52 protein-coding genes, 1 tRNA gene and 1 pseudogene (1 of these 54 cut by a window edge) are annotated in these 56509 nt (G+C 71.9%); 29 read left to right on the top strand and 25 right to left on the bottom strand.

What is annotated here, in order from left to right:
- The first annotated feature begins 27 nt into the window (after positions 1-27).
- The 5 genes from ispD to OG948_RS20680 all read left to right on the top strand — a co-directional run bounded on the left by ispD (position 28) and on the right by OG948_RS20680 (position 5238).
- Positions 28-792 (top strand): 2-C-methyl-D-erythritol 4-phosphate cytidylyltransferase, encoded by a 765-nt coding sequence (gene ispD / locus OG948_RS20660; RefSeq protein WP_406297937.1) that lies wholly within the window; start codon positions 28-30, stop codon positions 790-792.
- Positions 793-811: 19 nt separating this feature from the next.
- Complete coding sequence (ispF, locus tag OG948_RS20665; RefSeq protein ID WP_406297938.1) at positions 812-1285, top strand: 2-C-methyl-D-erythritol 2,4-cyclodiphosphate synthase; 474 nt, start codon at positions 812-814, stop codon at positions 1283-1285.
- 83 nt (positions 1286-1368) lie between these two features.
- Complete coding sequence (gene cysS / locus OG948_RS20670; protein WP_406297939.1) at positions 1369-2778, top strand: cysteine--tRNA ligase; 1410 nt, start codon at positions 1369-1371, stop codon at positions 2776-2778.
- 142 nt (positions 2779-2920) lie between these two features.
- Positions 2921-3898 (top strand): 23S rRNA (guanosine(2251)-2'-O)-methyltransferase RlmB, encoded by a 978-nt coding sequence (gene rlmB, locus OG948_RS20675; protein WP_395864337.1) that lies wholly within the window; start codon positions 2921-2923, stop codon positions 3896-3898.
- 83 nt (positions 3899-3981) lie between these two features.
- Positions 3982-5238 (top strand): TQO small subunit DoxD, encoded by a 1257-nt coding sequence (locus tag OG948_RS20680; protein ID WP_406297940.1) that lies wholly within the window; start codon positions 3982-3984, stop codon positions 5236-5238.
- A gap of 75 nt (positions 5239-5313) precedes the next feature.
- Here the strand turns inward: OG948_RS20680 and OG948_RS20685 are convergent, their stop codons facing one another.
- Both OG948_RS20685 and OG948_RS20690 read right to left on the bottom strand, forming a co-directional pair.
- Entirely contained in the window at positions 5314-5742 is a 429-nt protein-coding gene (locus OG948_RS20685) for a PPOX class F420-dependent oxidoreductase (protein ID WP_406297941.1), read from the bottom strand.
- A 310-nt stretch (positions 5743-6052) separates the two neighbouring features.
- Positions 6053-7162 carry an ABC transporter ATP-binding protein gene (locus OG948_RS20690; RefSeq protein WP_406297942.1) on the bottom strand — a complete coding sequence of 370 codons (1110 nt, stop codon included), beginning with the start codon at positions 7160-7162 and terminating at the stop codon, positions 6053-6055.
- A 235-nt stretch (positions 7163-7397) separates the two neighbouring features.
- Here OG948_RS20690 and OG948_RS20695 point away from each other — a divergent pair, with 235 nt between their 5' ends.
- Positions 7398-8435 (top strand): LacI family DNA-binding transcriptional regulator, encoded by a 1038-nt coding sequence (locus OG948_RS20695; protein WP_406297943.1) that lies wholly within the window; start codon positions 7398-7400, stop codon positions 8433-8435.
- 51 nt (positions 8436-8486) lie between these two features.
- Here OG948_RS20695 and OG948_RS20700 read toward each other — a convergent pair.
- A tRNA-Thr gene (locus tag OG948_RS20700) sits at positions 8487-8560 on the bottom strand.
- A 176-nt stretch (positions 8561-8736) separates the two neighbouring features.
- Between OG948_RS20700 and OG948_RS20705 the strand changes: the two genes are divergently transcribed.
- Positions 8737-9000, top strand: a complete 264-nt coding sequence (locus OG948_RS20705) for a GlsB/YeaQ/YmgE family stress response membrane protein (protein ID WP_406297944.1) — start codon at positions 8737-8739, stop codon at positions 8998-9000.
- A 136-nt stretch (positions 9001-9136) separates the two neighbouring features.
- Positions 9137-10012, top strand: a complete 876-nt coding sequence (locus OG948_RS20710; protein WP_406297945.1) for an acyl-CoA thioesterase — start codon at positions 9137-9139, stop codon at positions 10010-10012.
- A gap of 21 nt (positions 10013-10033) precedes the next feature.
- Here OG948_RS20710 and OG948_RS20715 read toward each other — a convergent pair whose 3' ends face one another.
- Positions 10034-10564 carry a flavin reductase family protein gene (locus OG948_RS20715; protein WP_406297946.1) on the bottom strand — a complete coding sequence of 177 codons (531 nt, stop codon included), beginning with the start codon at positions 10562-10564 and terminating at the stop codon, positions 10034-10036.
- A 219-nt stretch (positions 10565-10783) separates the two neighbouring features.
- The gene (locus tag OG948_RS20720; protein ID WP_406297948.1) at positions 10784-12178 is read right to left on the bottom strand and encodes a class I adenylate-forming enzyme family protein; all 1395 of its coding nucleotides are present in this window, start codon (positions 12176-12178) and stop codon (positions 10784-10786) included.
- A 466-nt stretch (positions 12179-12644) separates the two neighbouring features.
- On the opposite strand from OG948_RS20720, the gene OG948_RS20725 reads away from it, so the two are divergent.
- Together OG948_RS20725 and OG948_RS20730 are read left to right on the top strand one after the other, a co-directional pair.
- Positions 12645-14285, top strand: a complete 1641-nt coding sequence (locus OG948_RS20725) for a diguanylate cyclase domain-containing protein (RefSeq protein WP_406297949.1) — start codon at positions 12645-12647, stop codon at positions 14283-14285.
- A 464-nt stretch (positions 14286-14749) separates the two neighbouring features.
- A complete protein-coding gene (locus tag OG948_RS20730) occupies positions 14750-15499 on the top strand; it encodes a CBM35 domain-containing protein (protein WP_406297950.1) in 750 nt (249 codons plus the stop codon).
- Here OG948_RS20730 and OG948_RS20735 read toward each other — a convergent pair.
- From OG948_RS20735 to OG948_RS20760, 6 genes are all read right to left on the bottom strand, one after another.
- Positions 15492-16262: an S-adenosyl-l-methionine hydroxide adenosyltransferase family protein gene (locus tag OG948_RS20735; protein WP_406297951.1), complete on the bottom strand. Its 771-nt coding sequence runs from the start codon at positions 16260-16262 to the stop codon at positions 15492-15494. The genes OG948_RS20730 and OG948_RS20735 overlap by 8 nt on opposite strands.
- A gap of 9 nt (positions 16263-16271) precedes the next feature.
- Complete coding sequence (trxA, locus tag OG948_RS20740) at positions 16272-16619, bottom strand: thioredoxin (RefSeq protein WP_406297952.1); 348 nt, start codon at positions 16617-16619, stop codon at positions 16272-16274.
- Entirely contained in the window at positions 16619-17122 is a 504-nt protein-coding gene (locus OG948_RS20745) for a MerR family transcriptional regulator (RefSeq protein ID WP_406297953.1), read from the bottom strand. The genes trxA and OG948_RS20745 overlap by 1 nt, the downstream gene beginning before the upstream one ends.
- A gap of 120 nt (positions 17123-17242) precedes the next feature.
- Positions 17243-19627, bottom strand: a complete 2385-nt coding sequence (locus OG948_RS20750) for a glycoside hydrolase family 65 protein (RefSeq protein WP_406297954.1) — start codon at positions 19625-19627, stop codon at positions 17243-17245.
- Entirely contained in the window at positions 19624-20403 is a 780-nt protein-coding gene (locus tag OG948_RS20755; protein ID WP_406297955.1) for an HAD family hydrolase, read from the bottom strand. Before OG948_RS20755 ends, OG948_RS20750 begins: the two co-directional genes overlap by 4 nt.
- A gap of 149 nt (positions 20404-20552) precedes the next feature.
- Positions 20553-21335: an SDR family oxidoreductase gene (locus OG948_RS20760; protein WP_406297956.1), complete on the bottom strand. Its 783-nt coding sequence runs from the start codon at positions 21333-21335 to the stop codon at positions 20553-20555.
- 413 nt (positions 21336-21748) lie between these two features.
- On the opposite strand from OG948_RS20760, the gene surE reads away from it, so the two are divergent.
- Complete coding sequence (surE, locus tag OG948_RS20765) at positions 21749-22702, top strand: 5'/3'-nucleotidase SurE (RefSeq protein WP_406297958.1); 954 nt, start codon at positions 21749-21751, stop codon at positions 22700-22702.
- 104 nt (positions 22703-22806) lie between these two features.
- Here the strand turns inward: surE and OG948_RS20770 are convergent, their stop codons facing one another.
- Complete coding sequence (locus tag OG948_RS20770) at positions 22807-23538, bottom strand: acyltransferase (protein WP_406297959.1); 732 nt, start codon at positions 23536-23538, stop codon at positions 22807-22809.
- A gap of 194 nt (positions 23539-23732) precedes the next feature.
- Between OG948_RS20770 and OG948_RS20775 the strand changes: the two genes are divergently transcribed.
- Positions 23733-24776, top strand: coding sequence for an alcohol dehydrogenase catalytic domain-containing protein (locus OG948_RS20775; RefSeq protein WP_406297960.1), 1044 nt, complete (start codon positions 23733-23735; stop codon positions 24774-24776).
- A gap of 167 nt (positions 24777-24943) precedes the next feature.
- A complete protein-coding gene (locus OG948_RS20780) occupies positions 24944-25684 on the top strand; it encodes a YidB family protein (protein ID WP_406297961.1) in 741 nt (246 codons plus the stop codon).
- Here OG948_RS20780 and OG948_RS20785 read toward each other — a convergent pair.
- Together OG948_RS20785 and OG948_RS20790 are read right to left on the bottom strand one after the other, a co-directional pair.
- The gene (locus OG948_RS20785; RefSeq protein WP_406297962.1) at positions 25662-26963 is read right to left on the bottom strand and encodes a cytochrome P450; all 1302 of its coding nucleotides are present in this window, start codon (positions 26961-26963) and stop codon (positions 25662-25664) included. The genes OG948_RS20780 and OG948_RS20785 overlap by 23 nt on opposite strands.
- A gap of 79 nt (positions 26964-27042) precedes the next feature.
- Positions 27043-27804 carry an SDR family NAD(P)-dependent oxidoreductase gene (locus OG948_RS20790; RefSeq protein ID WP_406297963.1) on the bottom strand — a complete coding sequence of 254 codons (762 nt, stop codon included), beginning with the start codon at positions 27802-27804 and terminating at the stop codon, positions 27043-27045.
- 214 nt (positions 27805-28018) lie between these two features.
- Between OG948_RS20790 and OG948_RS20795 the strand changes: the two genes are divergently transcribed.
- The 4 genes from OG948_RS20795 (at position 28019) to OG948_RS20810 (ending at position 32451) form a co-directional block, all read left to right on the top strand.
- A complete protein-coding gene (locus OG948_RS20795) occupies positions 28019-28525 on the top strand; it encodes a MarR family winged helix-turn-helix transcriptional regulator (RefSeq protein WP_406297965.1) in 507 nt (168 codons plus the stop codon).
- A 381-nt stretch (positions 28526-28906) separates the two neighbouring features.
- The gene (locus OG948_RS20800) at positions 28907-30436 is read left to right on the top strand and encodes a putative PEP-binding protein (RefSeq protein ID WP_406297966.1); all 1530 of its coding nucleotides are present in this window, start codon (positions 28907-28909) and stop codon (positions 30434-30436) included.
- Positions 30437-30588: 152 nt separating this feature from the next.
- On the top strand, positions 30589-31167 hold the full coding sequence (locus OG948_RS20805) for a pyridoxamine 5'-phosphate oxidase family protein (protein WP_406297967.1): 579 nt from the start codon (positions 30589-30591) through the stop codon (positions 31165-31167).
- A 45-nt stretch (positions 31168-31212) separates the two neighbouring features.
- Positions 31213-32451, top strand: coding sequence for an IS4 family transposase (locus OG948_RS20810; RefSeq protein ID WP_406297968.1), 1239 nt, complete (start codon positions 31213-31215; stop codon positions 32449-32451).
- Positions 32452-32697: 246 nt separating this feature from the next.
- Here OG948_RS20810 and OG948_RS20815 read toward each other — a convergent pair whose 3' ends face one another.
- On the bottom strand, positions 32698-33330 hold the full coding sequence (locus tag OG948_RS20815; RefSeq protein ID WP_406297969.1) for a hypothetical protein: 633 nt from the start codon (positions 33328-33330) through the stop codon (positions 32698-32700).
- 290 nt (positions 33331-33620) lie between these two features.
- On the opposite strand from OG948_RS20815, the gene OG948_RS20820 reads away from it, so the two are divergent.
- The 6 genes and pseudogenes from OG948_RS20820 (at position 33621) to OG948_RS20845 (ending at position 39601) form a co-directional block, all read left to right on the top strand.
- Positions 33621-34808 carry a thiolase family protein gene (locus OG948_RS20820; RefSeq protein WP_406297970.1) on the top strand — a complete coding sequence of 396 codons (1188 nt, stop codon included), beginning with the start codon at positions 33621-33623 and terminating at the stop codon, positions 34806-34808.
- A 10-nt stretch (positions 34809-34818) separates the two neighbouring features.
- Positions 34819-35565, top strand: coding sequence for a protocatechuate 3,4-dioxygenase subunit beta (pcaH, locus tag OG948_RS20825; protein WP_406297971.1), 747 nt, complete (start codon positions 34819-34821; stop codon positions 35563-35565).
- Positions 35562-36146, top strand: coding sequence for a protocatechuate 3,4-dioxygenase subunit alpha (gene pcaG, locus OG948_RS20830; RefSeq protein ID WP_406297972.1), 585 nt, complete (start codon positions 35562-35564; stop codon positions 36144-36146). The genes pcaH and pcaG overlap by 4 nt, the downstream gene beginning before the upstream one ends.
- Positions 36136-37497: a 3-carboxy-cis,cis-muconate cycloisomerase gene (gene pcaB, locus OG948_RS20835; RefSeq protein ID WP_406297974.1), complete on the top strand. Its 1362-nt coding sequence runs from the start codon at positions 36136-36138 to the stop codon at positions 37495-37497. The genes pcaG and pcaB overlap by 11 nt, the downstream gene beginning before the upstream one ends.
- A pseudogene (gene pcaD, locus OG948_RS20840) lies at positions 37494-38635 on the top strand (3-oxoadipate enol-lactonase). Before pcaB ends, pcaD begins: the two are co-directional and overlap by 4 nt.
- A 156-nt stretch (positions 38636-38791) precedes the next feature.
- Positions 38792-39601: an IclR family transcriptional regulator gene (locus OG948_RS20845; RefSeq protein ID WP_406297975.1), complete on the top strand. Its 810-nt coding sequence runs from the start codon at positions 38792-38794 to the stop codon at positions 39599-39601.
- A 38-nt stretch (positions 39602-39639) separates the two neighbouring features.
- On the opposite strand, the gene OG948_RS20850 is transcribed toward OG948_RS20845, so the two are convergent.
- Together OG948_RS20850 and OG948_RS20855 are read right to left on the bottom strand one after the other, a co-directional pair.
- A complete protein-coding gene (locus tag OG948_RS20850; RefSeq protein WP_406297976.1) occupies positions 39640-40251 on the bottom strand; it encodes a hypothetical protein in 612 nt (203 codons plus the stop codon).
- Positions 40252-40382: 131 nt separating this feature from the next.
- The gene (locus OG948_RS20855; protein WP_406297977.1) at positions 40383-41069 is read right to left on the bottom strand and encodes a hypothetical protein; all 687 of its coding nucleotides are present in this window, start codon (positions 41067-41069) and stop codon (positions 40383-40385) included.
- Between the two features lie 231 nt (positions 41070-41300).
- On the opposite strand from OG948_RS20855, the gene OG948_RS20860 reads away from it, so the two are divergent.
- Positions 41301-42476 (top strand): 4-hydroxybenzoate 3-monooxygenase, encoded by a 1176-nt coding sequence (locus OG948_RS20860; RefSeq protein WP_406297978.1) that lies wholly within the window; start codon positions 41301-41303, stop codon positions 42474-42476.
- Positions 42477-43081: 605 nt separating this feature from the next.
- Here the strand turns inward: OG948_RS20860 and OG948_RS20865 are convergent.
- Positions 43082-43657, bottom strand: coding sequence for a TerD family protein (locus OG948_RS20865; protein WP_395864264.1), 576 nt, complete (start codon positions 43655-43657; stop codon positions 43082-43084).
- 240 nt (positions 43658-43897) lie between these two features.
- On the opposite strand from OG948_RS20865, the gene OG948_RS20870 reads away from it, so the two are divergent.
- Positions 43898-44401, top strand: coding sequence for a flavin reductase family protein (locus OG948_RS20870; RefSeq protein ID WP_406297979.1), 504 nt, complete (start codon positions 43898-43900; stop codon positions 44399-44401).
- A gap of 40 nt (positions 44402-44441) precedes the next feature.
- On the opposite strand, the gene OG948_RS20875 is transcribed toward OG948_RS20870, so the two are convergent.
- The 5 genes from OG948_RS20875 to OG948_RS20895 form a co-directional block, all read right to left on the bottom strand.
- Positions 44442-45074: a response regulator gene (locus OG948_RS20875; protein WP_406297980.1), complete on the bottom strand. Its 633-nt coding sequence runs from the start codon at positions 45072-45074 to the stop codon at positions 44442-44444.
- Positions 45071-46327 carry a sensor histidine kinase gene (locus OG948_RS20880; protein WP_406297981.1) on the bottom strand — a complete coding sequence of 419 codons (1257 nt, stop codon included), beginning with the start codon at positions 46325-46327 and terminating at the stop codon, positions 45071-45073. Before OG948_RS20880 ends, OG948_RS20875 begins: the two co-directional genes overlap by 4 nt.
- Positions 46324-47112, bottom strand: coding sequence for an ABC transporter permease (locus OG948_RS20885; protein ID WP_406297982.1), 789 nt, complete (start codon positions 47110-47112; stop codon positions 46324-46326). The genes OG948_RS20880 and OG948_RS20885 overlap by 4 nt, the downstream gene beginning before the upstream one ends.
- Positions 47112-47987 carry an ABC transporter ATP-binding protein gene (locus tag OG948_RS20890; protein ID WP_406297983.1) on the bottom strand — a complete coding sequence of 292 codons (876 nt, stop codon included), beginning with the start codon at positions 47985-47987 and terminating at the stop codon, positions 47112-47114. The genes OG948_RS20885 and OG948_RS20890 overlap by 1 nt, the downstream gene beginning before the upstream one ends.
- 119 nt (positions 47988-48106) lie before the next feature.
- Positions 48107-49681 (bottom strand): MFS transporter, encoded by a 1575-nt coding sequence (locus OG948_RS20895; RefSeq protein ID WP_406297984.1) that lies wholly within the window; start codon positions 49679-49681, stop codon positions 48107-48109.
- Positions 49682-49759: 78 nt separating this feature from the next.
- Between OG948_RS20895 and OG948_RS20900 the strand changes: the two genes are divergently transcribed.
- Positions 49760-50407 (top strand): TetR/AcrR family transcriptional regulator, encoded by a 648-nt coding sequence (locus tag OG948_RS20900; RefSeq protein ID WP_406297985.1) that lies wholly within the window; start codon positions 49760-49762, stop codon positions 50405-50407.
- A 122-nt stretch (positions 50408-50529) separates the two neighbouring features.
- Positions 50530-51585 carry a cupin gene (locus OG948_RS20905; RefSeq protein WP_406297986.1) on the top strand — a complete coding sequence of 352 codons (1056 nt, stop codon included), beginning with the start codon at positions 50530-50532 and terminating at the stop codon, positions 51583-51585.
- A gap of 62 nt (positions 51586-51647) precedes the next feature.
- Here OG948_RS20905 and OG948_RS20910 read toward each other — a convergent pair whose 3' ends face one another.
- Complete coding sequence (locus OG948_RS20910) at positions 51648-53915, bottom strand: ATP-binding cassette domain-containing protein (protein ID WP_406297987.1); 2268 nt, start codon at positions 53913-53915, stop codon at positions 51648-51650.
- A gap of 455 nt (positions 53916-54370) precedes the next feature.
- On the opposite strand from OG948_RS20910, the gene OG948_RS20915 reads away from it, so the two are divergent.
- Positions 54371-55240, top strand: a complete 870-nt coding sequence (locus tag OG948_RS20915) for a BTAD domain-containing putative transcriptional regulator (RefSeq protein WP_406297988.1) — start codon at positions 54371-54373, stop codon at positions 55238-55240.
- Between the two features lie 389 nt (positions 55241-55629).
- Here the strand turns inward: OG948_RS20915 and OG948_RS20920 are convergent, their stop codons facing one another.
- Positions 55630-55947 carry a hypothetical protein gene (locus OG948_RS20920; protein WP_406297989.1) on the bottom strand — a complete coding sequence of 106 codons (318 nt, stop codon included), beginning with the start codon at positions 55945-55947 and terminating at the stop codon, positions 55630-55632.
- 180 nt (positions 55948-56127) lie between these two features.
- On the opposite strand from OG948_RS20920, the gene OG948_RS20925 reads away from it, so the two are divergent.
- Positions 56128-56509: the 5' portion of an SDR family oxidoreductase gene (locus tag OG948_RS20925; RefSeq protein ID WP_406297990.1), read on the top strand. The gene runs 413 nt beyond the window's last position; 382 of the gene's 795 nt are visible here — the first part of the coding sequence; it begins with the start codon at positions 56128-56130; its stop codon lies off the right edge, out of view.

A 56509-nucleotide genomic window follows, 5' to 3' on the forward strand; every position in this document is an offset into this window, starting at 1 on the left:
GCGCCCGGGTGGTTTGAGGGGACTTCGTTGAACGCTGCGGTCCTTGTGCCCGCTGCAGGGCGTGGTGAACGGCTCGGTCCCGGTGCGCCCAAGGCGTTGCGTGAGCTTGGGGACATCCCGATGCTGGTGCACGCCGTCCGGTCGCTGTTGGCCGCCCGCGGGGTAACCGCGGTCGTGGTCGCCGCACCGCCGGACGGTGTCGCCGGTGTCCGGGAGCTTTTGCGTGCGCATTTGCCGGCGGAATCACCCCTACGGGTGGTCGCGGGCGGTGCGACACGCCAGGAATCGGTGCGGCTCGCGCTCGACGCGGTCCCCGCCGATCACGACGTCGTGCTCGTGCACGACGCCGCGCGTCCGTTCGTGCCGGCCGAGGTGGTGGAGGCGGTGATCGCCGCCGTCGCCGCCGGGGCCGACGCCGTGGTGCCCGTGCTGCCCGTGGTGGACACGGTCAAGGAGGTCGCCTCGATCGACGGCGCCGAGACCGTGGTTCGCACGGTCGACCGGTCGTCGTTGCGCGCCGTACAGACCCCCCAGGGCTTTCGGCGGGCCGTTCTGGCGCGCGCGCACGCCGAGGCCGGCGGCTTCGGCGGGGAGGGCGCGACCGACGACGCGGGCATGGTCGAACGCCTCGGTGGAGCGGTCGTGGTGGTGCCCGGTTCCGAAGAGGCGTTCAAGGTGACCCGACCGTTCGACCTGCTGCTCGCCGGCGCGCTGTTGGCGCGGCGCGCGGAACAGGCGGCCGACGGGGCGGCGATCGGCGCGGAGAGTACGGAGATCGACGTTGTCCGGTGAGCACGCCTCTCGTGTCGTTTTGCCCCGCACCGGGATCGGGGTGGACGTACACGCCTTCGAGGAGGGCCGCGAGTTGTGGGTGGCCGGCCTGCACTGGCCCGGGGAGACCGGGCTGGCCGGGCACTCGGACGCCGATGTGGCCGCGCACGCCGCGTGCGACGCGTTGTTCTCGGCGGCCGGGATCGGCGATCTGGGCGCGCACTTCGGCACCTCCCGGCCGCAGTGGTCGGGGGCGTCGGGGGTGACGCTGTTGGCCGAGGCGGCGCGATTGGTGCGCGCGGCGGGCTTCGAGATCGGCAATGTCGCGGTGCAGGTGATCGGGATCCGGCCGAAGGTGGGCCGGCGCCGGGCCGAGGCCGAGGCGGCGCTGTCGGCCGCGGTCGGCGCGCCGGTGTCGGTGTCCGGGACCACCACCGACGGACTCGGGCTGACCGGGCGGGCCGAGGGGGTGGCCGCGATCGCCACCGCGCTCGTGGTCGCGGCGTCGAGCTGATCCTCGGCACGGCCGGGTGATCGTCGCGAACAGGCAAATAACAGGGGAACGCCGGGCCGTTCCGACGCTCTAAGCTTGCGCGTGTGAGCATGCGCCTGTACGACACCAGCACCCGCACGGTCCGGGACTTCGTGCCGCTTGTCGAGGGACAGGTCTCGATCTACTTGTGTGGTGCCACCGTGCAGGCGCCGCCGCACATCGGGCACATCCGATCGGGGCTGAACTTCGACGTGCTGCGCCGGTGGTTCGCCCACCGCGGCAACGACGTCGTGTTCTGCCGCAACGTCACCGACATCGACGACAAGATCATCGCGAAGTCCTGCACGGAGGAGATTCCGTACTGGCAGGTGGCGCAGACCAACGAGCGCGCCTTCGCGGACGCGTACACCGCGCTCGGCTGCCTGCCCTCGACGGTGGAGCCCCGGGCGACCGGGCACATCCCCGAGATGGTCGCGATGATGGACCGGCTGATCGCGACCGGGCACGCCTATCCGTCCGGCGGCGACGTCTACTTCGACGTGTCCTCGTTCCCCGCGTACGGCGCGCTGTCCGGTCAGAAGCCGGACGCGATGCGCGAGGCGGAGGACGCGGGCGCGGGTGCGGCGGGCAAGCGGGATCGGCGCGACTTCGCGCTGTGGAAGTCGGCCAAGCCCGGCGAGCCCTCGTGGGAGACTCCGTGGGGCAACGGCCGTCCGGGCTGGCACCTGGAGTGCTCCGCGATGGCGCACAAGTACCTGGGGCCGGCGTTCGACATCCACGGCGGCGGGCTCGACCTGGTCTTCCCGCACCACGAGAACGAGATCGCCCAGTCCAAGGCGGCGGGCGACGCGTTCGCCAACTACTGGATGCACAACGCCTGGGTCACCCTCAGCGGTGAGAAGATGAGCAAGTCGCTCGGCAACTCCGTGCTCGTAGCGGAGATGCTCAAGCGCTGGTCGCCGCTCGTCCTGCGGTACTACCTGGCCACCCCGCACTACCGGTCGATGATCGAGTACAGCGAGGAGGCCCTGCGCGAGGCCGAGGTCTCGTTCGGGCGGATAGAGGGATTCCTCGAGCGCGCGGGCGAGCAGACCGGGGCGATCGAACCGGCGGCGGACGTGCCGGCGGTGTTCGCCGCGGCGATGGACGACGACCTGGGTGTGCCGCAGGCGATGGCGGTCGTGCACAACACCGTGCGCGACGGCAACACCGCGCTGGCGGCGGGCGACAAGGACGCCGTCGTGCGGCACGCGGCGGACATCCGGGCGATGCTGGGCGTGCTCGGCATGGACCCGCTGTCGGAGCAGTGGACGGCGGGCACCTCCGCCGGTCGCTCCGACGAACTGCGCGGGGTGGTCGACCACCTGGTCAAACTCGCGCTCCAGCAGCGCGAGGCGGCGCGGGCCCGCAAGGACTACGCCGCGGCGGACGCGGTCCGGGACAGCCTCACGGCGGCCGGGATCGTGGTGGAGGACACGCCCAACGGGCCCCGGTGGACGCTGCACCGGGACTGACGGGAATCGGGCCCACCCGGGCCCGACGAAGACGTGCCGTACGGCCGGATCGCCACGAGGTGGCGGGCCGGCCGTACGGTTGTACAAGCATGTGAGCTGTTTTCGCAGCTGATGATGAAGCAATCGAAGGGATGTACCCGTCATGGCCGGCAACACGGAGCGCCGTAACAAGCGCAACGAGGGAAGCAAGAAGGGGCCCTCGGTCGGTACTGGTGGGCACAGCCGCCGGGCGCTCAAGGGCAAGGGGCCGACGCCGCCCGCGGAGATGCGCAAGGGGCACGCCAAGCAGCGCGCCGCGAACGCCGCCGCCAAGCGCAAGGCCGCGGCGCCGGCCGCTCGACGCGCCGCCGGCGGTCGTCCCGGACGCGGCGGCAAGAGCTCGAACGAGCTGGTCGCGGGCCGCAACTCGGTGCTCGAGGTGCTGCGCGCCGACGCGCCGGCCACGTCGTTGTTCATCGCGCAGTACATCGACAGCGACGACCGGGTGCGCGAGGCGATGAAGATCGCGAACGTGCGCGGCATCCCGCTGATGGAGATCCCGCGTCCCGAACTGGACCGGATGACCGACGGCGCGATCCACCAGGGTCTGGTGCTCCAGATGCCGCCGTACGAGTACGCGCACCCGGACGACCTCGTGGTCGAGGCGCACGACCGCGGCGAGACGCCGATCATCGTCGCGCTCGACAGCGTCACCGACCCGCGCAACCTCGGTGCGGTGATCCGTTCCGCGGCGGCGTTCGGCGGCCACGGCGTGGTCGTGCCGGAGCGGCGCGCGGCCGGGATGACCGCGGGCGCCTGGAAGTCCTCGGCGGGCGCGGCCACGCGGGTCCCGGTGGCCCGGGCGGCCAACCTCACCCGTGCGCTGGAGGCGTACAAGAAGGCGGGCCTGACCGTGGTCGGCCTCGCCGCCGACGGCGACATCTCGCTGGAGGAACTGGCCGCGGCGACCGACCCGATCGTGGTGGTCGTGGGTTCCGAGGGCAAGGGTTTGGGCCGACTGGTCCAGGAGACCTGCGACATCACCGTGCGGATCCCGATGGCGGGCGGCAACGAGTCGCTGAACGCCGGCGTCGCGGCGAGCATCGTGCTCTACGAGGTGGCCAGGCGTCGCGCAGTGTAACGCCGCGCGGGGGGCCGTGGGGCCCGCATCGGGTAATACGCGAAGGGCCGCATCCTCCGGTGCCCTCGCGCGGTTATTGATGCGTGGACACCAGATCTGAAGGCAGCTTCGGCGGTGCTGTCGGGCTGTTGCCCTCGCCCTCGGCAGTGCGCGATCCCGGCGATCCGGCGACGGTCGCCACCCCCACCAAGACCCTGCGGGTGGTGATCGGCGGCCCCGGGGTCGGCGGCAGACCCGTGCCCGGAGCACGTGGCCCGGCGGACGACGCCACCACGCGGCTGCCGGTGATCCGGGACGAGGCACCGCGGCGGCGGGTGCCGCCCGCGCGTCGCGATCTCGCGGCCGGGCGCGGGCGGGACGGCACCTCGGCCCCGGCGCCCACGCACGCGCGCCGGGCCACGCTCCAGGGCGGCACGGTGTTGTTGCCGCTGCGGCTGTTCCTGGGCGGGGCGTTCCTGGTCGAGGGGCTGCGCAAGCTCTACGCGCCGGGCTTCCTGGATCCGAGCTCGACCGATTCCTTCGGGCACCGGATCGGGGTGCTGCGCGAGGGCAGTCTGTCGCCGTCGGTGATGGACCTGGCCGCCGATCACGCGATCGGGGCGGGCCTGCTGTTCGCGTTCGGGCAGGTGGTGGTCGGCTTCGCGGTCATGCTGGGGTTGTGGACCCGGCTCGCGGGCCTGCTCGGGATGTTGCTCTCGCTGGGCGTACTGATCGCGGTGGGCACCGGCTCCTCGCCCTACCACGCGCCCTACGTGGTCTTCCTGGCCGCGTTCAGCCCGCTGGCCCTGGCGGGCGCGCCGATGTACTCGGCGGACGCGTGGTTGTCGCTGCGCACCTGGCGCGGCCCGATCATCACTCCCGTGCGGGCCCGGCGGCGCAAGCTCGGCTACGGCTCGATGCTCGCGTTCGCGGGAGTCGGCGCGACGCTGCTCGCGGGCTCGTTGCTGGGCGGCGGCCACCGGCACCTCGACGAGTCGGACACCGGCCGGGTCGGCGACCCGGGGCCCGCCGCGACCGTTGCCGTCGTCCCGGCGGCCGGGCAGCAGGGCGGCGCGGTGGCCACCCAGCCGCGCCCGCCGGTGGCCGAACCCTCGGTGGCGACCGGACCGGGCCGCCCGAGCGCCCAGCCGCAGGCCACGCCGCGCGCGGCGAACACCCCGACGCCGAGCGCCGTCCCCAGGACCGGCACGGGCGCGGCCAAGTCGTCCCCGGCCGACCCCGCCGAGAAGAAGTCGACGCCGCCCTCCGCGCCGGCCGCGGGCTCGACCACCGGTTCCTCCGGCAGCGCACCCAAGACCGGTGCCACCGCGAGCAAGCCGCTGGGCGGCCTGCTCGGCTGACCGGCCGGACCCACGACGTGCCGCGGGGCCCGCACATACCGTGTGCGGGCCCCGCGGCACGTCGTGCGCGCGTCCTCAGCCGGCGATGTTCCGATCGGCCACCACGTGGTGGATGTGCACGTGGACCACCTGTTCGCCCTCGACCGGCTCGCGCTCCACCACCTTGTCCGCGCCCATGTACCGCGCGGCGATCCGACTCGGCCAGACCCGCAGATCGGCCGGATCGGCCGAGATCCGCGCCTCGCCCTCGACCACGACATACGCGTACGGCGGCCGATCGTCGTCCACACACAGGCTCACCCGCGGATCGTTGGCAAGGTTGCGCCCCTTGACCGAGGACCCGAACGTGGTGAAGACAAGCTCGACCGTGTCCCCACGATCATCGAGATCGAACCAGATCGGGGCCACATGCGGCCGACCATCGGGGCGTACGGTGGCGAGCTTCCCGGTACGCGGTCCTGCCAACAGAAAGGCCCGCCACTGAGTCTCGGTCATGCGTTCCATGCCCCGAGTCTCGCCGCTCAACGCCCCAAATCCCGGTAGCCCCGCCAACGCTCCCCAGCGACCCCCACACAACCCCCGAAGCCCACCACCGACGCCCACCCCCGGCGCGTCAGCGCCCCCGACACAGGTGAGCCCAAGTGATCGACGCGCGAAGCGCGGAGAGCGGCGGAGCCGCAAGCTCTGACTTCGTGCCCCGGAGCGAAGCGCAGGGACACGAAGTCACGAGCGAGGCGCCGCTTTTTCGCGGAGGAGCGTAGCGGGGGAGCGAAAAAGCGGTGCCTCGCGAGCCGGCGACAAAGTCGCCCAAAAATCAGTCGTGCAGTCGCTCGCCGCTCTTGGTCGAGAACAGGTGGGTCTCGCCGACGGTCGGGACCACGTGCAGTACCCCGCCCTTCTCCGGCACCTCACGCCCGGGCACCCGCACGACCAGCGGCTTGGTCTCGCCGTCGATGGTGACCGAGCCGTAGACGAAGGCGTCCGAGCCGAGTTCCTCGACCACGTCCACCGACACCGTGAGGCCCTTGCTGTCCTTGGACAGTCCCTCGGCCGAATTGATCTTCAGGTGCTCCGGGCGCACGCCCAGGGTCACCTTCTTCGCGCCTTCGGCGACGGCCGCCTCGCGCGCCTCGCGGGAGACCGGGACGACCGCGTCGCCGAAGCGGATGCCGTCCTCGGCGAGGTCGACCTCGATCAGGTTCATCGCGGGCGAGCCGATGAAGCCGGCCACGAACACGTTGGCCGGGCGGTCGTACATGTTGCGCGGGGTGTCGACCTGCTGGAGCAGACCGTCCTTGAGCACCGCGACCCGGTCGCCCATGGTCATCGCCTCGACCTGGTCGTGCGTGACGTACACGGTGGTGATGCCCAGGCGGCGCTGGAGGCCGGCGATCTGGGTACGGGTCTGCACGCGCAGCTTGGCGTCCAGGTTGGACAGCGGCTCGTCCATCAGGAAGACCTGCGGCTCGCGGACGATCGCGCGGCCCATCGCGACGCGCTGGCGCTGACCGCCGGAGAGCGCCTTGGGCTTGCGGTCGAGGTACTCGGTGAGGTCGAGGATCTTCGCGGCCTCTTCGACCTTCGCGCGGATCTGCTTCTTGTCGACGCCGGCGATCTTGAGCGCGAAGCCCATGTTCTCGGCGACCGTCATGTGCGGGTACAGCGCGTAGTTCTGGAACACCATCGCGATGTCGCGGTCCTTGGGCTCCAGGTTGGTGACCTCGCGGTCGCCGATGTGGATCGAGCCGCCGGTGACCTCCTCGAGACCCGCGAGCATGCGCAGGGAGGTGGACTTGCCACAACCGGAGGGGCCGACCAGGACCAGGAACTCGCCGTCGGCGATCTCCAGGTCCAGCGCGTTCACGGACGGGCGCTCGGCGCCCTTGTAGGTACAGGTCGCCTGCTTGTAGCTGACCGTGGCCATGGTGATGTGTCCTTCCACCGGCAGGAACGTGCCGGACGATCCGAGTGGAGGGTGAGGTACCCGGTGCTGGGCTGCCCGGGCTGCCCCGGGCAAGTGGTCTAGTCCATTCACAATGGACTAGCGATCACCGTACCCGGGCGCACGGCATCTGTCAGCAGTCCCGAACGCCCGAAATGTTTTGCGTAGGCCGCAAGGCCCTGCGAAATCCTGCTGAAACTGTCACTAGGCTGCGGGCATGAAGGCTCGACTGGCGGACATCGCAACGCAGGCAGGGGTCAGCGAGGCGACCGTGAGTCGGGTCCTGAACAGCAAACCCGGGGTCGCGGACGACACTCGGCGGGCCGTCCTGACCGCTCTCGACGTGCTCGGCTACGAACGTCCCGCCCGCCTCCGGCGGCGCAGCGCGGGCCTGGTGGGGCTGCTGCTCCCGGAGTTGGACAACCCGATCTTCCCGGCGTTCGCGCAGGTCATCGAGCGGGCGCTGGCGCACCACGGCTACACGCCGGTGCTGTGTACCCAGACCCCGGGCGGGGTCACCGAGGACGACTACACCGAACTGCTCCTGGAACGCGGGGTGTCCGGGATCGTGTTCGTCTCCAGCCTGCACTCGGACTCGGGCGCGGACCTGTCCCGCTACCTGCGCCTGGTCGAGCGCGGTCTGCCGATGGTCTTCGTGAACGGCTTCGCACCGGGGGTGGACGCGCCGTTCATCTCCAGCGACGAGGCGGTCGCGGTGGAACTGGCGATAGGGCACCTCGCCTCGCTGCGGCACACCGCGATCGGGCTCGCGGTCGGGCCGGAGCGGTACGTGCCGACCGCGCGCAAGATCGCCGGCTTCCGGCGCGGGCTCGCCGAGCGGTTCGGCGTCGAGGACGCGGACGCGGACGGCTGGATCGAACGTTCGCTGTTCTCGGTCGAGGGCGGTCAGGCGGCGGCGGGCGCGCTGTTCGACCGGGGCGCGACGGCGATCGTGTGCGGCAGCGACCTGATGGCGCTCGGCGCGGTACGCGCGGCGCGCGAGCGCGGGTTGCGGGTCCCGCAGGACGTCTCGGTGGTGGGCTACGACGACTCGCCGCTGGTGGCGTTCACCGATCCGCCGCTGACCACGGTGCGCCAGGCGGTGCAGGCGATGGGCGCCGCGGCGGTGCGCGCGCTGCTGGACGAGATCGGTGGGGGTCGGGCGCCGCGCACCGAGTTGATCTACCGGCCGGAACTGGTGGTCCGCGGCTCGACCGGACCGGCTCCGGACCGCCGCCGCCGGCCGGGCGGATAGGGGCGCGAAAAAGGGCCGCCTGCCGCGTCTCCGCAGCCTGCGGCCCCATCGAGCCCCGAGTCGGGTTCGAACCGACGACCCCGCGCTTACAAGGCGCGTGCTCTGGCCAACTGAGCTATCGGGGCGTGTACCGGACCATTTTGCACCGTGGCCACCCGGCGGGCGCAACCACCTTAGGGCTTTGTGGCACGGGAGTGTTCGCGTTAACGCGCGGTGATCGTGGGGAACAGGAGACACCTGCCCGGAAACATCCGGGTCGGCGGTACTTTGTACGGCTGTCGGATGGTCCGCTGGAGGAACCATGACGATCGTTTCCCTGATCATCGCGGGCATCATCATCGGCGCGTTGGGGCGACTCTTCCTTCCCGGCGACCAGAAGATCGGCTTCCTGGCCACGATGGGGGTCGGCATCGTGGGCACGTTGATCGGCTACGGCATCGCCGCGGGCCTGGGGGTCGAGGACACCAGGGGGATCGACTGGATCCGCTGGATCATCAGCGTCGCGGTCGCCGTGTTCCTGGTCTCGCTGGTGGTGAAGTTCACCGGAAAGGGTGCCAGGCGCTGATTCCCTCGCGCGGCCGATTCCCTCGCGCAGCCGATTCCGGCGCACGGGCGACGACGGGAGAGACCCATCGCGGGGGCGGAGCCGATCGGCTCCGCCCCCGCGTCGTGCGTGTTCGGTGGGCTGCGATCATGCGCGCATGGCTGGTGGAGTGTCGATGTGGCCGAGTATCGCGACGGCCGACCTGGTGGACGCGCTGGAACTGACGCCGGTGGACCCCGCGGACTCGGACGGGCCCGGCGCGGTGGTCGGCTTTCGTGCGCGCAACATCGTGACCCGGATACCGCGCACGCTCGGCGCGCAGGTGTTGGCGCAGACCGTGGTGGCGGCCGAGCGGGTGGTTCCGCACATGGCGGTGCAGACGCTCCAGGGAGTGTTCCCGCGTGCGGGGGATCCGGTCGAACCGGTGGAGGTGCGGGTCGAGCGGCTGCATCAGGGCCGGTCGGCGGCGATGCTCCAGGTGGGCTTTCGGCAGGGCGGGCACGAGCACTACCGGGCGTTCGTGACGCTCGGTGTGGTCGGGCCCGAACTGGTGCGGCACGCGGACCCGTTGCCGGCCGAGGTGGTCGGGCCCGAGGACTGCTCCGAACTGCCGGTGTCGATGTTGCCGTGGGAGGTGCGCACGGTGGGCGGGCCGGCCGCGTTGGACCCGGACCTGGCCGGGCCGCCGTGTCTGGACCTGTGGACGCGGTGTACCGGGGTCGCGGACACCGCGACGATGGCCCGGGCGATCGTGGCCTGGTCGACCGAGGGCTTTTTGGGCCCGGTGGCGTTGCGGCCGTACCCGCGCGCCGAGATCGAGCGGCGGGGCGGGCGGGCGATGTCGGTCGCGCTGGCCCAGAACATCACCTTCCACGAGGGCTTCTCCGCGCACGAGTGGCTGCTGCTGCGGTGCGCGAGCGAGTACGCGGGCGACGGGCGCATGCACGGGCGGATCCGGGTGTTCACCCGGGCGGGACGCCTGGTGGCCTCGGTGACGGCGGACGGGCTGATGCGGCCGGGGCCGCGCCCGTAACCACGCGGGTCGACCCGGGGCTCAGCCCAGGCTCCGGTACCCGCCGCGGAAGTGCAGCAGCGGCGGGCCCTCCGGGTCGGGCAGTCCCGTGGTCAGCACCTCGCCGACGTACAGGATGTGGTCGCCCGCCTCGACCACCTGGTGGGTGCGGCATTCCAGGGTGGCCAGCGCACCGCCGACCAGCGCGGCGCCGGAGGCCGGGCCGCGGCCGTGCGGGAGGTCGGCGAAGATCAGCCGGTCGCTGATCCGGCCCGGGATCGCGAAGCGGGCGGCGATCCGGCTTTGGCTTCGGGACAGCAGCGACACCGCCCACAACGGTTGTTCGTCCAACACGTCGCGCATGCGCGCCTCGCGGCGCAGGCTGATCAGTACCAGTGGCGGGTCCAGGGACACCGACATGAACGCGGTCGCGGTCATCCCCACGTCGTCCACGGGACCCCCGTCGTCGGGGTCGCCCTCGACGGCGGAGATCAGCACCACGCCGGAGGCGAAACGGGACATCGCGGTCTTGAAGGCGGCTTCGTCGACGGGCTGCGGGGGTGGCACGGACACGGCTCCAGGGTATGCGGGCCGAGCGCCCGGTCCGGGATCGGCCTCGCCGGGCGGTCGGGTCGGCGGAATCGTTCGGTCCCGTCGGCCGGACGGGACGCGCACCGGTCGCCGGGGTGGACCCCCGGCCGGCCCCACCCGGATCGCCCGGTCGGGTCGGCGTCGTCGGCCCCGCGCGGCTCGGTCCGGTCCGGTCCGGCTCGACCCGACGGCCCGCCCCGGTCACCGGTTGGCGGTGATCTCCCGGGCCAGGTCCTCGCGCCGGGTGGGTCCGGACGGGAGTTCGTCGGCGTGGAAGAACCGGACGGGATGTTTGTGCGCCGCCAGGCCGGCCTTGGCGCAGGCGTCACGCAGCGTGGCGGGCCCCGGCACCCGGGCGGGATCCTCGGCGACCACGACGGCGCCCAGCAGCCGGCCGTCGGTGGGGTGCGGCAGGCCGATGACCGCGATGTCGCGGACGTCCGGATGGTCCTTCAGGACCCGTTCCACCTCGCCCGGACCCACCGCCTTGCCGTCGATCCGGATCAGCTCGGCGGCGCGGCCGGTCACCGTCAGCACGCCGTCGGCCTCGTCGAGCACGGCCAGGTCGCCGGTGCGGTACCAGCCGTCGGCGAGCACCTCGGCCGTGGCCGCCGGGTCGTCGGCGTACCCGTCGAACAGCAGCGGGCCGCGTACGCACATCTCGCCGTCCGGGTCGAGCGCGACGTACTGCAGCGGGCCGGGGATCCCGCAGGCGCCCGGGTGGGCGAACAGGTCCGGGCCGGACAGCGCGGTGAGCGGACCGGTCTCCGGCGTGTCGAGCACCACCCGTACGGTCGCGTTCGGCGCGATCCGGGCGATCTCCGCGAGCACGGCGGTCTCGGTGGGTTCGGTGTCGGCGAACCGCAGCGTGGCCAGGGCCTCGTCGGCGGCGGGCCGCTCGGGCGCGGTCTCGGCCAGCGCGCGCCACACGGCGGGTGCGGCGGTGAGCCGGGTCGCGGCGTGTTCACGCACCGCGGCGCGCAGCGCGCTCGGATCGCCGCCGGGCACCAGGACCAGGGTGTCCCGGGCGTGCCACTGGGCGAGGGCGAGGGTCCAGGTCCGGGCGTCGTCGAGGTCGGCCGCGAGCACGTGCGCCCCACGCGACTCGGCGAGCGCGCCCGGGTGCGAGCGCAGCACCAGGACGCGGTGCGACAGCAGCGCGCCGCGGCGTCCGGCCGGCGCGATCAGGCACGGGTCGGTCTCGGCGGGCTCGATGTCCGACGGCTCCGGGAGGTCCTCGGGGTCCTCGTCGTCGAGGTCGGCGATCAGCGCGTCGGCCGGCGCGGCCGAGTCCAGGACCAGGGCGGGCGCGTACGCGTCCGGGTGGGCGGGGTCGGCGGGTACGAGCACCGCGCCCAGCCGGGCGAGCGCCGCGAACAGCGGTACGGCCGCGATGCCCGGACCGGTCGAGACCGGCCCGCAGCCGACCCGGTCGCCGGCCCCGACGCCGAGCGCGAGCAGTCGGCGCAGTCCGAGTTCCGCCGCCGCGTCGACTTCGGCGAAGCTCAGCGAGCGCTCGCCGAGCACGATCGCGACCCGGTCCGCGGCGGCGCGGGCCGCGTTGGCGAAGACCTCCCCGACGACCAGACCGGTCATGGGCCCAACCCCTGTCGCTCGACGCGCGATGTGTTCGCCGTATCGGCCTCCGCGACGCGCGCAAGATCGTACGGAAACCTGACGGACGTACGGTAGGGATTCCGCCGTCCGCCGGGAAGGGAGGTTCACGATCATGCTCCGGATCGACTGTGCCTCAGCTCGCTGACGCATAGCGAACGGCCCGTACGGAATCTGATTGGTCGTCAGGTCAGCGTGGCGAACCCTGGGTTAGTTCCCGAAAATGGGCTCCCGCCTCGTACGATGCGCGGTGGATGCCGGCGGAGGACGCGATTCCGGGGCGGCTCGACGGTCCGACTCGATACGGTATGAAGCGTGAGGTGGCTCACAGTGACAGTCGGATCGATGACGGAACGTCGCCAATGCGAAGCCCGCTGTGATTCAGTTTCTCTGGTAAACGGACGATATCTGTTCAGAAGACACCGGCGTCGACCCCTGGGGGAGACCCATGACAGCCGAGACGGAGACCCACGTCCGGTTGGCGACTTTGCGCCTTTTGAACCGCGTCGTCGCCGACCTGAACGCCACGCGCGACCTCAAGGACACCCTCCAAGCCGTCGTCGACGGAGTGGTTTCGGGCCTCGGGTTCGGGGTCGCGGCGGTCAATCTCGTCCGCGCCGACGGCGACCTGGAGGTCGCGGCGGTGGCCGGCAACGACGAATTGCGCAAGGCGATGGCCGGCCAGATCGGCTCGCGCGAGGGCTGGGATCGCATTCTGGCCGCCGCCGAGCCGTGGGGTCCGCTGCGCTTCCTCGGGCACCGCTCGGGGCTGGCCGACGTGGGGGACGTCCCGAGTTGGATACCCGACCTGCCGATCGGCGATCACCCCGAGGCCTGGCATCCGCGCGACGCGTTGCTCGCGCCGCTGCACACGCCCGAGGGCGACCTGGTCGGCGTGTTGTCGGTGGACCTGCCGGTGGACGGCCTGCGGCCCGCGCCGTGGCGGCGCGAGGTGCTCGGGATGTTCGCCGCGCAGGCGGCGATCGCGGTGGACAACGCGCGGCTGCGCAGCGACATGCAGCGCGCGGTGGCCCGACTGGAGCGCGAGCAGTTGGCGCTGCGGGCCAGTGAGGAGAGCTTTCGGCAGGCCTTCGAGTACGCGCCCAGCGGCATGGTGATGACCGGGGTGCGTGGGCACGAGCAGGGCCAACTGCTGCGCGCCAACGACGCGTTGTGTCGGATGCTGGGCTACCCGGCGCCGGTGCTCAAGCGGCTCGGGCTCGGCGCGCTGGCGCATCCGGAGGACCGCCCGCTGCTCGGCGGACACCTGGGGGGCACGGTTCCGGTGGCGGGTTGTACCGAGCTGCGTCTGGCACGCAGCGACGGTACGTACCGCTGGGTCTCGTTGCGGACCTCGCAGGTCGCGGACGGGCTCGGCGACCTGCGGTTCGGGTTGACCCACGTGGAGGACATCGAGGACCGCAAGCAGCGCGAACAGGCTCTCGTGCACGAGGCCAGCCACGACCCGCTGACCGGGCTGCCGAACGGGCGCGAGCTGCGCGCCAGGCTGGCCGCGCGGTTCGGCCTCGACCCCGGGATGCCCGCCGCCGCCGACCCGGACGGGGCGGTCGGCTCGGTCGGCGAGGTGCGCGAGCCGTACGCGGACGAGTGGGCGGTGCCCGCAGGCGCGATCCTGAGCATTCCCGAGGGCGCGGTGGTGGTCGTGGACGAACCGCCGGCCGCCGAGCGCCGGGGCGTCGCGCTGCTGTTCTGCGACCTGGACGGGTTCAAGCACATCAACGACAACTTCGGCCACCACATCGGCGACGTGGTGCTCAAGGCGGTCGCCGAGCGGCTCACCGCCGCCGTGCGCGAGGGCGACACGGTGGCCCGGCTCGGCGGCGACGAGTTCGTGGTGCTCGCCGACGGGATCGGGCGCGAAGAGGCCGAGGAGATGGCGGTGCGGCTGCGTCGCGCGCTGTCCGTGCCGATCCCGGCCGAGGGCCTGGCGGTGCCGCTGGAGGGCGCGAGCTTCGGGATCGGCTGGGCGGAGGAGGCCGCCGAGCCCGAGGATCTGCTGCGGATCGCGGACGAGCACATGTACGCGAACAAGCGCCGTCGCGACCGGGCCCAGCGCCGGGCGGGCTAGACCGGCGTCGGGTTGCCGCAGGCACCGTGCGGCTCGGCTCGGCTCGGCTCGGGGAGGTGGCGGTCGGCGGGCCGGCCCTGGCGCGGGCCACCCGGGCCGGCGGATGTATTGGGCGTCACGGGTGAATTCGGTCACCGAATCGATGGGTGGTTCGGGTCGGGTGACACGGGCGTGAACGGACCGGAAACGGGTCGGCGACCGGTCGCCATACGCATCAGTAGGGCCTTTTCGTGACAGTCCCGTCACTCGGACAACGCCACTTGTCCCGCCCGTCGCCCGTTAGTGTGATGCCTGGTATTGACAAAGCTTGGCCTGGCGAACGTAGGGAGGACTACCCGATGACGGCGGGTACCAACGGTGAACCTGAAGACCCGTACGGGTACCTCTATCGGCCGGCGCCGGGTGAGGAAGCGGCCGAGGGGACAGGGACAACCGGTGCGTACGGTTCTTCCGCCAATCGGATGATGCCGCAGTACGTGCAGGTCGGGCAGATGAGCTACCCGCCGCCCGCGCACACGCAGCCCCAGGCGGCGATCCCGGCGCAGCACGAACACGGCGGCGCGCAGCCCCCGCCGCAGTCCCCGCCGCCGCGCGGCGGCAGTGCCGGCGGCGGGCGCGGCGCGGTGATCGGCGCGGCGGTGGCGATCGTGCTCGTGATCGCGGTGATCGCGGGCGTGCTGATGACCCGCGGTGGCGACAAGGACGACAAGGCGAAGTCGCCGACCACGCCCAGTGGCGGCCAGAGCAGCGCGGCCCCGTCGCAGACCGCGTCGCCCTCCAGCGCGCCGTCGACGGCACCCGGCGGCAAGTTCGCCGTGCTGGAGGCGGAGGAGGCTTCGCCCGGCGGCGGCGCGGTCCAGGTTCCGGGCGTGGCCAACTCCTCGGGCAAGGGCATGCTGGACATGTCGGCCTCGGGGTCGAGCATCACCTGGAAGGTGGAGGTGCCCAAGAAGGGCACGTACTACCTGGCCGTGAAGTTCCTCAACGCGGGCTCCAAGGAACAGAACCTGTCGATCCTGGTGAACGGCAAGGACACCACGAACAAGGTGAAGCTCAAGAACTACGGCACGTCGACCAGCGTCACCGGCACCTGGAACATGGTGCAGCTCAACGAGGGCTCGAACGACGTCTCCCTCGCGTGCGCGTCAGGGGACAGTTGCAAGGCGGCCCTGGACCAGGTCTGGTTCGAGAACCAGCAGCCGAACCTCAAGTAGCGGGCGAGACGCCGACTCGGTCGCCGGCCCGCAGGTCCAGCAACCGGGCCGCGTCGCCGCCGTTGACCGAGATCGCCAGCAGTTCGGCGGAGTCCTCGTAGCCGACGAGTTCCCCCGAGGGCACGTCGCCGAAGGTGCTCCGCAACGGGACCCGATACGTGTGTCCGCCCGCCTCGATCCAAAGCGCGTCGACGCCGGCGAAGTCGGAGACCGCGTACGCGAGTTGCACGTTGCCGAAGTGGTCCACCGCGAGCACCTCGCCGGGCACCGGCTCGGGCAGCCGGACCGGGTCGGTCACGACCGGGCCCACCTCGGCGACCGGCGTGCCCAGCGCGAGATGGGCGGCCACGGGCGCGAACACATCGCGACCGTGGAAGGTGCGGGAGACCTTCGCCAGGGTGAGCGCGGGATCGGCGATCTCGCGGATCTCCCGCACACCGCCCAGCTCGCGCGCGGCCCACAGGAGCAGGCCGTTGTCCGGCCCCACCAGCAGGTGCCCGCCGGCGCGCAGCACGATCGCCCGGCGGGCGGTGCCCACGCCGGGGTCGACCACCGCGATGTGCACGGTGCCCGCCGGGAACCACGGCAGGGTCTGCGCCAGTACGAGCGCGCCGCGCCGCACATCGCCCGGCGGCACCAGATGGCTCACGTCCACGACCGGTACGTCCGGCGCGATGCCGGCGATCACGCCGTGGCAGGCGGCCACGAAGCCGTCGGCGAGCCCGTAGTCGGTGGTGAAGGTGATCCGGCGGGGGATGGCCATCCCCGGAATCTATCGAGCGGTGGCCGGGTTCCGCCCGAGCACGTCCGCGAGTTCGGCCAGGATCCGGCGCTTGGGCCGGGCGCCGACGAACTGCCGCACCGGTTCGCCGCCGCTGAAGACCATGAAGGTCGGCATGGACAACACGCCGTAGCGGGCCGCGGTGCCCGGGTTGCGGTCGACGTCGAGCTTGGCCACGGCCAGGCCCGGTTCCTCGATCGCGATCTCCTCCAGCACCGGGGCCATCTGCCGGCACGGGCCGCACCAGTCGGCGGTGAACTCGACCAGGGTCGGGCGGTCGGCGCCCAGTACGGCGGTGTCGAAGTCGGCGTCGGTGGCGTCGTGCACGTGCGTGGTCATCAGGACTCCTTGGTGAGCGGGCCGGCGGTCAGCGCGCAGCGGGGCTCCGGCGGGTCGGGCAGGCCGGCGGCGGCCGAGGCGGCCGGCGTCGGGGCCCGGTCGGCATACGGCCTCGCGGCATACGGCGTCGCGGCGTCGTCCATCGCGCCGTGCGCGCGCTCGGTCTGGTCGAGTTGGGCGGCCAGGTGGGCCCGGATGCCCCGCATGCGGTCGATGCACGCGTCGAGCTCGGCGAGTTTGCGGCGGTAGACCGCCACCGACGCGGGGCACTCGTCGCCCGCGTCGTGCCCGGCGCGCAGGCACTCCACGAACGGACGGGTCTCCTCCAGGTCGAAGCCGATGCCCAGGAGCGCGCGGATCTCGCGCACCAGTCGGGCGTCGTCCTCGTCGTAGTCGCGGTACCCGCTGCTGTTGCGCCGAGCCGACAGCAGGCCGCGTTCCTCGTAGTAGCGCAGGGTTCGGGTGCTGGTCCCCGCGCGCTCCGCCAGTTCTCCGATGCGCATGTCCGAAACGGTAGACCTTGACGTGGACGTCAAGGCCAGGGGTGTTCGGCGCCGACCCGGTCGGGAACGACGAACGCCGGGCCGGCGTCGAGGCCGGCCCGGCGTGTGCCGAGGGATCGGTCAGCTCGGGCTGGGGCCCGTGGGGTGGGTGTCGGGGGCGGTCTGGCGGTGTACCGGAGCGCGGCCCTTGGGCTGGCCGGGCGGCACGTCGCGGGCGAGCTGTGGGATGTCGAGCGTTATCGGCTTGCCCGGGACCAGCAGGTGCTTCTCGCCGTGGTGCAGTATCGCCAGCTCGTCGCCCTCGCGCAGCGTGTACGTGGTGTGATCGTGGGTGGTCTCCACCCGCAGCCGGGCGCCGCGCACCGACAGGGAGAAGGCCAGGCCGGTCAGGCCGACCGGGAGGCGCGGTTTGAAGGACATGCACTCGCCGTGGTCGCGCAGCCCGCCGAAGCCCGCGACCAGTGCCGTGCAGGTGCCCGCGAGGGAGGCCATGTGCAGACCGTCCTTGGTGTTCTTGGCCAGGTCGTGCAGGTCCATCAGGGCGGCTTCGGCGGTGTAGTCCAGGGCCAGTTCGAGATGGCCGACCTCGGCCGCCATGACCGCCTGCGTACAGGCCGACAGGGACGAGTCGCGCACGGTCAGTGCCTCGTAGTAGTCGAAGTTGCGGCGCTTCTGCTCGTCGGTGAACGCGTCGCCACGCACCTGCATCGCCAGCACCAGGTCGGCCTGCTTGACCACCTGCTTGCGGTAGATGTCGAAGTACGGGTAGTGCAGCATCAGCGGATAGTGGTCGGGCGGGGTGTTCTCGAAGTCCCAGATCCGGTGCTGGGTGAACCCGTCGGCCTGCGGGTGCACGCCCAGGTCCTCGTCGTAGGGGATGTACATCGCGTGCGCCGCGTCGCGCCAGCTCGCGGTCTCCTCGGTGTTCACCTCCAGCGCGCGGGCCTCGTGCGGGTGGCGCGCGACCGCGTCGGCCGCGGCGAGCAGGTTGGACTGCGCCATCAGGTTCGTGAACACGTTGTTGTCGGCGAGCGCGCTGTACTCGTCCGGGCCGGTCACCCCGTTGATCCGGAACAGGCCGGCCGCGTCGTGGTGGCCGAGCGAGCGCCACATGCGCGCCGTCTCGACCAGGATCTCCAGGCCGAAGTCACGCTCGAAGTCCCGGTCCCCGGTGGCGCGCACGTAGCGCGCGACGGCGACCGCGATGTCCGCGCCGATGTGGAACGCGGCGGTGCCCGCGGGCCAATAGCCGGAGCATTCCTCGCCGCGGATGGTCCGCCACGGGAACAGCGCGCCCTTGAGCCCCAGTTGCGTGGCGCGCTCGCGGGCCAGCGGCAGCGTCGAGTGCCGCCAGCGCAGCGCCTGGGCGACCGCGTGCGGCAGCCCGTAGGTGAGCACCGGCAGGACGAACACCTCGGTGTCCCAGAAGCAGTGCCCGTCGTACCCGGGCCCGGTCAGTCCCTTCGCCGGGATCGCCCGCTCCTCGGCCCGGGCGCCGGCCTGGAGCACGTGGAACATCGCGAACCGCACGGCCTGTTGCAGCTCGACGTCGCCCTCGACCTCGATGTCGGAGTTGTCCCAGAACCGCTTGAGCCAGCCGCGCTGCTCGTCGACCAGACCGTGCCACCCGGTGTACCGCGCGGCGGTCAGCGCGGCGGCGACCTGGTCGCGCAGCGCGGGCAGCGAGCGGGTGGAGGACCAGCCGTACGCGATGTACTTGACGATCCGCAGCTTCTGTCCGCGGTCGAGCACCGTGGTCACGCTGAACCGGGCCAGGTCGGCGGCGCTCTCGGTCTCCACGTACATGCTCTCGGGACCGTCGATCTCGTGGTCCATGCCGACCGCGACCCGCAGGCCGCTGTGTTCGGTGCGGTGCACCAGGATCGCCTTGCTGCCGTTGTGCGTGTGCTCCTCGGGGCGCAGCGGTGCCTCCAGCACGGCGGCCGCGCGCGGATCGGCGTTGGGCAGCGGCAGTTCCTCGTTGGTGACCAGCTCCGACTGGAGCACGATCCGGGCCGGGCCGTCTATCGGCTCGATCTCGTACTCGATCGCGGCGATCGAGCGCTGGGTGAGCGAGACCAACCGCTTGGAGGTGACCCGGACGGTGCGGCCGGCCGGCGAGGTCCACAACGCGCGGCGGTGCAGGACGCCTTCGCGGAAGTCGATCGAGCGCTCGTGGTCCTGGGTCTGGCCGTAGCGCAGGTCGAACGGCTCGTCGTCGACCAGGAGTCGGATGATCTTGCCGTTGGTGATGTTGATGACGCTCTGGCCGGATTCGGGGTAGCCGTACCCGGCCTCCGCGTAGGGCAGTGGGCGCAGTTCGAAGACACCGTTGAGGTAGGTGCCGGGCAGGCCGTGCGGCTCGCCCTCGTCGAGATTGGCGCGCAGCCCGATGTGGCCGTTGGAGAGGGCGAACACCGACTCGGACTGGGGCAGGTGGTCCAGGTCGAGGGTCTGTTCGGTGATCCCCCACGGCTCGATCGTGTAGGGGTGTCCGGTGGTCATGCCGTGCCTTCCGCCGTGGTCCGCGCGCTCGACGGGTCGCCGGTCGCGCCGTCGAGCAGTTCGTCGAGATCCGATACGACCACGTCCGCGCCGTGCCTGCGCAGTTCCTCGGCCTGACCGACCCGGTCCACGCCGATCACGTGGCCGAAGTCGCCCGCCCGACCGGCCGCGACGCCGGCCAGTGCGTCCTCGAACACGGCCGCGTGCGCGGGGGCCACGCCCAGGGCCCGGGCGCCGGCCAGGAAGGTGTCCGGCGCGGGCTTGCCCTTGAGGTGGTCGCGTTTGGCGACCACGCCGTCCACGATCGCGTCGAACAGGTCGTGGATGTCGGCCGCGCGCAGCACGTCCTCGCAGTTCGCGCTGGAGGACACCACGGCGCACGGGAGTCCCGCCGCGCGCGCGGCGTGCACGTAGCGCACCGAGCCGGGGTAGACCTCGACGCCCCGGTCGTGGATCAACCGCAGCACCAGATCGTTCTTGGCGTTGCTCAGCCCGTGCAGGGTGAACGACCCGGGCGGGTCGCCCTCGTCGCCCTCGGGCAGTTCGATGCCGCGCGACTCCAGGAAGGAACGGGTGCCGTCCAGCCGCGGCTTGCCGTCCACGAACGTGTCGTAGTCCCGTCTGGGGTCGAACGGGGTGAAGCCGGCGCCGTCGCGTTCGCGCAGGAAGTGGTCGAACATCTCCTTCCAGGCGACGCCGTGCACCTTGGCGGTCTGGGTCAAGACCCCGTCGAGGTCGAAGAGAAGCGCGTGGATGGTGTTCGGCAGCCCCAACATGGCGGATCTCCTGCCCCCGATGCGGGGCGGTTATCCGTGCGGTGATCTTTTCGGATGACACCTGGGGCGAGATGGCGTGTCACGTGTGGTGCTTGAGCACGTTTTGACCGAAATGATGTTGAATTCCACACGTGGCACGCGTGGGGCGGCTACCGGACCACATGGCCCGCATTGACCAGAAGCATCTGGCCGGTGATGGCCTTGGCGCGGTCCGACAGGAAGAAGACGACGGCCTCGGCCACGTCGGCGTCGGTGGCCATTTCGGGCAGGGCCATCGGCGCCACCAGGCCGGCGAGGACGTCGGCGGCCGGGACGCCCGACGCCTGCGCCCGGTAGTTCACGAAGTTCTCCACCGGCGGTCCCCACATCCAGCCCGGGGCCACCGAGTTGACCCGGATCCGGTACGGACCGAGCTCGTGGGCGAGCGCGTAGGCGGCCGAGGTGAGCCCGCCCTTGGATGCGGCGTACGCCATCTGCGGGGCCTGCGGCGGTGGGACCAGTTGGGACTGGGTGGCGATGAAGACCACCGCGCCGCCGGCGGCCTTGAGCGCGGGCAGCGCGGCCTTGGTCATCGCCAGACTGCCGACCAGGTTGACCTCGACCACGTGCCGTAACTCGGCGAAGTCGGTCGCCTCCAGGCCGCCGAACACGGTGTCCAGGGCAGCGCAGTTGACCAATCCGTCCACCGCGCCGAACCGCCGCACCGCGAGCTCGACCAGCGCGTGACAGGTCTCGTGCTCGGTGATGTCGGTCACCGCCCACGCGACCCGCTCGCCGGTGGGATCGACCTCCTCGGCGGTCTTGACCAGGTTGGCCTCGGTGCGCGAGCCGAGCACCACGTTGGCGCCGTCCCGCGCGGCGGCCAGGGCCACCCGGCGGCCCAACCCCGGGCCCACGCCCGAGACGATCACCGTTTTGCCGTCCAGGATCATCCGGAGCTCCGCCCACTCGACCCGGCCGAGCCGGACGGCTTGGCTGATGCTGCGTCAGATTAGTTTCGGGGCAAGCGCTTTGGCCAGACCCGGGCGGCGGGGCGGGGGAACGGGGCGGGACCGTGTCCCGGATCGCGCATCCGGACGAAACCACCCGGCTCCGCCCATTGCAATGTCCGACCGATGACCTTATTTTCGCTATCCGCCGGCTGACACGTGTCGAATCGCAGGGTGCATTCCGTCCGATTCACCCCTCCGTACACGTTGTTCGACCCGATTTCACCCACCGTCCGGTTGGGTCGGTAACGGGTTTCACGCGGTCGGTTCCGCTTCACGCACGAGAGCCGAGGTGTCGAACCCGCGTGGTTCGACGCTCCTCGGCGTGCGGACCTTCTTGCCTACGGAGGACGAGAATGGCCATGTTCGGCAGGAAACACGTGTTCACCCTCGCGGCGGGCGCCACCGCCGCCGCACTGCTCGCGGCGAGCGCGCCCGTCGCCGTGGCGAGCGACGACGCGCGAGGTACCCAGGCGCCGCGCAAACTCAGCATCCTGATGGGCAACGACGACGGTCACCAGGGCCCATTCATCCGCGCTCTCCAGCGGGCGCTCAAGGCGGCCGGGCACGACGCGGTGATCGTCGCGCCCGCCACCGACCAGTCCGGCAAGGGCACCGGCATCAACGCGACGCCCGGTTCGATCGTCAAGGCGGGCGAGGTCGAGCCCGGCATCTGGTCGGTCGAGGGCACCCCCGCCGACGCGATCTCCTTCGCGCTGGCGAACGTGTACCGGGACCGCAAGCCCGACCTGGTGGTCACCGGCGTCAACCCGGGCCAGAACATCGGCGCGACCACCAACCACTCGGGCACGGTCGGCGCCTCGATCACGGCCGCGGAGAAGGGCATCCCGGCGGTGGCGTTCAGCGCCGAGTACAGCATCGCCGATCCGCGGAACCCGTTCCCGCAGATGGCGCAGGCGATCACGTTCGCGACCCGGCTGGTGGACCGGCTCGCGGCCACGACGAAGCGGAACGGGCCGGTGCTGCCCGCGCACACCACGCTCAACGTGAACTACCCGGCCAAGCCGACCGGCCGGGTGGAGATGACGAACGTGGGCGAGGCCGACGCGTTGTCCGTGAGCTACGTCAAGGACCCGTCCTGCGACACCTGCTACAAGCTGAACCTGGGTCTGGCGCCCGGCGCGACCGAGCCGGTGCGCAACGCGGACACCACCGCCCTCGGCAGGGGGTCGGTGTCGATCTCGATGCTGGACGCGGACTGGACGGTGCCGGGCTGGCAGTGGGGACAGCAGACGCGCGTTTTGGACGCGGTCGGCGTGCAACTGCGCCTGTCGGGCCTGAAGGCGTGAGGTCGCGCTGATTCCGGTGGGTGGGGTCGGCTCCGGGTGACCCCACCCCCGTACCACCGGCGCCGATCGGGCGCCGGCCTGGGGTTTCACGTGGAACCCGGGGGCTACTGGCCGCCGGAGGCGTCGTACTCGGTGAGCAGGGCCACCAGTTCGTCGTGGGTGATCCCGTCCGGGAGCGGCGTGGGAGTGTGTCGCAGCGGCGGGTCCCAGCCGGACTCGGTGCGCCGGCGCACCACCTTCGCGGGTACGCCCGCGACCACGCTGTGGTCGGCGACGGTGCCGCGGACCACGGAGCCCGCGGCGACCACCACGTTCCGGCCGAGCTTGGCGCCGGGCAGGATGATCGCGCCCGCGCCGATCCAGCTTCCCGGGCCGATCTCCACGGTGTCGTTGATCGGCCACTGGGTGCCGATCGGCCGATCCGGGTCGGCGTAGCTGTGGTTCTGGTCGGTGATGTAGATGTACGGCCCGGTCCACACGTCGTCGGCGATGGTGATCGAGCGGTGTCCGACGATGTGGCTGCCGCGACCGATCGTGCACCGGTCGCCGATGGTCACCACCGCCGCCGTGCCCAGATCGTGCCCCGGGGCCAGCCCGGCGGACAGCGTGACGTGCTCGCCGATGATGCAGCCCGCGCCCACCGAGATCCACTGCTCGCCGAACACCGAGCCGACCGGGAAGGCGAGCTTGCTGCGCGCGCCCAACCGTCGGAAGCGGTACGGGCCGGGCTGCTCCGCGGTGATCGAGGCCGCGCGTTGCAGCGCCCGCCAGCCTCGGTGCGCGGCGCGCGACACGGCGCCCCGGGCGTGCCCGCGCAGGGCTTGCGACAGCGACATGGAGATCACGTTACCGACGCGTGCGCGGACGTCGGCCAAGCGTGGGACGAACGTCACGCCGGGCCGATCCGGGCCGCTCGGGGGTTGGCTTCCGTCGGCTTCTGTAACAGTGTTACCGGCGCCGGTGACCGTGTCGCCGGCAACCGCGCCGGTGCTTCCCGGCGTCGGGTGGGCGAACCAGTCAGGGAGTGGACATGCGCGCCGTCGTCATCAACGGAACCCGGGACGTGAGTGTGGAGACGGTCCCGGATCCGGTGCTCACCGGTCCGGACGGGGCCGTCGTGCGGGTCGAGGCGAGCGCGGTGTGCGGCTCGGACCTGCACTTCTACGAGGGCGAGTTCCCGGCCGCCGGGCTGCGGCCGGGACACGAGGTGGTGGGCACGGTGATCGAGACCGGCGCCGATGTGGGCCGGATCGCGGTGGGCGATCGGGTCCTGGTCTCGCCGGTGCTGGGCTGCGGACGGTGCGCGGGCTGTGCGGTGGGCAACCCGATCGACTGCGTCGGCGGGGGAGTGCGGGTGCTCGGCGGCGACCTCGGGCTGCCCGGCGGGCATGCCGAGGCGGTCGCGATCCCGGCCGCCGACGCGTGGTTGTTGCCCGTGCCGCGGGATCTCGCCGCGGACCACGCGGTACTGCTCACCGACGCGCTGCCGACCGGCTGGACGGCGGCGACCCGGGCCGACATCACGCCGGGGGCGACGGTGTTGGTGATCGGGCTCGGGCCGGTCGGGCTGTACGCCCTCCAGGCCGCGCAGGTGCTCGGCGCGGGACGGATCCTGGCCGCGGACCGGGTGCCCGAGCGGCTGGCGATGGCCGAGCGGTTGGGCGCGGAGCCGATCGACGGGACCCGGGGCGACCTGGTCGAGCAGGTGATGGCGGCGACCGGCGGGCGGGGTGCGGACGCGGTGATCGAGGCGGTCGGCCAGGACGCGACGTTGGCCGCCGCGATCTCCTCGGTGCGTACCTCGCGCACGGTCTCGGTGGTCGGCGTGGACGCGAACTTCGCGTTCCCGCTCGCGGTTCCGCTGCTGATCATCCGCAACGTCACGCTGCGCTTCAGCACGGCGCCGGTGGCCGCCACCTGGCCCACGCTGATCCCGCTGATCCGGCACGGGCGGCTGGCGCCGGTGGACGTGTTCACCCACCGGTTGCCGCTGACCGAGGCGGCGAGTGGATATCGCACCTTCGCCGACCGCACGGACGGCTGCCTCAAGGTGTTGTTCGACCCGACCCGCTGACGTGCGCCCCCGGCCTCGCCGGTGGGCCGGGCGGGGCGCCCCGGTCCGCCGGGGAGGGTGCCTTCATCCCCCCGATGGGCGTACCGCCGACGCGCCCACCGCGAAGTAGTGTCCTATTTACCCCACTATGAGAGCCGGATATGGCGACCTGTGCAGGGAGTGGACGGATGAGCGGCGGCGGAATGGGCGTTCCCGGTGGACTCGACGGCCTGCTGGGCGGGCTCCTCGGTGGACGGGGCGGCAGCGGCCACCAGGGACTGGTACGGGTCGTGTTGGGCATGCTGACCAAGCAGGGCGACTCGGGCGGCCTCGGCGCGCTGATGCAGCGCCTTCAGGCCGGTGGCCTGGCCGACCAGGCCAAGTCCTGGGTGGAGACCGGGCGCAACCAGCCGGTGAGCGGCAAGGAGATCACCGACGCGCTCGGCGAGGACGAGATGGTCCGGCTGGCCGGCGAGGCGGGGATGACCAAGGAGGAGACCGCGGCGGCGCTCGCCGCGACGTTGCCCGGGGTGGTGGACGCGGTGACGCCCGAGGGCGAGTTGCCGGCCGTCGAGCAGATCGACGCGTTGATCGATCCCGCGGCTGCCTCGGCGGGTTCGGAGCCGGTGTCGGCGCCGGTGTCGGTCTCGGGTGAGGCCGCCGAGGGCGAGGCCGGCTCCGAAGACGAGTCGGCGGGTGAGAGGGAGTCGGGGGACGAGCCCGGGGTGGAGAGTGAGTCCGGGGCGGAGGCCGAGGCCGAGTCGGGGTCGGAGTCGAAGTCGGCGGCCGAGCCCGGGTCGGCGTCGGATGCCGAGGCGGATGCCGCACCCGACGCCGAGTCGGAGTCGGGTGCGGACTCCGGTGCGAGCGAGGAGTCCGGCTCGGGCGCCGAGCCCGGGTCGGCGGTCAAGCCCGGGAAGCCGGTGTGAACTCGCAGTCCATGTGCTTGATGCCGTTGATGAAGCTGGAGCGCAATCGCAGCGGCTCGCCGACCACCCGGATGTCCGGCAGTCGGGTCAGCAGCTCCCGGAACAGCAGCGTGATCTCCCGGCGGGCCAGGTGCGCGCCCAGGCAGAAGTGCGGCCCGCGGGCGCCGAAACCGACATGCGGATTCGGGTCGCGGGTGACGTCGAACCGCCCCGGGTCGGCGAACACGGCCTCGTCGCGGTTCGCCGACCAGTAGTACAGCAGCAACTTGTCGCCGTCGCGCACCCGTTTGCCGTTGAGTTCGGTGTCCCTGGTGGCGGTTCGCCGCATCCACACCACGGGCGAGGCGAGTCGGACGATCTCCTCCACGGCGGTCGGCGCGTACCGCTCGAAGTCGCCCAGCCAGCGCCGTTGTTGGTCCGGATTCTCGGTCAGCAGCCACAACCCGTGCGAGATCGCGTTGCGGGTGGTCTCGTTGCCGGCGGTGAGCAACAGGATGAAGAAGGAAGCGAGTTCGTCCCCGGTCAGACTCTCCCCGTCGATCTCCGCGTTCACCAGCGCCGAGGTGACGTCCTCGGTGGGTGTGCCGCGCCGGAACTCGGCCAGGTCCTTCATCAGTTCGGCGAGTTGGGCGCCCGCGGTGAGCAGCGCCTCGATGTGGCCGCCGCCCTCCTGCGGGACGTACTCCGGGTCCGCGACGCCCAGGATCACGTTGGAGCGGTCGAAGACGAACCGGTGGTCCCGCTCCGGCACGCCCATCATGTCGCAGATGACCCGCAGCGGCAGTCGGGCAGCGACGTCGGTGACGAAGTCGCACGAGCCGCGTTCGGCCACCTCGTCGACGATGGTGCGGGCGGTGCGGTCCACGTCGTCCGCGAACTTCTTGATCATCCTGGGCGTGAACGTGCGCGCGACGATCCGGCGCAGTCGCTGGTGTCGGGGATCGTCCATCTCGATCATGGACCCGAAGAACTCGCCGAACCCCGGCGGGAAGTCGGGGATGTGGGTCGCGCCGCGGCTCGAGCAGAAGTCCTCCGGGCGGCGGGTGGCCTCCGCGACGTCCGCGTGTCGGGTCAGTGCCCAGAAGCCGGGACCGGGCTCCAGCGGGCTCTCCGGTTCCGGGTAGTACGGCATCGGCCACGAGTCGCGCAGCCGCGCGAAGCCCGCCTCGCGGTCCGCCAACGGGCCCGACCAGAAGTCCAGGTCGGCGAGCGGGACCTCGGTGGGCCAGGTCCTGGGGTTGGGGTCGGTCGTGCTCGGTCCAGCCGCCTCGGCTGCCATGCCGTCACTCCGATCACGCGTTGTTACTCGCGGGTTCGGATATCAGTGCAGCACACATGCGTCCGGCGATCCAGGGCTCTCAGGTGGTGATCGCGCCGCCGTTCACCTGGATCGTCTGGCCGGTGATCCACGCGGCCTCGTCCGAGGCGAGGAAGACGCAGGCCGCGCCCGCGTCCTCGGGGGTGCCGAGCCGGCCCACCGGGATGTGTGCGGCCTGGTCGGCGGTGTGCGCGAGTTCGCGGCCGCTGGGGCGGGGGTCCATCAGGCCCAGCGCGATGGTGTTGGCGGTGACGCCGTCGCGCGCGCTCTCCATCGCGAGGTGACGCATGAACGCGATGGCACCGCCCTTCGCGGCCCCGTACAGCGAGATGCCGAATTTCTGCCCGCTCACGCCGGCGGCGGAGGCGATGGTGATCACCCGGCCGAAGCGGCGCGCGCACATCCCGTCCAGTACCGCCTTGGTGCAGGCCATCACGCCGAACAGGTTGACGTCGGCGAAGCGTTGCCAGTCCTCGGGCACGCTCCGGCGGAACACGGTCGGGCGGAAGCCCTCGGCGCCGCCGTTGCCCGCGTTGTTGACCAGGATGTCGATCGGCGCGACCGCTCGCTCGAAGGCCCGTACCGCGGCGAGCGCGGCCCGGGCGTCGGTCACGTCGAACACGGCGGCGAAGGCGCGACCGCCGGCGGCCCGGATCGTCTCCGCGATGTGCTCGGCGCGCTCGGCGTCGAGGTCGTTCACCGCGACGATCGCACCCTGTGCGGCGAGCAGACGGGCGATGCCCGCGCCGACGCCTTGGCCCGCGCCGGTGACCAGTGCCGTCCTGCCGTCGAGTGCGAACACGCTGGTCCCCCGGGGTGGTCGATGGGCTCGACAGCGGCGGGTGCTCGCGGCGTCGATCTTGACGCGCGCAGCCAACCATCGGCCCCTACACGTGTCAATGCTGGACTCCATCAATTACCTTCTGTGAGGTCGGGGTGCGCACCTAGACTGTGGAACGCCCGCCTCCGCCATACGAAACCGTATGGCGTTGTTCCCCTCCTGGAGGACTCGTCCAGTGCCCCCGTCAGCCGAGTCGCCCACTCCTCCGGAACGACACGAGTCGCGGCACCACGTCCAGACCGCGCTGGAACGCCTGATCCGGCTCCAGCAGAGCCGCCGCGTGCACGGAGAACTGACCAGTGCCTCGCGCGCGCAGGTCTCGCAGCCCGCGGTGGTGCTGCTGACCCGGTTGCAGGCGGGCGGTGGCGGGCTGGCGATCGGCGACCTGGCCAAGCTGGCCCGGATGGACATGTCGCTGGTCAGCCGGGAGCTGCGCAAGCTGGAGGCGGACGAGCTGGTCACCCGTACCACCGACGCGCGCGACGGTCGGATCACCCGGGTCGGGCTCACCCCCAAGGGGCGCGGTGTGGTGCGTCGGCTCCGTCGGGTGCGCGACCGGCACTTCGAGGAGGCGCTGTCCGGCTGGACGGACGAGGATCTCGCCATGCTCGGCACGCTGATGGGCCGGTTCGTCGACGACCTCTCCGCCGTTCGCTTCCGCGAGGCGGACGAGCCCGGCTGAGGTCGGTCCAACCGACCGAGCCGCGAGTCGACTCCCGGCCGAACCCGACCGAGGCAGACGAGCCCGGTGCGCGAGCCGGGTCGGGCCGAGACGACCGGGGCGGAGACGACCGGGTCGCGAGCCGATTCCCCCAGCGCGTCCCCCACTTCCCCTTCCGCGCGTCCCACCGTCCCCATCCGCCCCCTTTGTGCGCGACTCGGCTGGACACGGTCCGCGCGTCCACCAGACTGGGACGCGAGACCGGGCGGTTGTCTCTCGCCGGGTCGAACTCGCGTGCCCACAAGCGCGCGTGCCGACGTGCGGCGGGTTGGACGAAGAGGGAAGAAGGGGACGCACCGTGGGAGAGCTGCACTGGGCCGGCCACGACCGCGCGGGCGTCGCGTGAGCGTGGTACTTCGCGGCACGGGAGCCGCGCCCGGTTCGGCGGTCGGCCGCCTCGTGCCGGCACGTGTCGCGGGATCGGGCGGCGCGGTCGCCCCCGCCGCGCCGACCGGCATCCCGGAGGCGCTGGACACCGTGGCCCGGCACATGGACGACCTGGCCGGGGCGTTGCGGACCCGAGGGCGGTCGGCGGAGGCCGACATCGTCGAGTTCGCCGCGTTGATCGCGCGCGACCGGGAACTGCGCGACGGCGCGGCCCGACACCTCGCGGCGGGCCTGGCGCCGATCGACGCGCTGGCCGAGGCCGTGCGCGAGTTCGCGGACCTGGTGGCCGGCTTCGACGACGAACTGCTGGCCGAGCGCGCGGTGGACGTGCGCGACGTGGGTCGTCAGGCCGAGGCGCTGCTTCGCGGCGAGGACCCCACGAGCGGGCAACTCCCGGGCGGGGCACCGGCGGTGCTGATCGGCGCGGAACTGGCCGCGATGGACCTGCTGCGCGGCGCCCGACCGGCCGCGGCGATCTCCGAGCGCGGCGGGCAGACCGGGCATCTGGCCATCGTGGCCCGCTCGTTGGGGATCCCGCTGGTGCTGGGCATCCCGATCGCGGCGCTGGCCGAGCTCGCCGAGGACCTGATCCTGGTGGACGGCGAGGCGGGCACGGTCGAGGCCAACGCCGGTGCGCGGGTGCGGACGATCCCGGCGCAACGACGGGTGCCCGGGGGCGGTGCCGGACAGGCGATGACCCGGGACGGGCGGCGGATCCGGGTGCGGGCGAACGTCGCGACCGTGACGGACGCGCTCGCGGCGGTCGAGGCGGGCTCCGAGGGGGTGGGCCTGCTGCGTACCGAACTACCCTTCCTGGCCGAGGAGTCCGGCTGGCCCGACGAGGAGCGGCACGTGGCGATGTTGACGCCGGTGCTGGCCTCGGTGCCGCCGGGGCCGGTGGTGGTGCGCACCCTCGACTTCACCGGCGACAAGCGGCCGCCGTTCCTGCACGACCGGCGGATCACCCTGCCCGGACCGGACGCGCTGACCGCGCAGTTGCGCGGGATCATGCGCGCGGCTGCGGATACCGGTGTCGAGGTCGCGCTGCTGTTGCCGATGGTCGATCACCCGCGGCGGATCAAGCACGTCCGGGGTCTGCTCGCCGACGCGTGCGCGCACCTGGGCCTCGCGCCGCCGCCGCTGGGCGCGATGGTGGAACTGCCGCAGGTGCTCGCCCAAGTGGACGATCTCGCCGAGCACGCCGACTTCCTGGCTCTGGGCACCAACGACCTGACCTCGCGGCTGCTCGGGCTGAGCCGGGACGACCCGCGCCTGACGCCGGCCTCGGCGGCCGACCCGACGGTGCTGGACGCGATCGCGCAGACCATCCGGGCGGGGCACGCGCGCGGTCGCGCGGTCTCGCTGTGCGGGGACGCGGCGGCGGATCCGGCGGTGCTGCCGCATCTGGTCCGGCTCGGCTGCGACGCGGTCTCGGTGGCCCCGACCGCGCTGGCGCGGGTGCGGGCGGCGGTGCGGGCGTGTTGACGCACCGGCGCACCGGCGCACCGGCGCACCGACGTGCGAGCCGGCGGGCGGGACGCGACCGGTGTTGTCCGAGGTGTGGGATCGTCGTCCACGGACCGAGACGATCGGATGATGCGATGGGGTCGATCGTGGTCGGCTCGGATAATGCGGACATGGGAAAGACATATACGCAGATAGAAGACCGCCTGCGGAAGTTCATCGAGGCGCAGCCGGTCTTCTTCGTGGCGAGCGCGCCACTCGCCGAGGACGGGCACGTGAACGTGTCACCCAAGGGCCGCGCCGGCACGCTCGTCGTGCTCGACGAACGCACCGTGGCCTATCTGGACTTCGGCGGCAGCCATGCGGAGACCATCGCGCACCTGCGGGAGAACGGCCGGATCACGCTGATGTGGTGCGCGTTCGAGGGGCCGCCGAAGATCGTCCGGGTGCACGGGGTGGGCGAGGCGGTCTTCCGCGACGACCCGCGCTTCGCCGATCTGGTGGCCCGGTTCGGCGACGCGGACGCGGCCGGACTGCGGGCGGTGGTGGTCGTGCGGGCGAATCTGGTCAGCGACACCTGCGGCTACGCCGTCCCGTTCATGGACTACCGCGAGGAGCGGACGCTGCACGAGGAGTTCATGTCCCGCAAGACCGACGAGGAGTTCGTCGAGTACACCGCCGGCAAGCCGTACAACGTGGCGAGCATCGACGGCCTACCCGCGGTACCGCTCCCGATGCCACTGCGCGGCTAGGCCCAATACCAGTGACTTTGATGGGGTTCGCTCGTTGGATGGGTTGTGCCAAGGCCTGGGCAGGTGAAGTCGTCGACGGGTGAGCGGTTCTCGGATCGGATCGCGTTGGGGGTGTTGACGCGTGCGTTTCCGCCGGAGTTGGTCGACGAGGTGGTCGCGGGGTGTGGGCGGGTCGAGCAGCGTCGTCGGTTGTTGCCGGCGAGGGTGGTCGTCTACTTCGTCCTGGCGATGTGTCTGTTCTCGGGTCAGGGCTACGAGGAGGTCGCCCGTCTGCTCACGCAGGGTCTGGAGCGGGAGCGTCGGTGGGTGGGGACGTGGCGGGTTCCGACGACCGGGGCGATCGGGCGGGCGCGGCTGCGGTTGGGGCCGGAGCCGTTGAGGGTGTTGTTCGCTCGGGTGTGTCGCCCGGTGGCGGTGCCGGGGACGGTCGGGGCGTGGTATCGCGGGCGCCGTCTGGTCGCGGTGGACGGCACCACCTTCGATCTGCCCGACAGCGAGGCGAACGCGGGTTTCTTCGGCCGGCCGGGTACGAGTCGGGGCCAGGGCCGGAGCGCGTATCCGCAGGCGAGGGTGGCCGTGTTGGTCGAGTGCGGCACCCACGTGGTGTTCGCGGCCGACGTCGCGCCGCTCGCCGTGCGCGAGACGACCGCGGCCCGGCGGTTGTTCGCGTCGTTGGAACCCGGGATGCTCCTGTTGGCCGACCGGGGCTTCCACGACTTCGAACTGTGGCGGGCGGCGTCCGCGACCGGTGCGGACCTGTTGTGGCGGATCAAGGGCAACGCCGTGCTCCCGGTCCTGGCCTCTCTGCCCGACGGGTCCTACCTGTCCGAGATCTTCGCCGGTCACGACCGCCGGCGCGTCGATCCGATCCGGGTCCGTGTGGTCGAGTACACCCTGGGCCCGGGCGGTGGGGAGGAGATCGTGTATCGGCTGATCACCACCGTCCACGATCCCTCGGCGGCTCCGGCCGCCGAGTTGGCGGCGCTGTATCACGAGCGGTGGGAGATCGAGACCGCCCTCGACGAGATCAAGACCCACCAGGGCGGTCCCGGCCACGTGTTGCGTTCCCGTCACCCGGCGGGTGTCGAACAGGAGATCCTCGGTGTTCTCCTGGTCCACCACGCCCTGCGCGACCCGATGCACCACGCCGCTCGGGATGTGGACTGCGACCCGGACAGGCTGTCCTTCATCCGAACCCTGCGCGTCGTCCGCCGCCACGTCACCGGCCAGGCGGCGTTTTCCCCCCTCCCGACTCGCCGTCGCACTCCTCGCCACCCTGTGTGAGATCCACGAACGGCCCCTGCCGCCGAGGCGGTTGCGCTCCAACCCCCGCGTCATCAAGCGCAAGATGTCCAACTGGGCGCTCAAGCGAACCGAGCACCGCAGCACACCCCCACCGAACCCACCCGACGTCACACTCGTCGGACCGACCCGCACCACCCCAACCTGCCGCAGAAAGACCTAAAAACACCGGTATTGCGGCTAGGCCCTGTCCGGCGGTCGCGCGGCGGCGGTCGCGCCCGGCCGGGTTCAGCCGGGGTACGGGCCGCCCGGCTGCGGCGGCGGGCCGGCCGGGTACGGGTTCGGTGCCTGGCCCGGGTACCCGACCGGCGGGGCCGGGGGGTGGTTCGGGGCCATCGGGGCCTGCGGCGCCTGCCCCGGGTACTGGTGCTGTTGCTGCGGCGCGTACTGCGGGGGCACCTGGGCACCGTACGGCTGCTGGGGCGCCCCGGAGGCGGCGTACGCGTCGGTGAGGAAGCGGAAGATCCACTCGCCCTCGGTGCGCCACGGACGCGGGAAGTTGAGCTTGGCGGGCTTGTCCTTGCCGGGGAACAGGAAGAACATCCGGCTCCAGGTCGTGTTGATCTTCAGGTCGGACAGCAGCGCGCCGGCCTGCGCGTGGGTCAGTGCGTAGGCGAGTTCCTTGGGGCGGCTGGACAGCGCGCTCGCGCGGTGGAACATCACGCCCTGCCGGGTGACGGTGAGGAAGTAGTAGTCGGACATCGACGCCCCGATCAGCGCGCCGATCGCACCGAAGAGCGCGAACAACATCGGGTTCGGGCCGCGCACCACGAACATCGTGGAGAGTGGTTGGTCGCCCGGATTGGCCGCGGCCACCGCTTCCGCGATCTGTCCCTGCATCGTCGCCTTGCGGACCGCCATGCGCGTTACCTCTCCCCGTAGGGCCGCCGCCGCCGACGCGACGGGGCGATCAGAGGTTAGCGGCGCGGCCCCGGCACGGTGGTCGCGGGCGGGCAAAGAATCCCGCACCCGGGCCGGCGCGGGATCCGGCGCGAGAACGGGCGGGGCCGAGACCGGGTGAAACCGGGTGAGACCGGGCGCGATCCGGATCGTCGGCTTCCGGTGAGCGGAAGACGACCGGCGTCCGACCCGACCCGACCGGGCACCGTGTGCGGTAGGGACATCGCAGCCGCCGCCACAGGGGAGACCGGATGAACGGGCTCAGGGACGTCTATCTCGTGGACGCCGTACGAACGCCGATCGGGCGCTACGGCGGCGCGCTCGCCGGGGTGCGGCCGGACGACCTGGCCGCGACCGTGCTGCGCGCACTGGTCGACCGCTCGCCCGGACTGGACCCCGCGCGGATCGACGACGTCGTGTTCGGCGCCGCCAACGGGGCCGGCGAGGACAACCGGGACGTGGCGCGGATGGCCGTGCTGCTGGCCGGGCTGCCCACCTCGGTGCCCGGTGTGACGGTCAACCGGCTGTGCGGATCCGGCCTGGAGGCGGTGATCCAGGCCGCGCGCGCCGTCGCGGTCGGCGACGCGTCGATCGTGCTCGCGGGCGGGGTCGAGTCGATGTCGCGCGCGCCGTGGGTGCTGGCCAAGCCCGGCAAGGGCTATCCGGCCGGCCACGAGACGCTGCACTCGACCACGCTCGGCTGGCGGCTGGTCAACCCGCGGATGCCCGCCGAGTGGACCGTCGGCCTCGGCGAGGCCACCGAGGGACTCGCCGCGAAGTACGGGGTGACCCGACAGGCGCAGGACGCCTACGCCGCCGCGTCGCACGCCCGGGCCGACGCCGCGTGGACCGCGGGCGCGTTCGCCGACGAGGTGGTGCCGGTAGCCGGCGTCGAACTCTCCCGGGACGAGTCGATCAGGCCCGGCAGCACACCCGAGGTGCTGGCGACGTTGAAGCCGTCGTTCCGGCCGGACGGCACGATCACCGCCGGCAACGCCTCACCGCTCAACGACGGCGCCGCCGCGCTTCTGGTCACCGACGCGGCGGGTCTGCGCGAACTCGGCCGGGAACCGCTGGCCCGGATCACCGCGAGCGGTGTGCACGCCGTCGAACCGCAGTACTTCGGCATCGGCCCGGTCGAGGCGGGCCGCCGCGCGCTGGCCAAGGCCGGTCGCGGCTTCGCCGACCTGGACGTGCTCGAACTCAACGAGGCCTTCGCCGCCCAGGCGCTGGCCTGCCTGGGCGAATGGGCCGACCTGGACCCGGCCTCGATCAACCCGCTCGGCGGCGCGCTCGCCCTCGGCCACCCGCTCGGCGCGTCCGGTGCCAGGGTGCTGGGCACGCTCGCCCACCAACTGCACCGGCGCGGCGCCGGCTTCGGGATGGCCGCGCTGTGCATCGGCGTCGGCCAGGGCCTCGCCGTCACGCTGGAGAAGTGAGGATCCGCCCATGAGCAGCCCACAACCGCGGCCCCTCGCCGCCGCGCATCATCCCGTCGGCGGACCCTCCCGCTGGCAACCCCCGGTCCGGCTGCCGGAGTTCGACTTCGCCGCCTACAAGAGCACCGAACTGCGCAGTCCCCGGCAGCCGTTGGTGCTCCCGCCGAGTGGCGACACCGAGCTCACCGGGCCGGTGTTCGGCGTCGCCGACGTACACCCGCTCGACTTCGACCTCACCCGGCAACACGTCGGCGAACCCCTCGGCGAGCGGATCGTCGTCACCGGCCGAGTCCTCGACGAGTCCGGCCGCCCGCTGCGTGACCAACTCGTCGAGGTGTGGCAGGCGAACGCGGCGGGCCGCTACCGGCATCGAGGCGACCAACACCCGGCGCCGCAGGACCCGAACTTCACCGGCGCCGGGCGCTGCCTCACCGACGCCGAGGGCAACTACCGCTTCGTCACCGTCAAGCCCGGCGCGTACCCCTGGCGCAACCACCACAACGCCTGGCGTCCCGCGCACATCCACTTCTCGCTGTTCGGCACCGCCTTCACCCAGCGCCTGGTCACCCAGATGTACTTTCCCGGCGACCCGCTGTTCGAGTACGACCCGATCTTCAACTCGGTCCGCGACGACAAGGCGCGGCGCCGGATGATCGCCGCGTTCGACATGGACACCACCGAGAACGAATGGGCGCTCGGCTATCGATGGGACATCGTGCTCGGCGGCGCGAGCGCCACCCCGACGGAGGATCGATGAACACCTGGCCGACCGACGCGAACGGCGGCACGCCGAATCGGGACGGCGGGCTCACCCCGTCGCAGACCGTCGGGCCGTTCTTCGGCTACGCGCTGCCCTACGCGGGCGGCCCGGACCTGGTCCCGGCGCACACCCCGGGCGCGATCCGGGTGCACGGGAGTGTGTACGACGGCGCGGGCGCACCCGTCCCGGACGCCGTCCTGGAGATCTGGCAGGCCGACCCGGCGGGCCGGTTGCCGCGCGCGCCGGGCTCGTTCGCGCGCGACGGCGCCACGTTCACCGGGTGGGGGCGTGCGGCGGTGGACCGGCTCGGGAGGTACGCGTTCACCACGGTGCGGCCCGGCGCGCCGAGCGCCGAGGCGAACCCGTACCTGGCGATGTCGGTGTTCGCGCGCGGCATGTTGCGCCGGGCGGTCACCCGCGTGTACTTCCCCGAGGACGACCGCCACGCGGACCCGCTCTTCTCGGTGGTTCCGGCGACGCGGCATGAGACGCTGATCGCCGTACGGGAGGAATCCGGTTCCTACCGCTTCGACGTGCACATCCAGGGCGAGCAGGAGACCGTTTTCCTTGCTGTTTGACGCTGACTTCGACGCCCCTTCGCTCGACGCCGGACTGCTGGAGCCGGTCCGGGCCGGGACCGCGGTCGAGGCGGTCACGAGCGACGCGGCGCATCTGCGGGCCCTGCTCGACGTCGAGGTCGCGCTGGCCCGGGCGCAGGCCCGGATCGGGCTGATCCCGGCCGGCTCCGTCGCGGCGATCGAGGCGGGCGCCCGGGCCGGGTTCGACCCGGTCGACCTGGCCCGCCGGGCGCGCGGCGCGGGCAACCCGGTCGTTCCGCTGGTGCACGACCTGACCGCGGCCGTCCGGGCGATCGACCCGGCCGCCGCCGAGCACGTGCACCTGGGCGCGACCAGCCAGGACATCGTGGACAGTGCCGCGATGCTGGTGGCCGCCCGCGCCCTGGAGGCGATCCTGCCCGACCTGGCCCGGACCGCCGCCGCGCTGGCCGACCTCGCCGAGCGGCACCGGGACACGGTGCTGGCGGGCCGCACGCTGGGCCGGCACGCGGTACCGACCACCTTCGGGCTCAAGGCCGCCGGGTGGTGTGTCCTGGCGACCGACGCCTACACGCGCACCCGCGCGGTGCGTGCCGCGCTGCCCGCGCAGCTCGGTGGCGCGGCGGGCACGCTGGCCGCGTTCGGGGGGCACGGGATCGCGCTGCTCGCGCCGTTCGCCGCCGAGCTCGCGCTGGCGGAACCGGTGCTGCCCTGGCACACCCTGCGCACTCCGATCCTGGACCTGGCCGGCGCGCTCGCGCAGGTCACCGGCGCACTGGGCAAGTTCGCCGGGGACGTCGTGCTGCTCGGGCAGACCGAGGTGGACGAGGTGGCCGAACCGGCCGGCGCGGGCCGGGGCGGCTCGTCCGCGATGCCGCACAAGCGCAATCCGGTGCTCTCGGTGCTGATCGTCTCGGCCGCCCGGCAACTGCCCGGGTACGTGTCGACGCTGATCGCGTCGATGGCCGGCGCCGAGCACGAGCGCCCGGCCGGCGCGTGGCACGCCGAGTGGCAACCGCTGCGCGCCGCGCTGCGGCTGGCGGGCGGCGCGGCCGAGACCGCGGCCGAACTGGCCGAGGGGCTGGAGATCTTCCCGGACCGGATGCGGGCCGACCTGGAGCTGACCCGCGGGCAGATCGTCTCCGAACGGCTGGCCGTCGAGTTGGCCGCCGCACTCGGCAAGGAGGAGGCCCGGCGCCTGCTCACCGACGCGTCCCGGACCTCGGCGCGGACCGGCCGACACCTTCGTGATCTGCTGGGCCCGTTGGACGAGGCGGTTTTCGACCCGGCCGCCTACCTCGGCTCGGCCCCGGCCCTGATCGACCGGGCGCTCGCGCACCATCGCACCGTGTTCCAAGAGAAGGACCAATGACGATCGCCACGCTCAACCACCGCTTCGACGGCCCCGCCGACGCCCCGGTGTTGATCCTCGGCCCCTCGCTCGGCACCGAACTGGGCATGTGGGACGCGCAGATCCCGGAGTTGTCCCGGCACCACCGGGTGCTGCGCTACGACCTGCGCGGGCACGGCACATCCCACCCGGTACCGGGCACGTCCTCGGTCGGCGACCTGGTCGGCGACGTCCTCACGCTGGCCGACTCCTACGGCGTCAAGCAGTTCGCGTACGCCGGCGTCTCGCTCGGCGGCGCGGTCGGCCTGTGGATGGGCGCACGTCATCCCGAGCGGCTGACCGCGCTGATCGCGTGCTGCACGTCGGCGCGCTTCGGCGAGCCGCAGGCGTGGCTGGACCGGGCCGCGACGGTGCGGGCGCAGGGCATGCGGCAACTCGCCGACACCGTGATCCAACGCTGGTTCACGCCGGAGTACGTCGAGCGCGAGCCGGCCGCCGTACAGCGGATCCTGGACATGCTGTACCGGTGTCCGCCTGGGGGCTACGCGGGCTGCTGCGACGCGCTGGCGCACTACGACCTGCGGGCGGAGCTGGGCCGGATCACCGTGCCCACGCTGGTGCTCGGCGCGGAGCGGGACCCGTCGACGCCGCTGGAGCACGCTCGTGAACTCGCCGCCGGGATCCCGCACGCGAGGTTGGTCGAGGTCGCCGACGCGGCGCATCTGGCGAACATCCAGCAGGCCGACGTGGTCACGTCGGCGATGCTCGCGCACCTGACGGCGGTGCGCGCGTGAGCCACGCGGAGGGTATGCGGGTGCGCCGCGAGGTGCTGGGCGACGCGCACGTGGATCGGGCGGTCGCGGGGACCACCGAGCTGACCGCCGACTACCAGGACCTGATCACCCGCTACGCGTGGGGCGAGATCTGGACCCGACCCGGCCTGGACCGGCGCACCCGAAGCTGCGTCACGCTCACGGCGCTGGTCGCGCACAACCACATGGACGAGCTCGCGATGCACCTTCGCGCGGCGCGGACGAACGGGTTGAGCTGGGACGAGATCAAGGAGGTGCTGCTGCAGACGGCGATCTACTGCGGAGTGCCGGCCGCCAACAGCGCGTTCGCGGTGGCCCAACGGGTGCGGACCGAACTCGGCGAGTAGGCGGGCGGGGCGCGGGGCCGCGGCCGGCCGGGTCCCGTCATCGGCCGGATCCCGTCTTTCCGGCAGGTCGGGGATTTGGTGCGGTCGGGGGATGTGGGTTCCACTGAATGGAAGTCCCCGACCGATTGAGAAGTCCTCGACCCCGGAGGTGTGCCGATGACGCCCGTCACCGTGGCCGGCAAGGTGATGGCCATTCTCGGGGCGTTCGCGGCGGGGGACGGGCGGTTGACGCTGACCGAGGTGTGTCGGCGGTCCGATCTGGCCTTGGCGACCGGCCATCGGCTGGTGGCCGAGTTGGTCGGCGGGGGGTTTCTGGAGCGGCTGGACGACGGGTCGTACCGGGTCGGGGTCAAGCTGTGGCACATCGGCGCGCAGGCCCACGCCGCGACCGACCTGCGGGATCTCGCGTTGCCGCACATGGAGGACCTGTACGAGGCCACACACGAGAACGTGCAACTCGCGGTGCTGCGCGACGGCAAGGCGCTGTACCTGGAGCGGCTGCGCGGCACCCGGTCGATGCCGATCGTCACCCGGGTGGGCACCGAACTACCGCTGCACGCCACCGGGGTCGGCAAGGTGCTGCTGGCGTACGGGCCGAGGCGACTGCGCGAACGGGTATTGGCCGAGCCGCTCGCCGCGCACACGGCACGGACCATCACCGATCCGGTTCGGTTGCGCGCGTGCCTGGCCGAGGTCCGGCGTACCGGCGTGGCCACCACGTCCGGCGAGATGACCGTGGGCGCGCACTCGGTGGCGGCGCCGATCCGGGATCGGCACGACACGGTGGTCGCGGCGCTGTCCCTGGTGACCGGCCGCCGTACGGCCGACCTGCGGCGGCTGATCCCCAGCGTGACGACCGCCGCGCGGGCGCTGTCACGGGATGTGGCACAACACTGGACCGGGAGCGGGGACATCGGCGGGGACGCGGACATGGGAGCGGGCGGGGACTGCCACCCCCGTGGGTGACACCCCCCGCCCGCTCCGTGCGATTCACGTGGGCGTGGTCAGAGCTTCAACATGCTCTGCAGGAAAGTCCGGTACTTGTGCAACGCGAGCCGCAACTGCTCGGTGTCCCCGCCGGCCGTGCGCTTGGCCTGCTCCAACTCGGCGCGCCTGGTCCGGATCGAGTCGGTCACCAGCTTGGTGACCTGCTCCGCGATGTCGTCCGCGTCCGAGACCGCGTCCGAGGGGCTGTCCACGAACCCGGCGAGCGCCTCGCGGAATCGGTGGTTGAGGTCCTCGGCGGCGGCCCGGTCGAACATGGCCGCGTCGGCGTCGTCGTGCGCGTCGCCCCGGGTGCGGCGCTTGGCGGGGTCGGCGTCGGACGTGGTCCGCGAGCCGGCGGAAGCGGGCGGGCTCGTCGGCACGGGCGGGGTGTCGCGGCCGGTACGAGGCGTCGGGTGCACCGTGGTGCCGTAGGGCTCCGCCTGGTCGTGCTGCTGGTGCGGCAGGACGCGGGTGGGTGGTTCGGACGGGCTGTCCACGCTCGGGCCGGGGCCGTCGGTGACCCGGGCCTGGCGGGCGGCGCGGTCGCGTTCGTCGCGCTCGACGATGGGTGCGTCGTCCCGGCCGGGACCGGAAGCGCCCGGCCCATTCGGGAAGTTCTGCTTGCGCATCGGTGTGGTCCTCTCGTCCGGTACGACGGATGTCGCGCCGCTACTCGGGGCGTCCCGATCGGGACGCCCCGGGTGGATCCTTCGGGGCGGCTCGGCCGACGTGGTGTCGGCCGAGCCGAAGATCGGGATGATCAGCGCTGGTCGGGCTTCGAGACGTCCAGACGCGGCGCGTTCGCCTCACCCGGAGCGGCCTGCCATTGATCGGTGCGCCCGTCGTGCGCGCCGGCGGGCGTGTCGGTGGGCGCGGCCGAGGTCGGGGTGGTGCCGCCATGACGCGGCTGATAGGCCTGCCCGAGCAGGTCGTCGAACAGGGCGCGGTGGTGGATCATCGCCTGTCGCAGATCCTCGGTCTGGGCCTCGCCGGCCTCACTGCGCCGGGCGATCTCGTGCGCCTTGCGGTAGTGGTTCAGCGTGTGCCCGTGCTCGACGGACAGCAGTTCCATCCGCTTGTCGTGTGCGCCGGTGGGGTAGCCCCGATCGCGCATCAGGCGGGTGATCAACTCGTCCGCTTCCTGGACCGCGTCGTCCGGGGCATCGACGAATCGCTCCTGGACCGCGGTCCACTCGATGGCGTAGCGCTCGCGCGCGGCCGGCTCCAACGGCTTGAGGGTGAGTTCGCTGTGCCGGCGCTCGCGATCGGCCAGGTTGCGCTCGGCCTCGCGCCGGTCGCCGTACTGCTCGACGGCCCGGTCGTACTCGGGGCCGAAGCGCTCCTTGAGGTGCCTGCGCCGCAACATCGGACGGCCCGCGAAGACGGCCGCAGCGGCGAGGACGACGACGATCACCACGATCAGGATGACGGTCGCTGTCGTGTTCACGGGAACTCCCAGATGGGTCGGGTCTCGGATCGTGCCTTTCGGTCGAACAGCGGACGAACTCCATCTATCGGAGGTTTCCGCTCGTGCTCGGCATCTCATGCCTTGCCGGGTCCGGCGGGACCAAACTCCGGTCGGGGACCGGGTTTCCGGTCACCGGAAGGCGAGGACACCCTCCGTGTCCGCGATGGGCGACCCTGGGCGAATCGGTACGGCGGTGTGAGGAGCGGGCGGATGCGGACACGGGTCGCGATCATCGGTGCGGGGCCGGCGGGACTGCTCCTGTCGCAACTGCTGCACAACCGCGGGATCGACTCGGTGCTGCTGGAGGCGCGCGGTCGGGAGTACTGCGAGCAGCGCCAGCGCGCGGGCATGCTGGAGCAGGCCACGGTCGACGTGCTGCGCGAGGCCGGCGCGGCGGATCGGCTGGAGCGCGAGGGGCTCGTGCATCACGGGATCCACCTGCGCTTCGCCGGCGAGAACCGGCACATCGACTTCCCGAGTCGGACCGGTGGCAGGTCGGTGACGGTCTACGGGCAGACCGAGATCGTCAAGGACCTGATCGCCAAGCGGCTCGACGAGGGCGCGCGGCTGTACTTCGACGCGCCGGTGACCGCGATCGAGGGCATCGACGGCGACGCGCCGCGGGTCCGGTTCGTCCGGGACGGGGTCGAGGAGACCCTCGACTGCGACTTCGTCGCGGGGTGCGACGGGTTCCACGGGGTCTCGCGGCCGGCGATACCGGCCGACGTGCTCAGGACCTACGAGCGGACCTACCCGTTCGCGTGGCTCGGTGTGCTGGCGGACGTCGCGCCGTCCACCGACGACCTGATCTACGCGTACAGCGAGCGCGGCTTCGCGCTGCACAGCATGCGGTCGGCGCGGGTGAGCCGGCTCTACCTCCAGGTGGACCCGGACGCGGACCTCGCCGACTGGCCGGACGAGCGGATCTGGGCGGAGCTGCGGGAGCGGTTGGCGCTGCCGGGATGGACGCTCGACGAGGGGCCGATCAGCGACCGGGGCATCACGCCGATGCGGAGCTTCGTGGCCGAGCCGATGAGCTTCGGGCGGCTGTTCCTGGCGGGCGACGCGGCGCACATCGTGCCGCCCACGGGGGCCAAGGGGTTGAACCTGGCGATGGCGGATGTACGGGTGCTGGCGGACGCGTTCGGGCGGTGGTTCGAGAGCGGGGCGCGCGAGGGGTTGGACGCGTACAGCGAGACGTGTCTGCGGCGGGTGTGGCGGGCGGAGCACTTCTCGTACTGGATGACCACGTTGTTGCACCACGATTCGGGCGCGAGCGCGTTTGATCGGCGGGCGCAGGTTGCGCACCTTCGGTATGTGGCGGATTCGGCGGCGGCGATGGACTCGCTGGCGGAGAACTATGTCGGGTACACGTGGGCCCAGTGAGCCGGGTTCGCCTCATGCGCTGCGGCCGGGCTATTTGGCCTCATGCGCCGGCCGGGCTGGTTCGCCTCAAGCGCCGGCCGGGCTGGTTCGCCTCAAGCGCCGGCCGGGCTGGTTCGCCTCAAACGCCGGCGGGGCTGATTGGCCTCAAACGCCGGCCGGGCTGATTGGCCTCAAACGCCGGCCGGGCTATTTGGCCTCATGCGCCGGCCGGGCTGGTTCGCCTCAAGCGCCGGCGGGGCTGGTTCGCCTCAAACGCCGGCGGGGCTGATTGGCCTCAAACGCCGGCCGGGCTGATTGGCCTCAAACGCCGGCCGGGCTATTTGGCCTCATGCGCCGGCCGGGCTGGTTCGCCTCAAGCGCCGGCGGGGCTGGTTCGCCTCAAACGCCGGCGGGGCTGATTGGCCTCAAACGCCGGCCGGGCTATTTGGCCTCATGCGCCGGCCGGGCTGGTTCGCCTCAAACGCCGGCGGGGCTGATTGGCCTCATGCGCCGGCCGGGCTATTTGGCCTCATGCGTCGGTTGGGCCGGGTTGGGCTCAAGTGATGGTGGGTGCGCGAACGCCGGCCGGGGTGGCCGGCCGGCGTTCGGGGGTTGGGGGGGGGGGGTCAGACGCTTACGCCGAAGTCCTTGGCGATGCCGGCGAGGCCGGAGGCGTAGCCCTGGCCGAGGGCGCGGAACTTCCAGTCGGTGCCCGCGCGGTAGAGCTCGCCGAAGAGCATCGCGGTCTCGGTGGAGGCGTCCTCGGAGAGGTCGTAGCGCGCGAGTTCGACGTTGTCGGCGGCGTTCAGCACGCGGATGAACGCGTTCCGGACCTGGCCGAACGACTGCTTGCGGTTGTCCGCGTCATAGACCGAGACCGGGAAGACGACCTTGTCGACGTCCGCGGGCAGTTGCGCGAGGTTGACCTTGATCTGCTCGTCGTCGCCCTCGCCCTCGCCGGTGCGGTTGTCGCCGGTGTGCTCGACGGTGCCGTCCGGGGTCTTCATGTTGTTGAAGAACACGAAGTGCTGGTCGGAGTAGACCTTGCCGGCCGCGTTGACCACGATCGCGCTCGCGTCGAGGTCGAAGTCCTCGCCCGTGGTCGTGCGCAGGTCCCAGCCGAGGCCGACGACGACCGCGGTCAGGCCAGGGGCCTCCTTGGTCAGGGAGACGTTTCCGCCCTTGCTCAGGCTCACGGCCATGGGTGTTTCCTTCCAGAGGATGTATGACGTCGCGGACGACGCTACTGCTACTGATCCGGACGTGCAGCAGGCACGCCTAAGTTCCCGAACACGCCGAAAGGGGCCGTCAAGGTGGCGGTGATCACGAGGCGGAAGTCGGCGCGAGGTTATTGACGGTTCGTCAGTTCCGCCGTTCAATGGCAGGTACAAACAGGGATATGACTATTAGTCATATCCAGCTTTCGACCCCTGGGGGCTGCCATGTCCAGCGCTACGACGCCGTCGGCCGGGATCGATCAGGCGCGGATGCGCCAGGTCATGGGCCACTTCGCCACCGGTGTCACGGTGGTCACGGCGATCGACGACGGTGCCCCCGTGGGCATGGCCTGCCAGTCGTTCACGTCGTTGTCGCTGGAACCGGCGTACATCTCGATCGCCCCGGCGCTCACCTCGACCACCTATCCCCGGATCCGCGCGGCCGGCCGGTTCGTGGTCAACATCCTGGCCGAGGACCAGCAGGACGTGTGCCGCGCGATGGGCCGCAGCGGCGGTGACAAGTTCGCGGGCGTCGACTGGACGCCCGCCGGCAACGGCGCGCCCCGCCTGGTCGGCGCGGTCGCCTGGATCGAATGCGACATCGCGCACGAACTGCCCGGGGGCGACCACGTGATCGTGATCGGCGCGGTCACCACCCTGGACCTGCCGCGCGACACCGCCCCGCTGATGTTCCACAAGGGTCGGTACGCGCGCCTGATCGCCGGCTAGGCCCTACCACCGGACAGCCGTACCGCTCGGCCGGCCGCGCTCACCGGCCGGCGTCGGGCAGCAGGCCGTCCGCCATGGCCACCGTGACGGCGGCGGTGCGGTCGTCGACGCCGAGCTTGTTGAACGTGCGCAGCAGGTGCGTCTTGACCGTGGCCTCGCTGATGTACAACTGCCGCCCGATCTCGGCATTGGTCATCCCGCGCGCGACCAGCCCGAGCACCTGCGTCTCGCGCGGGCTCAGCGGGTCGCGGACCGGCGCCTTCAGCCGGGTGACCAGCTTGGCGGCGACGGGCGGCGCGAGCACGGTCTCACCCCGTGCCGCGGCCCGGACGGCGGCGGCCAACTCCACCCGCGGGGTGTCCTTGAGCAGGTAGCCGGTCGCGCCCGCCTCGACCGCGCGCACGATGTCGGTGTCGGTGTCGTACGTGGTCAGGATCAACACGTGGACCCCGGGCGACTCGCGGACGATGCGCCGGGTCGCGGCGACCCCGTCGGTACCGGGCATCCGCAGGTCCATCAGCACCACGTCGGGTCGCAGTTCGGCGGCCCGGTCCACGGCCTGGGCGCCGTCCTCGACGGATCCGACCACCTCGAAGTCGGACTCGGCCGCGAGCATGCCCGCCAGACCCTCCCGGACCACCGGATGGTCGTCGGCGATGAGCAGCCGGATCACCGAGGTACCTCCACCCGTACGGTCGTGCCCCGGCCGGACGCCGAGACCACCTCGACCTCGCCGCCGACCTGTGCGAGCCGCGCCCGCATTCCGGGAAGACCGTATCCCCCCTTTCCCGGTCCGGGGTCGAAGCCCCGCCCGTCGTCCACCACGGTCAGCCGGGTGGCGAACGGACGATAGGCCAGTTCCACCGCCACGGAAGCGGCCTCGGCGTGCTTGCGGACGTTGGCCAGGGACTCCTGGAGCACCCGGACCAGCACCACCTGGACCGTCGAGGACAACTCGTGCTCGGCGCCGGTGACGGTGAACGTCGCGGCCACGTCCAACTCCTCGCCGAGTCCGGCGACCGTACGACCGAGCACGTCGGCGATCGGCTCGGCCCGGTCCGCGCCCTGCGCCGGTCCCTGGGCGGCGACCAGCGCGCGTGCCTCGGCCAGGTTGTCCCGGGCCACCCGCTCGGCCAGTTCCAACCGCTTGCGGGTGGCGGCGGCGTCCGAGTCCACGGTGATCCCGGCGGCCTGGAGCAACATCAGAATGCTGGTGAAGCCCTGCGCGAGGGTGTCGTGGATCTCGCGCGCCATGCGCTCGCGCTCGACCCGTACGCCCGCCTCGTGATGCGTCTCGGCCAGTTCGGCCCGGGTCGCCTCCAACTCGCGCAACAACCGGCCGCGCTCCTGCACCTTGTCGGCGAGCCAGTTGATCAACCGGGCCATCAGATAGCTGAACGCGAGCACGATCGCCATCTCGACCAGGATTCCGACCACCCTGCCGTGCTCCCAGTGCGCCTGTCGGGCCTGGAGCGCGCCGTTCATGCCGAAGAGGTAGACACTCGCCAGCATCGCCGGGAGCATTTTGTCGATGAACGTGAAGGTCAGCGGCACGAGTACGTACATCAGCCCGATGCCGTCGGGATCGACCAGGCTGAGCGCGGTCACCCCGGCGTAGGCGAGCACCAGATGGGCCCGGCCGCGCCGGTCCCAGCCGGTCGGATCGATGCCGGGCGGGAGCATCACCCAGAACGACACCGGCAGCACCACGAGCACCGCGATGCACCACGGCGGGCGCTCCGCGCCGAACTCGGCGGCGGTGATCGCGGCGAGCGCGAAGTACGCGTAGCGGTAGGCGGTGAGCAGCTTGCCGCCGAAGAGGGCCTCCTCCTCGTCGGACAGGACGGAGGCGGGCCTGCCCGGCGTGCCCGCCGCACCGATCGCACCCGCCCCGTCGGTCGCATCCGTGGGGTTCGCCGTGTTCACCGTTCGTTCCCGCTCCAGTCGAAGGTCCGGATCCACACGACCAAGGCGATCACACCCCACGCGGCCAGGACCAGCGCCACCCGACCGAGTTCCCAGGCGCCGGCCGGTTCGACCGCCCGGAAGTCGTCGGGCAGGAACACCGAGCGCATGCCCTGGGTGAGCCACTTGAGCGGGAACAGCGCGGCGAACCGCTGGACACCGTCGGGCAGCTCGTCGAAGGGCACGAAGACTCCGGAGACGAACTGGAGCGCGGTGAAGGGCAGGATGATCAGCGCGCCGTTGGCCCCCCTTCGCATCAACCCGCTCGCCGCGAGCCCGAGCAGCGTGGCCACGGTGACCCCCAGGACGAACACCCACGCGAAGGTCAGCCACCGCGAGGGGTCGTGCGGAAGGGTCAGATCCAGCCACGCGACGCCGACCACGAGCAGCACCGCGACCTGGATCAGGCTGACCAGGAACACCTGGACGACCTTGCCGAGCAGATAGGCCGCCGGCGGCATCGGCGTCCCGCGCAAGCGCTTGAGCGTGCCGTCGTGTCGCTCGGCGGCGACCGAGAGCGCCAGCCCCTGGAAGCCGGCCGAGACGATGCCGACCGCGATCATCCCGGCCGCGTGCAGTCGGCTCTCGGACACGTTCGTGCCCTCCACGGTGCCGCCGCCGATGACGCCCAGCAGCACCAGCAGCAGGACCGGCATCCCGAAGGTCACCGCCATCTGCCCGCGCTGCCGGGCGAACTGCCTGAGCTCCAGACGGGAGCGCTCCACGACGATCGCCGACATCGACATCACGCGGCTCCGATCAGGTCGAGGTAGACGTCCTCGAGCGAGGGGCGGGTGACGGTCAGCTCCGGTACCTCGCCGCCGTAGCGCGCGGCCAGCCGGGCCACGTCGGCGGTCGGTTCGGCGCTCTCCACCGTGTGCGTGCCCTCCGCGTCGCGCCAGCGCAGCACCGCGCGGGCCAGATGCCGACCACCGAGCCGCTCGGGCGAGTCCACGTCCACGATCCGGCCGTCCCGGATCACCGCGACCCGGTTCGCGAGGTGCTCCGCCTCGTCCAGGTAGTGCGTGGTCAGCAGGATCGTCGTGCCGGCGTCGCGCAGGCTCGCGATCAGCGACCAGAACCGGCGACGCGCCTGCGGATCGAACCCGGTGGTCGGCTCGTCCAGGAACAGCAGCTCGGGTCGGCCCACGATGCCCAGCGCGACGTCGAGCCGGCGCCGTTGACCACCGGAGAGGGCACCCGCGCGGGTGCCCCGCCGGTCGGTCAGCCCGACCGCCTCGATCAGCTCGTCGACATCGCGCGGCCTCGGGTAGTAGCACGCGAAGTGCCGCAGGCTCTCCCGCACGGTCAGCCCGGAGACGTCCGCCGACTCCTGGAGCACGATGCCGATCCGGGCCCGCCAGCGCACGCCCGCGCTCGCCGGATCACATCCGAGGACGTCGACCTCGCCCGCGTCGCGCGAGCGGTGGCCCTCCAGGATCTCGGTCGTGGTGGTCTTGCCCGCGCCGTTCGGGCCGAGCAGCGCGAGGATCTCGCCTGTGCGCACGTCCAGATCGAGCCCGTCCACCGCCGGCCGCCCGCGATAGCTCCGGCGCAACCCCCGCACCGTGATCGCCGCTTCGCCGCGCCCGCGGGCCGGGTGCGTTCGCTGAATCGTCATGGCTCGACGATGTCGGGTGCGGGGCGGGGCCGGGACGTACGAACGACGGACGCCGCCTGTCCATCGAACGGTGGACAGGCGGCGCGCGTTCGGGCGGGTACGGCATCGTGCGACAAGCCTCAGCCGACCCGGGCCGGCTCGGCGCGGGCGGAGTTCGCCGGCGCCGGCGAGGCGTCCTCGACCGCCGGTCGTGGATCCGGCATGCGCAGCGCGCACAACAACGCGAGCACCATCAACCCCGCGGCGCCGGCGAACACGACATCCACGCCGGTGACGAACGCCCGTACCGCGTCCGCGTGTTCGGCCGGCGCCAGGTGCGCGATCGCGGAAACCTCGCCGACGTCGCTCTTCGCCGTGAACACCCGAGCGAGCACCGAGCCGAAGAGCGCGACGCTCAGCGTGCCGGCCAGCGACTGGAAGAACCGGATGCCGGTCGTGGTGACGCCCAGATGCTCCCTGGGCGCGGCCTGCTGCACCGCCACGATCGCCCGGCCGACCAACTGCCCGAACCCCAGTCCCAGGATGAACAGGTCGCCGCGCAACACCCACAGCGAGGTGTCCGTGTCCAGCAGTGCCAGGCCGGCGAAGGCGACCCCGGCGAGCGCCGTGCCGGCCACCAGCCCGCTGCGGGTGCTCCACGGAAGCCTGGTCCCCACGATGCCGGCGATCACCATGCCCAGCGCCATGAAGGCCAGGTAGGCGCCCGCGGCGGTGGCGTCCACGCCGCGCGCCAACTGCAGGTACAGCATCAGATAGACCATCGTGCCCAGCATCACCGCGCCGGTCAGGCCCTGGAGCAGGAACCCGTTGCGGATGTAGGCGTTGCGGAACAGCGAGAGCGGCAGGATCGGCATCGCGATCGTGGCCTGCCGCCACAGGAACAGGCCGAGTCCGACCGCCGCCGCGACCAGCAGGCCGACGATCGTCGCCGAGTCCCACGCGTAGTCCTCGCCGCCCCATTGGCAGGCGAGCAGCAGCGCGCTCGCGAACACGGCCACCAGCGCCGCGCCGACGAAGTCGATCCGGGTGTCGGCGGTGGTGTGTCGGGGCAGCCGCAGCGCCCACAACGCGCCGCCGATGATGATCAGCCCGAGCGGGACGTTGACGAAGAAGATCATCCGCCAGTTGCCGTGATCGGCGAACAGCCCGCCGACGAACGGCCCGAGCGCCATGCCGCTCCCGCCCATGATGCCCGCGAGCGCCCCGGGACCGCCCTTGTCGCCGGGCTTCCTGAGCTGGGCCATCACGACGAGGGTGACGCTCATCAGGCCACCCGCGCCGATGCCCTGGATCGCCCGGAAGGCGATCAACTCGGTCATCGAACGGGCCATTCCGCACAGCACCGAGCCGAGCAGGAAGGTGGCGATGGCCGCGAGGTAGACGTGCTTCGCGCCGAGCACGTCACACAACCGCCCGTACAGCGGCAGCACCACGGTCGCGGCCAGTGCGAACGCCGCGACCAGCCACGCGACGTGGTCGACGCCGTGCGCCGGGTCCAGGTCGCGGACGATCGGGACGATCGCGGCGGACACGATGTTCTGGTCCAGGATCGCCAGGACCATCGTCAGCAGGCACAGGGCCATGCTCACGCGGCGCTGGAACTCGGTCATCGTCGGAGCGGTCGGCACGTCCTCGTTCACGCGTGCCGGGTCGAGTGTCGTTTCCCGTGTCGTCTTCTCCCGTGTCGTCTTCATGGCAGGACCATAAGGCGGATTTTTATGTCGGGTCAATCTTTTGGTTCGACCTATTTTTCATCTTGGTACAGTTCTCCCATGACCCGGGAACCCGGCCTGCGCGAGCGCAAGAAGCTCGAGACGCGGCAGATGTTGTGGCGGACCGCGATGGACTTCTTCGTCGAGCGGGGCTTCGACAACGTCTCGGTGGCCGAGATCGCGGCGGCGGCGAACGTGTCCAAAATGACCGTCTTCAACTACTACCCGGCCAAGGAAGACCTGGTCCTGGGACCGATGGAGGCGCACGTCGGCGAGCCGGCGCGGGTGGTGCGCGAACGCGCGGAGGGCGAGAGCGCGGTCGACGCGCTGCGCCGGCACTTCCTGACCGCGCTGCGCGAGCGGGATCCGGTGGTCGGGCTCAACGACGACACGCAGATCCTGAGCGTGCATCGGCTCATCTACGAGACCCCGGCACTGCGGTACGGAGCCCTGGCCATGCTCGAACGCAACCAGCGGCTCCTGGCCGACGAGTTCGAGCGGGAGACCGGCCGACCGGGAGACCTGGCCTGCCGGACGGCCGCCGGTCAGATTCTGGCCGTGCGGCAGATCCTGGTCGCCCGCACCATTCAGCGGCTGGCCGAGGGTGCCACCGCCGACGAGGTCTACCCGACGGCGGTGGCCGAGGCGGAGCAGGCCTTCGCGCAGTTGGCCGACGGGCTGGCGGGCTTTTGTCCGGGGCAGGCGTGAGCCGGACCGCGCGGCGGATGTGAATCGCGCCGCGCCGCGGGTGTGACTTCCGCCGCACTGCACGGCAATCGGCCGGTGGCACCATGGCAGGACCGGGGGAGTCGCTCGTGAAGGGATTTCGGATGACTGTGCAGTCGCAGGCGGCGGCGGATCGGAAGCCGACCGGAGAGCCGGCAGCCGCGCTCTTCGATCCCACCGTGGCCGCGCCGCCACTGGTCGACGTGGCCCGCTTCGGCTTCGAGGGACCGCTCGCCGCGACCGCCGCCGCGTGGTCCGAGGACGCGGTCTACTGGGAGTACACGAAGGCGGCCAATCCGATCGGCGCCGGCTACACGACGCCCGTTCCGGTGGAGCGCTTTCCGGCCGGGTTGCACACCGGCGGCGAGACCCGGGTGGTCCCGCTGGACTTGGCCGAGCCGATGCGGATCGCGGGCGGTCCGGCGACCAGCCCGGCGCTGCTGGCCAACTTCGTCCGGATCAACGCGGGCGACCGACTCGCGGTGCGGCCGAACGCGACGTCGCAGCTCTACTACGTGATGTACGGCCGGGGCATGTCGCTGGTCGGCGGGCAGGCGGTGGAGTGGGAGAAGGGCGACTTCCTGGTCCTGCCGGACCTGGGCGAGATCACCCACCACGCCGCGCAGGACGCGGTGCTGTACTGGGTGCACGACGAGCCGCTGCTGCGTTATCTCGGCGTCACCCCGAACCGGGCCCGGTTCCGGCCGACCAAGTTCTCCCGGCATCGCGCGGTCGAGGAACTCACCCGGATCGCCGAGGCGCCGGGTGCCAACGCCAAGAACCGGGTCAGCGTGCTCCTGAACACGATCGACCAGGACCAGACGCTGACCGTCACGCACACCCTGTGGGCGATGTTCGGCCTGCTCCCGGTGGACCAGATCCAGCGCCCGCACCGGCACCAGTCGGTCGCCCTGGACTTGATCCTGGACTGCGAGCCGGGCTGCTTCACGCTGCTCGGCGACCGGTTGGACGAGCGCGGCGAGATCCTCGACCCGCAGCGGGTGGACTGGGAGCCGGGCGGCGCGTTCGTCACGCCGCCCGGCAAGTGGCACGCCCACCACAACGAGTCCGGCAGCCCCGCGCACCTGATCCCGATCCAGGACGCGGGCCTGCAGACCTACCTGCGCAGCCTGGACATCCGCTTCAGCGACCGACGGTAGGGCGGCGCGGGCAGGCGACCGGGGCCGGGGCCGGGGTCGGGGCCGGAGGGTCCGGCTTCCGGCTACCGGTCGGTCGTGTTCCGGTCGAGGTTGCGGCGGAGGAATTCGCCGGTCAACGAGTGTTCGGCGAGCAGGAGTTGTTCGGGGGTGCCCTCGAAGACCACCGTGCCGCCGTGCTTGCCGCCGTCCGGGCCCAGGTCGATCACCCAGTCCGCGCGGCCGACCACGTCCAGGTTGTGCTCGATCACCAGGAGTGTGTTGCCGCCGTCCACCAGTCGGTCCAGCAGCGCGATCACGGTGTCCACATCGGACATGTGCAGGCCCGTGGTCGGTTCGTCCAGCACATAGACACTGCCGGTCTTGTGCAACTCGCCTGCCAGCTTGAGCCGTTGCCGCTCGCCGCCGGAGAGCGTGCCGAGCGGCTGGCCCAGCGTGACGTAGCCCAGGCCGACCTCGACGAGCGCGGCCAGGTGGGGCCGGATGCGCTTCTCGGTGAAGAACTCGTGCGCGTCCTCGACGGTGAGCGCCAGCACGTCGATGATCGACTTGCCGCGCAGCGGGTACTCCAGCACCTTGTCGTCGAAGCGGCGGCCTTCGCAGCGCTCGCAGATCGTGGTCACCGGGTCCATGAAGGCCATCTCCACGGTGACCGATCCGCGTCCCTGGCAGGCCTGGCAGGCGCCCGCCGAATTGAAGCTGAACAGGCCCGGCTTCTCTCCGCTCGCCTTCGCGAACAGGGCCCGGATCGGGTCCATGATCCCGATGTGACTGGCGGGGGTGGAGCGGGAGTTGGCCGCGATCGCGGCCTGGTCGATGACGATCGTGCCGGGGTGCGCGGCGGTGAACACCTCGGACACCAGGGTGCTCTTGCCGGAGCCCGCGACGCCGGTGAACACGGTCAGTACGCCGGTGGGGATGTCCACGTCGACGTGCTTGAGGTTGTGCAGATCCGCGCCGCGCACCGGGATGTGCCCGGTGGGGCTGCGGTAGTCGGTCTTGACCACCGTGCCCCGGTTCAGGAAGCGGCCGGTGAGCGTGTCCGACTCGATCAGTTCCTTGACCGTGCCCGCGAAGACCAGTTCGCCGCCGTGCGAGCCGGCGTGCGGGCCCATGTCGATCACATGGTCGGCGACCGCGATCACGTCCGGGTCGTGCTCGACGACCAGCACGCTGTTGCCCTTGTCCCGCAGTGCGACCAGGAGTTCGTTCAGGCGGTGCACGTCGCGCGGGTGCAGGCCGACGCTGGGCTCGTCGAAGATGTAGGTCATGCCGGTGAGGCTGGAGCCCAGGTGGCGGACCATCTTGAGGCGCTGCCCCTCGCCGCCGGACAGGGTCGAGGTCTCCCGGTCCAGGCTGAGGTAGGACAGGCCGATGTCGACGATCCGCCGCAGCGCCACGGCGGCCGCCGCGGCCACCGGGCCGCCGATCGGATCCCCGATCCGGGCCAACACCTCGATCAGTTCGCCCACTTCGAGCGCGCAGTAGTCGGCGATGTTGAGTCCGTGGATGCGCGCGGCGAGCACGGCCGGGTTGAGTCGGGCGCCGGCGCAGTCCGGGCACGGTCCCTCGGTCAGGTAGGTCTCCACCGTCTCGCGGGTCTTGGCGCTGAGCGAGGACGTGTCGCGGTTGAGGTAGAGCCGGTCGAAGCGGGTGTACAGGCCCTCGAAGGTCACGTTGGCCGTGCCGTCCGGGGTGACCCACTTGAACTTGATCACCCGATCCGGGTCGCCTCGGGTGAGCAGCGCGAACTCGGCGTCGGTGTAGTCGGCGATCGGCTTGTCGTTGTCGAACAGGCCGGATGCCTGGTAGAGCCCGACGGCCAGCAGGCCGAGCAGGAACGCGCCGTCGTTGATCGACTTGGACCGATCCAGCAGACGGGTGTAGTCGGCCCGTACGGTCCGACCGATGCCGTCGCACGTGGTGCACATGCCACCGGGGTCGTTGAACGAGTACATCCCGGGCGTGCCGGCCGAGGGCTCGGCGACGCGGGAGAAGAGCACCCGCAGGAGCGGGTTGATGTCGGTCATCGTGCCGACCGTCGAGCGCGAGTTGGACCCGATCGGCTTCTGGTCCACAACGATGGCCGGGGACACGTTCTCGATCGCGTCGGCGTGCGGGCGCTCGTAGCGGGGCAGGAATTTGCGCTCGAACGCCGAGAAGGTCTCGTTGAGTTGCCGCTTCGACTCGACGGCGACGGTGTCGAAGACGATCGAGGACTTGCCGGATCCGGAGGGACCGGTGAAGACCACGATCCGGTTCTTCGGGATGCGCAGCGAGACGTCCTTGAGGTTGTTTTCGCGCGCGCCGGTGATGACGATGTCGTTGATCATGCGGCTCCGTAGCTCTTCGGCTCTTCGATGGCGGACCACGGCGGGTGTCCGGATCGGACCGGACCGCGTGGGTGCGAGTGGGGAGGGGACGCGGCCGGGTCCGGCAGACTACGGGATGGCACCGACATCGCGGGTGGGCCGACTGGTGGGGGCGGGCCGACGGCGTGCGCTGGGGCAACGGCGTGCGGTGGGGCGTCAGGGCCGGGTGGAGCGGCGGAGCCGGCCGGCGGCCGGCCACGCGAGGACTCATCCGGATCGTGGCGTGGTCGGTCGGGCAATGCGTGCTTTCGAGCCGGCCGCCGAACCCGGGCGGGCCGGAAAGAGCCTGAGGGTCCCTCGTCTCGGCGCGAGAACGGAACCCGATGTTCTGAGGTGTCGTCACTTTCCATATGACGAGGGGGATTCCGTCGCGCGGGCAGGTTGGGGAGCCACCGCGCAACGATGAATCGGGGGGCTTGTCCTTCCACGTGTTGGGGCCGACCCGCGTTTTGGGCCCCGACGGGAGCGAGTTGAACATCGGGCCGAGGCGGCAACGGGAGTTGTTGACCCTGCTGTTGCTACGGCCCGGGGTGGCGGTCCCGATGGACCGGCTGGCCGAGGAGTTGTGGAACGGGCGCCCGCCGCCCGGCGCGCGATCCACGTTGCACGCGTATTTTTCCGGCCTGCGACGGGTGTTGGAACCGGGGCGGCGGGCGCCCTTTCGGATATTGACTACGCGCGACGACTCCTACGCCCTGGAGGTGCCGGTCGGGGGGCTGGACACCGGCCGGTGGCGCCGGTTGGCCGAGGCGGCGCGGGCCGCGAGTGCGGCGGGGGCGTACGGCCGGGCCGACGAACTCTTCCGTGCGGCGGTGGCGTTGTGGTCGGGGGACCCGTTCGCCGAGTTGGTCGATCACGAGGTGGCCCAGGCCGAACGGGCGCGGCTGGCCGAGGAGCGCGCCGGCCTGTCCGAGGAGGCGGCCGAGTGCCGACTCGCGCTCGGCGCGCACGCGTCGGTGATCGGCGACCTGATGGTGTTGGTCCGGGAGTACCCGCTGCGCGAGCGGCCGAGGGCGCAACTGGCCCTGGCGCTCTACCGATCGGGCCGACAGGCGGAGGCGCTGGCGGTATTGGAGGCCGGTCGGCGGTTGTGCGCGGAGGAGTTGGGCCTGGATCCGGGGCCTCGGCTGCGCGAACTCCAGGCCGCGATCCTGCGACAGGATCCGGCGTTGGCCGGACCCGAGCGAAAACCGGCGGCCTCGGTGTGCCGGGGCCGACGCGGCGTCGTCGTCGGACGACTGCGCGTCCCCTGCCCGCACCGGGATTCGTCGCACCGGCGCTGGTAGCGGCTGTGGCGGGGCGCCGCCACGGCGCCCCGCCACAGTGCCCTGCCGACGGCGCGCCCTGCTCGGCGGCTGTGGGCGCCTCCCGTCCGTACGGCGCGTCCGGACCGGGGGATGTCCGACCCACGGCGGTGGCTCCGTCCATGGCGGTCGGGTCCCAGGCATCCACAGGTCAGCCATCCGGGCCCGGGTTCCGCCATGCGCCGAAGCGGACGCCGCCGCCCCGTCCGGCAGCGCCACCGTGGCTCCGGGCGCCGCGTCGCGGACCACCTCTGGTCCTTTGCCCGGATTCGGCTTGATTCCGGCAAGTTGCGGGGGAGTCGGCCTCCGCACACCCGAGCGCCACTGATCCCCAGATTTCATGCACAGCCTGTGGACAATCCCGTCGACCTCTACCCGGCCGCCGTGTCCTCCTCGGCGAACGTTTTCAGTGCCTGATACACGGACTCCGCGAACTCCCGATGGACCTCGCGTTCGCGCCGCCTGGAATCGCTGTCCAGGACGATCCACTTCGCCCGCCCGAGATCGTCCGGCCCGGCCCCGAGCAGTAGCCGGGTCAGCAAGATCGCATCGATCGGCTCGAGACCCCGCGCGGCCAGAACGCGCTGCACCTCGTCCATCCCGGCGCCGGCGGCCATCGCCGCCCGACACTCGTCCAACAGCCCGGTCAAACGGGTGACCCGCTCCGGCTCGAAACCACTGGGAAACATCGTCGCCTCGCTCCGTCGTCTTCCGCCGAACCCGCCCGTGCGCCCGTCCGAGACCCACCGTGAAACCCGACCCCGATCACCCCGTCACACTTTTTCCACCCCCTCCGTCATGGAAGCAGGAGCCCATCGGGCCCCACCCGGACCGGGAACCGAAGCCCGGTCCGCACAACGGGAGCTGTCATGACGAAGTCGATTCTGGTCACCGGTGGTACGGGCACGCTGGGCCGCCTGGTCGTTCCGCTGCTGCGGGACGCGGGCCACCGGATCCGGGTGCTCAGCCGTACCGGCGGCGGTCCGGCCGCGGAAGGCGTCGAGTACGTGACGGCCGACCTGCTCAAGAACGAGGGCGTCGAAGCGGCGGTGGCCGGCATGGACACCGTGCTGCACCTGGCCGGCGGCCCCAAGGGTGACGACGAGGCCACCCGCAACCTGGTCCGGGCCGCGAAGGACGCCGACGTACGGCACCTGGTCTACATCTCGGTGATCGGCGCCGACCGCGTCCCGCTCGGCTACTTCAAGGCCAAGCTCGGCGCCGAGCAGGCGGTGGCCGAGTCGGGCCTGC

The sequence above is a fragment of the Embleya sp. NBC_00888 genome (assembly GCF_045207655.1).
Taxonomy (GTDB): Bacteria; Actinomycetota; Actinomycetes; order Streptomycetales; family Streptomycetaceae; genus Embleya.

Coding starts and splice junctions, on each gene's coding strand:
- OG948_RS20755 (WP_406297955.1), bottom strand. CDS start 20,403: ATGTTGGGGCTGCCGAACACCATCCACGCGCTTCTCTTCGACCTCGAC.
- OG948_RS20900 (WP_406297985.1), top strand. CDS start 49,760: ATGACCCGGGAACCCGGCCTGCGCGAGCGCAAGAAGCTCGAGACGCGG.
- OG948_RS20770 (WP_406297959.1), bottom strand. CDS start 23,538: ATGTCGCTGTCGCAAGCCCTGCGCGGGCACGCCCGGGGCGCCGTGTCG.
- OG948_RS20920 (WP_406297989.1), bottom strand. CDS start 55,947: ATGTTTCCCAGTGGTTTCGAGCCGGAGCGGGTCACCCGTTTGACCGGG.
- OG948_RS20695 (WP_406297943.1), top strand. CDS start 7,398: ATGAAGGCTCGACTGGCGGACATCGCAACGCAGGCAGGGGTCAGCGAG.
- OG948_RS20870 (WP_406297979.1), top strand. CDS start 43,898: ATGTCCAGCGCTACGACGCCGTCGGCCGGGATCGATCAGGCGCGGATG.
- OG948_RS20720 (WP_406297948.1), bottom strand. CDS start 12,178: ATGACCGGTCTGGTCGTCGGGGAGGTCTTCGCCAACGCGGCCCGCGCC.
- OG948_RS20760 (WP_406297956.1), bottom strand. CDS start 21,335: ATGATCCTGGACGGCAAAACGGTGATCGTCTCGGGCGTGGGCCCGGGG.
- OG948_RS20905 (WP_406297986.1), top strand. CDS start 50,530: ATGACTGTGCAGTCGCAGGCGGCGGCGGATCGGAAGCCGACCGGAGAG.
- OG948_RS20710 (WP_406297945.1), top strand. CDS start 9,137: ATGGCTGGTGGAGTGTCGATGTGGCCGAGTATCGCGACGGCCGACCTG.
- OG948_RS20735 (WP_406297951.1), bottom strand. CDS start 16,262: ATGGCCATCCCCCGCCGGATCACCTTCACCACCGACTACGGGCTCGCC.
- OG948_RS20845 (WP_406297975.1), top strand. CDS start 38,792: ATGACGCCCGTCACCGTGGCCGGCAAGGTGATGGCCATTCTCGGGGCG.
- OG948_RS20750 (WP_406297954.1), bottom strand. CDS start 19,627: ATGACCACCGGACACCCCTACACGATCGAGCCGTGGGGGATCACCGAA.
- pcaH (WP_406297971.1), top strand. CDS start 34,819: ATGAGCAGCCCACAACCGCGGCCCCTCGCCGCCGCGCATCATCCCGTC.
- trxA (WP_406297952.1), bottom strand. CDS start 16,619: ATGACCACGCACGTGCACGACGCCACCGACGCCGACTTCGACACCGCC.
- OG948_RS20745 (WP_406297953.1), bottom strand. CDS start 17,122: ATGCGCATCGGAGAACTGGCGGAGCGCGCGGGGACCAGCACCCGAACC.
- OG948_RS20890 (WP_406297983.1), bottom strand. CDS start 47,987: ATGACGATTCAGCGAACGCACCCGGCCCGCGGGCGCGGCGAAGCGGCG.
- OG948_RS20895 (WP_406297984.1), bottom strand. CDS start 49,681: ATGAAGACGACACGGGAGAAGACGACACGGGAAACGACACTCGACCCG.
- OG948_RS20885 (WP_406297982.1), bottom strand. CDS start 47,112: ATGTCGATGTCGGCGATCGTCGTGGAGCGCTCCCGTCTGGAGCTCAGG.
- OG948_RS20850 (WP_406297976.1), bottom strand. CDS start 40,251: ATGCGCAAGCAGAACTTCCCGAATGGGCCGGGCGCTTCCGGTCCCGGC.
- surE (WP_406297958.1), top strand. CDS start 21,749: ATGGCCATGTTCGGCAGGAAACACGTGTTCACCCTCGCGGCGGGCGCC.
- OG948_RS20775 (WP_406297960.1), top strand. CDS start 23,733: ATGCGCGCCGTCGTCATCAACGGAACCCGGGACGTGAGTGTGGAGACG.
- pcaG (WP_406297972.1), top strand. CDS start 35,562: ATGAACACCTGGCCGACCGACGCGAACGGCGGCACGCCGAATCGGGAC.
- OG948_RS20690 (WP_406297942.1), bottom strand. CDS start 7,162: ATGGCCACGGTCAGCTACAAGCAGGCGACCTGTACCTACAAGGGCGCC.
- OG948_RS20860 (WP_406297978.1), top strand. CDS start 41,301: ATGCGGACACGGGTCGCGATCATCGGTGCGGGGCCGGCGGGACTGCTC.
- OG948_RS20780 (WP_406297961.1), top strand. CDS start 24,944: ATGAGCGGCGGCGGAATGGGCGTTCCCGGTGGACTCGACGGCCTGCTG.
- OG948_RS20820 (WP_406297970.1), top strand. CDS start 33,621: ATGAACGGGCTCAGGGACGTCTATCTCGTGGACGCCGTACGAACGCCG.
- OG948_RS20725 (WP_406297949.1), top strand. CDS start 12,645: ATGACAGCCGAGACGGAGACCCACGTCCGGTTGGCGACTTTGCGCCTT.
- OG948_RS20730 (WP_406297950.1), top strand. CDS start 14,750: ATGCCGCAGTACGTGCAGGTCGGGCAGATGAGCTACCCGCCGCCCGCG.
- OG948_RS20865 (WP_395864264.1), bottom strand. CDS start 43,657: ATGGCCGTGAGCCTGAGCAAGGGCGGAAACGTCTCCCTGACCAAGGAG.
- OG948_RS20815 (WP_406297969.1), bottom strand. CDS start 33,330: ATGGCGGTCCGCAAGGCGACGATGCAGGGACAGATCGCGGAAGCGGTG.
- rlmB (WP_395864337.1), top strand. CDS start 2,921: ATGGCCGGCAACACGGAGCGCCGTAACAAGCGCAACGAGGGAAGCAAG.
- OG948_RS20785 (WP_406297962.1), bottom strand. CDS start 26,963: ATGGCAGCCGAGGCGGCTGGACCGAGCACGACCGACCCCAACCCCAGG.
- OG948_RS20685 (WP_406297941.1), bottom strand. CDS start 5,742: ATGGAACGCATGACCGAGACTCAGTGGCGGGCCTTTCTGTTGGCAGGA.
- OG948_RS20910 (WP_406297987.1), bottom strand. CDS start 53,915: ATGATCAACGACATCGTCATCACCGGCGCGCGCGAAAACAACCTCAAG.
- OG948_RS20805 (WP_406297967.1), top strand. CDS start 30,589: ATGGGAAAGACATATACGCAGATAGAAGACCGCCTGCGGAAGTTCATC.
- OG948_RS20705 (WP_406297944.1), top strand. CDS start 8,737: ATGACGATCGTTTCCCTGATCATCGCGGGCATCATCATCGGCGCGTTG.